The following is a 56894-nucleotide window of genomic DNA, read 5'->3' on the forward strand; positions in this document are numbered from 1 at the left end:
TCATCACCCGCATCGGCCCCGGCACGCCCTGCGGCGAGCTGATGCGCCGCTACTGGCAGCCCGTAGCGCTGCTCGACGAATTCAACCCCGCGCTCGACCCGCGCATGCTGCAGCGCCCGGCCAAGGCCGTTCGCGTGCTGGGCCAGGACCTGGTGCTGTTCAAGGATGCCCAGGGTCGCTGGGGCCTGCTGGACCGCGACTGTCCGCACCGGGGCGCCGACCTCAACTTCGCGCGCCACGAGGGCGACGGCCTGCGCTGCCCTTTCCACGGCTGGAAGTTCGACGTGAACGGCCGCTGCCTGGAGACGCCCGCCGAGCCCGTGGGCAGCCGCCTGTGCGAACGCGTGCGCCAGCGCAGCTACCCCGTGCAGGAGCGCAGCGGCATTCTCTTCGGCTGGCTGGGCGCCGAGGGCAGCACGCCGCCGCCGCTGCCGGACTTTGACGCCTTCGTGGCCCCGGGCACGCACACCTTCGCCTTCAAGGGGCTGTGGCACTGCAACTGGCTGCAGGCCTTCGAGGTGGGGATCGATCCGGCGCACCCGTCCTTCCTGCATCGGTTCCTGAGCGACGAGGCGCTGGAGGAGATCGGCGACAACGCGGGCGGCAAGCAGTTCCGCAGCGCCAGCGTCGGCGAGGCCGAGGGCCACCGCTGGCCCATGACGCGGATCATGCGCGAGTTCCACCGGCCCGAGATCAGCTTCGAGCCGCGCCCCTGGGGCCTGCAACTCACGGCCCTGCGGCCCATGACCCCCGAGCTCACGCACGTGCGCGTCACGCAGGCGGTGTTCCCCAGCACCTTCGTCATCCCGCTGTCGGAGACGCTCACCATCACGCAGATGCACGTGCCGGTGGACGACACGCACACCTACTGGTACTCGGTCTTCACCAGCTTCGCCGGGCCGGTGGACAAGGAGGCCATGCGCGCGCAGCGCCTCAAGTACACCCAGCTGCCGGACTACCTCCCCACCTCGGGGCGCCACAACCAGTGGGGCTACGACCCGGCCGAGCAGGCCAGCCGCACCTTCCTGGGCATGGGCGAGGACGACATCAACGTCCACGACCAATGGGCGGTCGAGAGCATGGGCCCCATCCAGGACCGCACCCGCGAGCACCTGGGCACCAGCGACAAGGTGATCATGGCCAACCGCCGCATGCTGATGCAGGCCATCGAAGCCGTGCAGGCCGGAGGCGGCGCCCCGGGCGCGGCCGATCCGGCGCGCGCGCCGGAGCTTCGCGGTCCGGACACGGTCGATGGCATCGCCCCGGCCGGCGCCTGGCCACAGTGGTGGCGCGAGCGCGTGCAGGCCAAGCGCGACGGCGCGCCCTGGGCCGGGACGGCGGCACCGGCCTCGACGCCGGTCGCGGCCGAATGAGCCCGAGCTTCGCCGAGCGCTGCGGCGTCCACGACGAGGCGCGCGAAGCCGCGCTGGGGCGCCTTGCGCGCGAGATCGACCGGCACGGCCTGGAGCTGGTGCGCGTCGTCTGGTGCGACCTGCACGGCGTCACGCGCGGCAAGACCCTGACCGCGCGCGCGGTGGTGCCGGCACTGCGCGACGGCGTCGGCATGGTCAGCACGCTGATGCTCAAGGACAGCGGCGACCGCACCGCCTACAAGGTGTTCGAGCCCGAAGGCATCGCCTCCCTTCCCGGCTTTCAGGGCGCCAGCAACCTCATGCTGCTGGGGGACCCCACCAGCCTGCGCGTGCTGCCCTGGGCCGACGGCACCGGCTGGCTGCGCGGCCAGCCCTGGTTCCAGGACGGCAGCCCCGTGGACCTCGACAGCCGGCGGGTGCTGCAGCGCGCGCTCGAACGCCTGGCCCAGCGCGGCTGGGGCTTCAAGTGCGGCCTGGAGGTGGAGTTCCACATCTACCGCATCGAGGACACCGGCGCGCAACTGGACCCGCAGCGCGCCGAGTGGCCGGGCCTGCCGCCCGAGGTCAGCATGGTGCACCCAGGCTACAACCTCCTCACCGAGGGCTGGTTCGACATGGCCGAGGAGCCGCTTCGCATCGTGCAGCAAACGGCGCAGGCGCTCGAGCTGCCGCTCACGTCCCTGGAAATCGAGCTCGGTCCGAGCCAGGTGGAAGCGGTGTTCGAGGCGTCCGACGCGCTCACCGCGGCCGACCGCATGGTCCTGTTCCGGAGCAGCGTGCGCCAGGCCCTGCGGCGCGCGGGCTACCACGCCACCTTCATGTGCCGGCCGCCCTTTCCCAACATCATGTCCAGCGGCTGGCACCTGCATCAGTCGGTGGTGGACCTGGCCACGGGCAGGAACCTGTTCCGGCGCGATGCCCCGGCCGAAGGCACCGACCCGCTGAACGCGCGCCACGCCCTGTCGGACATCGGCGCGCAGTGGCTGGCCGGGCTGCTCGCCCACGCGCGCGGCATGGCGGTGTTCTGCACGCCCACGGCCAATGGCTACGGGCGCTTCCGCCCCAACGCCCTGGCGCCGCAGTCGGCCCTGTGGGGACGCGACAACCGCGGCGCCATGCTGCGGCTGGTGGGAAGCTGCGGCGACGCGGCCACGCGCATCGAGAACCGCATCGGCGAACCCGCGGCCAACCCTTACCTGTACATGGCCTCGCAGATCCACGCCGGCCTGGACGGCATCGAGCGGGGCCTTGCGCCGCCACCGGCCACGGAGACGCCCTATGCGACGGCCGACGCCCTGCTGCCCACCAGCCTGGGCGAGGCGCTCTCGGCCCTGCAGGCCGACACGGACCTCACCGCCGCCTTCGGCAAACCCTTCGTCGATTACCTGCTGCAGATCAAGCGCAGCGAGCAGACGCGGCTGGAGCAGGCCAAGGACCCGGAGGACTGGCAGCGCCGCGAGTACTTCAGCCGCATCTGATTTCCCTTAGCCCCATCAAGAAGAACCATGATTCTCGAGATCGCCGACATCCGCATCCACCCCGGCCGCGAAGCCGAATTCGACCAGGCCATCCAGCATGGCCTCGCCACGGTCATCGCGAAGGCCCAGGGCATGCGCGGCTGGAAGGTCAACAAGTGCATCGAGACGCCGCAGCGCTACCTGCTGCAGATCTTCTGGGACACGCTGGAAGATCACACCGTGAGCTTCCGGGAAGGACCGCTCTTCGCGCAGTGGCGTGCGATCGTGGGGCCCTTCTTCGCGGCACCGCCCCTGGTGGAGCACTTCACCCTGCTGGCCAAGAGCTGATGTGAAGGAAGGCAGTCCGCCTTCCTGCGCTCAGAGGATCACCACCAGCACGCTGCAGGGGGAATGCTCGATCAGCGCCCCCGAGATGGAGCCGCGCCACCAGCGCGCGGCCCAGCTGTCCAGGTGCTTGTGGCCGACCACGATCAGGTCGGCCTCGATCTTGCGGGCGTACTTGGTGATCTCCTCGACCGCCTCGCCGACGACCACTTCGCCCCGCGCCGCGAAGCCCGCGCTTTCCAGGCGGTTCAGGCCATCGCGCAGGACCGCCTTGAACTTGGTGCGCTCGCGCTCCTCCAGTTCCACGTCGTAGACGCCGCCTTCCAGGCCGACGAAGCTCATGGTGGACGGCATGACCGCCACCAGGGCCAGTTCGGAACCGCTCCACTGGGCCAGCTCGCGGCAGCTGAGCAGGGCTTTCTGGCCCGCGTCGCTGCCGTCATAGGCCAAAAGGATTCGCTTGTACATGCGCTCGCTCCCGATGGTGTGGATGGGCGCAGGATGACCCCGATCCAAGCGCGGCGGCAGACGAGGAAACCCGCAGTGGGCGGTAGCGAAGTTGCTCCCTCCCCCTCTGGGGGAGGGTTGGGGTAGGGGCCGCGCGCCGGCCATGCCACTTCTCTCGAGGCCCCCATCCCGGCCTTCCCCCAGAGGGGGAAGGTGTATCAACCCGCGCCGTTCGAAGCCACGCGTGAGCCGCTAGAACCGCGCCAGCAGCCCCAGGTGCAGCCGCACGGCGCGCGGGTCCGGGGCGGTGGAGGCGTCGCTGAGCACGCGGGCCAGGTCCGCCGACAGCTGCCAGCCGCTCTGCCCCCAGCGGATGCCCGCTCCCGCCGCCGCGAGGTTCTCCTGCCGGCCGCTGGACAGGGCCTTGACCTGGCCGCCCTCGATGAAGACCACCGGGCGCACGCTGGTCTGCATCAACCCGGGGCCGGTGGCCTCCAGGTTCCATTGCAGGCCGCGCTCGCCGGCCACCACCCGGTCCGCGAAGCCGCGCACCGAGTTGCTGCCGCCCAGGCCGAACTGCTCGCCGGGAACGAGCCGCGTGTCCGTGAGCTGGCCGCGCACCCGCCCGGCCAGTTGCCAGCTGGAAACCACCGTCACGGCATCGGCCGACCAGCGCCACAGGCTCCAGTCACGCTCGCCGCCATTGGCCGCGTGCGCCGCCTCGGTGTTGGCGCTGCCGCCACCCAGGTTGCCGGACCATTCGAGCGAGGCGCTCCACTGGCCCCAGGACACATCGTCCCGCAACTGGCCCTGCAAACCCAGCACGCGCGAGCGCACGTCCGGCTGGATCTGCACCCCGTTGAAGGTGCTGCTGTTGCGAAAGAGGCGGTCCTCCAGCGCCACCGACACGCTGGGCTGCAGGCCGCCCAGGCGCCGCAGGGCCTTCGTCGCCCGCAGGCCCCAGAAGCGCCCGCTGCCGCTGATGTCGAAGTAGTTGGCGCCTTGCAGCACGCGGCCCGAGCTGACGTCCGACTCGGCGTAGAAGGCCGACGCCGTCGTCGCGGTCCCGTAGAACGGCACCTGGTAGTAGGCGCCGAAAAGCTTGACGCTGCCCACGTCGCGCGGGTCGGTGGTGTAGGTGAGCGTGGCGACGTGGTCGCGGTTGAAGAGGTTGGAGTGCTGCCAGGCCGCCGTGACGCGCAGGATGTCGTTGTCCGGGCCGGTTCCGTGCAGGCCTTCGTTGAGCGTGCTCGCGAGGATGAAGGCGGTGGGCGGCGCATCCTTGACGCGCACCACCGCGTCCACCGCGCCAGGCTGGCGCGATTCGCGGAAGGTGACGCTGACCTGCTTGGCCGGGTTGGCATTGCCCGCGATCACGTCGGCGGCCACGCGCTCCACGTCGGGCGGCTCGCCGGGGCGCAGCGTGGGCAGGCTGGCGCGGATGTTGGCCTCGTCGAAATGCCGCATGCCGCTGATGTCGATCTCGCCCAGCGTGAACTGCACCACCTCCAGGCGCACCTCGCCCCCGGTGGGCCGCTGGGCCGGCACGTACACGCGCTGGAAGGCATGGCCCTCGTCCCGCAGCTTCTGCTCCAGTGCCTGCGCGGCGGCCTCGATGTCGCGCAGCGTGCGCTTGGCGCCGATGAAGGGGGCCACAGCGGACTGCGCCTGCGCCTGCGAAATCGGCAGCGGACCGGCGATGGTGTAGCGCTGCACGTCCAGCGTGGGCTCGGCCGCCTGGGCCCAAAGGGCCGCCGGGGACGACAGGGCGGCGGCCAGCAGCAGGGACGCCAGGCGCGGCGTGGAGATCGGATCGCGATTCATGTCGTCAGGGCGTGCAGATGTCCGTGCCGGCTCGGCCGACAGTGACTCCGAAGAGGTGCATGAGCGGGCCGGACAGGCCGCTGAAGTTGTCGGGGATCGGCGTCGGGTCGAGCGTGAGCGCGCCGGGCACCGGGTCGATGCGGCGCGCCTCGCCCGTCTTGCCCGACCAGGCGGCCTCGCCGGGGCCAAGGTCGATCACCGAGTCGCCGGAGCGCAGGTAGACGTGGCCATCGCGAACATAGACGTAGAGGCCGTCCGCGCCGCCCGGGTCCACCGTGGCGAAGAGGCGCGGCCAGTCCACGGCCACCGTGTCCGGACGCAGCGCGGCGAAGGCCCGCATGAACTCCGGAACGCTCAGCAGGATGCGCGGCATGTTGTCCGCGCCGATGTGGCCGGCGCGGTCCAGGGGAACGTCCAGCGGGCCGAGGGCGAAATAGGGAGTGCCTTCCCAGGTGACCATGAAGAGGCCATGTTCGGGCCGGGGCGCCGCACCGGGCTCGGACGGCGGGGGCGGTGGCAGGCCGAGTTCAGGGTCCACGCAGGGCCCTTCGCACAGGATGTCCATGCCCGTGCCGCGGATCCCGATGACCGAAGTCACGGTCTTGATCTTCACCGCGTCCGGCGACTGCTTGCCGATCAGGCCCGTGAGCGCCCGCATGCCGCCGCGCAGCAGGCCCAGCGTCGACTCGTTCTGCGCCCCGGGCTGGTTGAAGCGGAAGCTGGTCACGCGCATGACCGTGTTGGGATTGAGCGAAACCACCGACTGGTCGCGAAATCCCAGCACCATGGTGCTGCCTTCGCCGGTACGCACCTCCTCGCCCTCGAACACCGATCCGCCTACCGCCAGGCTGCGGCTCACGCGCTCGCGGTTGAAGGCGCTGGCCTGCCCATTGAGCTGCACCACGCGGGCTGCGACGGGAACGACCGGCGCTGGCGGTGCGGCCCCGGCCGTGGCGGCGCTCTCGCTGCGGCAATCGTCGCCGCACAGGCGCGCGTCGAAGCTGGTGCCGCGGATGCCGATGGTGGCCGTGGGCGTGCGCAGTTCCACGCCCGCGGGGTTGCGCTTGCCCACCAGGCCCGTCACCACGCGCACGCCGCCCTTGAGGAGCTTGAGCCACGCGGCCTCCTGGCCCTCGCCGTGCGCGAAGCGCTCCACGGTGAAGGCGCTGGAGGGGCGCAGGGTGTATTTGCTGCCGTCGCGGAAGGTGAGCACGGCGAAGCCGCGCTCGGTGGTGGCGAGCGTGTCGCCTTCGAGCACGGCGTCGCCCTGCCCCAGGAAACGGAAACTGCCGTCGGGCTGCTGCGCGGTGGCCATGCCCTGCACGTGCGTGACCTGGCCGGCGGGCGCGGGAGCGGGTGCTTGGGCGTGAACCGATCCGGCGAAGGCGGCTGCCAGCAGCAGCACGCGCGGCAGGCGCAGGAGGGCGGTGAGGTGAGCGAGGTTCATGTCCACCCTCCTCACAGGCACTGGTTGCGCCGCGTCGGCCGCCAGTTCACCGTACCGTCTTCCAGGAGCACCAGCTCGAAGCTGTTGCCCCAGGCATCGGTCAGCATGGCGACGTTGTTGGCCACCTGGGTGACGTAGTCGGCGGCGGGGCCGCTTCCTGAGCCGGTGCCCGGGGCGGTGCCGGGCCCCGGAGGTGGCGGTGGCGGCGCGACGTAGGAGCGGATGGAGAAGGTGCCGATCAGGTTGGTGTCGCAGTTGACGCACACGCCGTCGATGCTGATGGCCCCCGTGTTGCTGACCGTGATCGTGCCGCCATTGAGGTTCAGTGCGTTCGGGCCGGTGAAGCTGAAGGTGGTGGCGTTGATGGTGGCGCCGCCGATGCTGTTGACGAGGCTCAGGTCACCTGCCGTCGCAGCCAGGTTGAAGGTGCCGGCCTGGATGGTGCTTGTCGCCGCTGCCGACCCGCCACCCTGCAGCAGGACCGAGCCGTTGGAGACCACGCTCAGCAGTAACGGATCAATGCCCGCCGCGCCGGCCGCGCCGCCCAGGAGCTGCACGCCGCCGTACAGCGAACTCACGTTCATGGTGCCGGGCGCATTGAGGGCCGCGACGGCGGTGGCGGTCGCGCCGCCCTGCAGGGTCAGCGAACCAGCGACCAGGTCCAGGTCGGTGGCGGCGCTGATCTCCGAGCGGCCGGTGTCGGCGGTGTGGCCGACCTGCACGGCACCGGCGGTGTCGTAGTTGTCGTCCGTCACCCGCAGCGACAGCGCGCCGCCCGACTGGATTCCCGCCACGGCGTTGGCGCCGGTGCTGGTGTTGCGCACCGTGAGGCTGGCGGTCCCCGCCGTGAGGCCGTCGCCAGCCAGCGTGACTTCCTGGTCGAAACCGGCGGCCGTGCGCAAGCCGGCGAAGGCGTTGGCCTGGGTGCCGGCCAGCGCGATGGACATCGACTGCGCTTCCACCGTCTGCTGCCCGCCGCTGGCGAGGACCCGCACCGCCGCTGCGCCCTGGTTGTCCAGGGACAGCACGCCACCCGTGCTGACGGTCTGCGCGCCGGCACTGCTGTCGATGCCGACGACACCGCTCGAGGCCAGCGCGGCCGAGAGCGCGATGCCGCTCGTCGCCTGCACCGTCTGCGCACCGCTCGTTCCGAGGTGGCGGATGCCGACATCCGTGGCGCCCGCCCCGCCGGACAGGAAAAGCGAGCCGCCGGCGTCCACGCTTTGGTCGCCGGCCGCGAGCAGGACGATGCCCGTCGCATCCATACCCGTGCCACTGTCCGTGCCGCCGGCGATGCGCAAATCGCCCCAGGCGGTGACCGTCTGATTTCCGCTGGCGACGATCTGCGCCTGCGAGCCGGCGCCTGTGCCGCCTTGCAGCGTGATCTGGTCCGAGCTCTGCACGCTCTGCCCCGCGCCGCTGGTGATGCGGGCGGCGGAGCCGGTGCTGCCGCCGGTCACGGTGATGAGGTCGGTGTTGTCGTAGGCGTAGCCATAGCTGCCCGAGTACCCGCTTGCGAGGTGGCCGATCGACTGGCCGCTCGCCGCGCTGGCGATCAGGGCGTCGGCGTCGGTACCGGTGCCACCGGCCAGGGCGATCGCATAGCCGGCATGCACGGTCTGCGAAGCGCCGGCATTGAGCGATGCCGAGGCTCCGTCGCCCGTACCGCCCTGCAGCAGGACGTTGTCGGTGGCGTCCGCGTAATTGGTGCCAGCCGATCCGATGGCCTGGGCCCCCGTCGTCGTCACCTCCGCTGTGGCGTTCTTGCCTTGCCCGCCGATCAGCTTGATGGTTCGGCTTGCCAGGACGTTCTGGGTTCCGTTGGCGCTGATGACCGCTGCGGCACCCTCGCCCATTCCTGCCGCCACCTTGATGTCGCGGGTGGGTCGGTAGCAGCTGCTCCAGGAACAGTAGGTGCTCGTGGAGCCGATGGTCTGGGACCCTCCGGCAGTGAGCTCGGCCCGGGCGTTCAGGCCGGACCCGCCGAGGACCTCGATGTCACCCACGGCGGCCGGATTCGCGGCGTCGTGTCCGGCATGCAGCGTCTGCGAGCCGGTTGCGGCGATGCGGGCGAACGCGCCCTGCCCGGTGCCGCCCTGCACCCGGATGTAATCCGTTTCGTTGCCCCAGTACTGCCCCAGGCTCTGGCTTCCCAGCGCCGTGATGGCCGCCGTGTTGTCTTGGGCACTGCCTCCGGCCACGAGCACGCCACCACCGATGTTGGCCAGGTTCTGTGTCTGGCCCAGCAGCTGCGCGGAAGCGCCGCTGCCCTGGTTCACCGCATTGCCGCCCTGCACCACAAGGTCACCGCTCAGGGTGAGGGTCTGGGTGCCGCCACCACCCGGAACGTGGCGCAGGCTGGCCGAGGCATTGACGCCCGAGCCACCTTCGATTCGCAGCGAGCTGGCCTGGACCGACTGATCGGTGAAGCTGCTTTCGACCAGCGCTGCGCTGCCCAGGCCACTGCCGCCCGCGATCGTGATCGCCCCGCCCGCGGTCAGCTGTTGCGAGCCGCCCGAGCCCGTGAGCACATGGGCCGAGGCACCGGTGCCTGTGCCTCCGCGAACCGTGAGGTCGCCGCCGGCCGTGATGCTCTGGAAGTAGCCGCCGACGTTGCCGCCTGACACGAGCACGCTGGCGTCGCCGGCAAGGATGGACAGGTTGCCGCCGGCGCTGAGCTGGAGCTGTCCGCCCGACGTGAGCTGCAGGGTGTCACCGACACCACCGGAGCTCAGGGACAGGTTGCCCGAAGCGCTCAGAGCGACGCTGCCGCTGGCCGCCACGACACGGGGCCCGGCGCTGGCGGCGATGGTGAGATCGCCGTCGCCGGCTGCCAGCGCGAGGCTGCTCAGGCCGGTGAGGTCACTGTCCACCTGGATGCCTCCATCGGTGGCCGTCAGCGACAGGGCAGCGGCCTGGGTGTTGGTCGTGACGCCGGACAAGCGCAATGCGCCGGCGCCGGTGTCGCGCACGACGCTCAAAGCGCCGAGCGCCGAACCGCTGACCCCATTCCACACGCTGACGCTTCCCGTGCCGCCCACGCTCGTGCGGATGTCCAGGGCGGCCAGCGACGCGCCGTCGGCTCGCACGTCGATGTCATTGCGTGCGTTCAGATTGAGGGTGAGCGCGTTGGTCACGTTCAGCGGTGCACCGCCGCCGATCAGTGCGGCGATTCCGGGCGTGCCATGGATGCTTCCGGCCACCGCGTTGAGCGTGACGATGCCGCCCACGCCCGTGCTGACCTCGCCGTCGGTCAGGCCCACCGTGATGCCGGACCCGAAGGCCTGCTGGACGATGTTGCCCTGGTCACTGGTGAGGGTGACGTTGCCGCCCGCGATGCTGCCGCGGGTGTCCACCGAGCCGAGGGAGATGTCGCCCGCACGCGACCGCGCGGTCAGGGCGCCGCCGTAGGTGCGGACGTCCTGCAGCGTGATCGTGCCGCCCGTCTCGTAGCCCTGGGTGCCGGGCTGGCCCAGCAGGCCCAGGCTGCTGCCCACCGTCAGCGCGGTGTCGGAAGCGAAGGACATCGCCACGGAGCCGGCCATGTCGTGGTCGACGTTGACGTAGATGTCGCCCGGTACCGCTGCGGCGGCCACGTCTCGATAAGTGATGTTCCAGTTCCGGAGCGGATCGAGGCTCAGGCCACCGAAGAGCGAGCTGGCGGTGATGCGCTGGACCTCCACGCTGGACATGGTGAACTCCTGCGTGGTCGCGGAAAAGTCCAGCAGGCCTTGCGAGAACGTGCGTACCCGGCTGTCGCCCCCGTTCGTGGCAGCGGCGAACCGGGCCGTGATGTCCAGATCGGTCAGCTGCGTGTTGGCGGCATCCACGTTGAAGCGCGAGTCCGCATTCAAAGTGAGCCGGCTGGTGGCGTAGCGGGTGGTGTTGATATCGCGCCGGTCCAGTTGCGCATCGATCAGGCCCCCCGATCCGGCGCTCGTGGTCAGGGTGACCTCGTTCGCCGCAAGCGGCGCCTGGCTCCCGATCGTGAGGTCACCGCCCGCCGAGATGAAGGCGCGGTTGGCGGTCATGGCCATCGCGCCGGCGTCGAAAGCCCCATCGGCCGTGATGCGCAGGTCACCCGTGGCCTGGGCGGTGGCTGCCACGATGGCGTGGCCCGTGAACTCGATGGAGCCGCCGCTGATGCCCCGCTCTACCAGCAGGTCGTTGCCGGTGAAGCGGATGGCACCACCGCTCAGTTGCCGGGCGCTCAGGTCGCCGCCGTCGAAGCTCAGGCTACCCGTGGACGCCACGTCGCGCACCGTGGCCAGGCCCTGCACGTCGAGGTCGACCGCGTGGGCAGCGACGTTGCCGGCGGCCAGGGATGCCCCACCGATGGCGACGGTGTCGGTCCCTTCCCAGTACGACGAGTTGTTGCCTCCCGTGACCGCGCCGATGCCTGCGGCGATGCTCACCGCACCAGTCGCCGTGAGGCTGGCCGAAGTGGCGCTGGTGACCGCGCCCGCCGTGCTCAGGTTGCCGGACGTCGCCGTGAGAGTGATGCCTTCGCTGCCACCCCAGTAGGTCCGGTAGGTTCCCGTGCTGCTCACCGTTCCGAGCGAGAGGTCTGCGCCCGTCACGACCACCTGCCTGCCGCTCAGGTCACCCGTCGCCACGGTGCCGCTGCTCACGATGCCCACGCCCGTCTGCAGCGCCGTGGCGGTGGAGGCCACGTTGCCAACGCTCACGCCGGCGCCACCGGCCAGGCTGATGTTGCCCGCGAGGATGTTCCCGCCAGGCGCCTGCACCAGCCCGCCCTCGCCGGCGAGCTCCAGGGTTCGCGAACCGGTGCCGGTCAGGGCCACGTTGCCGAAGGACAGCGCGCCCTCGCGGCCGTCGAAGCGCAGGCCCTGCAGCGTCTGCGCTGTTGCGATGGCACCCAGCTCGAGCGATGTGCCGTTGCTGGTGGCCGTGATGTCCAGCCCCGCCGACGTGAAGCTCGCGCTGTCGCCCGCGCCCACGCCCGCGGCCGACGCCGACAGTCGAATGGTCGAGACGGTCCGCTCACCGGCACTGCCCACGAGATCGAGGGCCGCGACGTGGAACTCGCCTGCCGTGCTCGTGACGTCGATGGTCCCCGAGGTGTCCACCCGGACCGCCCTGGCCTGTGCGCCGATGTCGCTCCCCGCTCGCAGCGTGACGCTGCGGCTCAGGTCGGAGCGGATGTCCAGCGGATTCGCCAGCGCGGAATCGCCGATGGCTCCCGCCGCGTCGATCGTCACGTCAGTCCAGGCACGCACTTCGATGCCGGCATCGCCGCGCGCCGAGATGGATCCTTGCTGCGATTGCAGGATGACATTGCTCTGTGTCGACTGAAGCGAGTCGAAGATGACCCCGCCGGTGCCGTTGAGCGACACCGCGCCACGGGCGACGACGGTGCCCGCCGAAACCGCGCCCTGGGTCGCGCTCAGGGTGGCGCTGGTGTGGCTTTCCAGGCGTCCGAGCGCCTCGATGCTGCCGTCATTGGCGAACAGGCTGATGCTCCCGCTGCGCCAGGCGCCACCCGTGACGGACAGGCCGCCCGTGCCGTTGTTCGTGACGGAGAAGCCACCGGTGCGGGCGGCGGCGTCGACGTTTGCGATGCTGATGCTGTTCGAGGTGCGCTCCTGAGAGCTGGCAGTCACCCAATAGGGCGACTGGCCCGCCCGGACCTGCACCTGCCCCCCGGCACTGAGCGAGCGCAGCACGATGTTGCCGCTGCCAAGATTGTTGATCGTCGCGGCACCGGTGGTGCTCACGGACTCGATGTCGATCAGGTTGTCGGTGGCCTTGTAAAGGTTGCCGACGCTGTACGAGTAGCCGGTGGCGTAGAGCCCGCCAGCATCCACGGAAAGGCTGCGCGCGAGGATGCTGCCGCCCGTGATGCTGCCGTTGTCGTTCGTTGCCAGGCTCACATGCCCGGCAGTGCCGGCGTCGATGCTTTGAAAGGCGATCGAGTTGCTCGTGCCGCAGGCCTGGTACCACAGCGTGCACAGGCCGGTGGACACCGACAGCGTCGGATCCAAGCTGCCGGTCGAGGCGCGGCCGGTGACGACGGTGCCCAGGGTCACCGGGCCGGCGGCCTGGATGATGGCGCCACCTTCCTGCAGGTTCAGCGACGGCAGGTTGACGCCGCCATCACGCACCCGCAATTCGAAGTTGCCGCCGAAGTTCAGCATCGTGGCGCCCGATACCGTGAGCGAACCGTTGGCACTGCCGAAGCTCCAGCCTGCGATGTTCGTGCCACCCGACAGCGTGGAGGCACCTAGTGCGGCGACGGTTCCATCCAGCTTCAGGCTGTAGAGCTTGCTGCTCTCGCCAAGCCGGACATGCGCCGATGCCCCGAGGTTCTCCATCGACAGGCTGACCGGGCTTGGAGCGTCACCCACCATCCGTGACAGCAGCACCAGTGGCGCCGCCGCAGTTCCGATGCTTCCCGAGCCATTGGCCGAATCGATGGACAACGACGAAGTGGTGACCGAGCCGCCTGCCGCCTGCGCCACCCCGTCGGGCGCGTACAGATCGACGCGGGAGCCGCTCACAGTACCGAGACGCAGGACACTGGCATCGAGCGCGTAGAGCAACACCGATGACTGCGCAGAGCTCGCGTTCACGCGCTCGCTCGCATTGATGGAAGCTCCGACGCCGTCGCGTGCCTGCAGGTCCACCACCGAGGCGGTGACCGCACTCGGCGTGATGCCGCCCTCTGCGGCCGTCATCGCGACCGTGCCCGAGCTCCGGTAGGTCCCCCCGGACACCCCCAGGCGCCCGCTCGCATCGATGCGGCCAGCGCCGGCGTCGACGTCCGCGTAGTTGACCGAGCCACCCGTGGAGACCAGGCTCACGGCGCCGCCACCCGAGCGGATCGCGCCGGCATAGGCGAGCGTTCCCGTGGCGGTGATGCTCACGTTCCCACCCGAGGTGCTGATGTCTCCCGTGCCGTGGATGCCCTGGGCCGACAGGTTGACGCCGCCGCCAGCCGTCGTGATGCCCTCTTCCAGGTAGATGCCCCCCGCATCCGCCGCTGCCCCGCCCGCCAGCACCGTGATCCCCGCGCCCGCCGCAGTAAGCGCGATGCGGTCCTTGATGAACACGTGCCGCGAGGCCTGCAGCGTCACGTTGGCGCCGAGCGCGGCCAGCCGCGTGGGGTCGATGGTGACCACGTTGTCGGCGAAGTCCGCGAACTCGTCGGTCACCGTGGGCAGGATGCCGCTGCCGATGGCGACCACGATGTCCATGGGGTCCAGCAGCAGCGTGCCCAGCGCGCCGCGCGGCGCGTTCAGGTCGGCGCTGCCGGTGAAGCTCAGGTTCTGCTTGCCCGAGACCTCGGCGAAGCCGCCGTTGCCGCCCAGGGCGCCGCCGCGCGCGGAGATGGCGCCGCCGAAGCGGGTGTTCTCGTCGGCCCACACGATGACGCGGCCGCCGTCGCCCTGTGCGGTGGCATCGGCCCGCAGGCGGGCGCCCGCGGCCACGCTCACGCGACTGGCGTTCTGCACCTGGGCATTGGCGCCCTGGTAGTCGCCGCCGACCAGGACCTGGCCGCCACCCGCAGCGCCGCTCGCATCCACGAGCGCGCTGGCATCCAGCGCCACGCGCTCGCCCAGCACCTGCACCGAGCCGCCCGTGCCGGCGTCGCCCGTCGCTGCGACGGTTCCGCCCACGCGGGTGGTGCCGCCCAGGCTTTGCACGCGCACCTGTCCACCAGTGCCACCGCTGGCGCTCACCACGCCGCCCGCCATGAGCTGCAACTCGCCCGAGGCGACCAGCTCGATGCGGCCGTCGGCGCCCTGCACCAGGCGGTCCGCCCGGATCTCGCCCGCGTTGCGCAGCGTGGCGGCGAAGGCGCGCACGGCGCCGTTGTCGGCCAGGAGCTTGCCCAGGTTGAGGACCGAGTCGGTCGGCGCCTGGACCTCGAAGCGCACGCCGGCCTGGTCCGTGCTGGCGATCTCGATGCTGCGGCCCGCGGCCAGCAGGATCTCGCCACCAGGCGCCTGGATGATCCCGCTGTTGACGATGTCCGGGGCGATCAGCGCCACCTTGCCGCCGGGGCCGGCGGTGATCAGGCCTTCGTTGCGGATGCCCCCGGCGCTGCCGGTGGCCATGAAGCGCATGCGGCCGGCCAGGAAGTCGGCATCGGCGATGTCCAGGGTGGAGGCGACGAAGCTGTTGGTGTCGATGCGCGCGCCGCTGCCGACGACGATGCCGTTGGGGTTGATCAGGAAGACACGCCCGTTGGCCTGCAACTGCCCGAGCAGTTCGGAGGCCTGCGCGCCGGTGACGCGGTTCAGGACGGCGCTTTGCGCGGAGGGCTGGACGAAGCGCGCGAGTTCACCCGCGCCGAGGGAAAAGCTTTGCCAGTTGATGATGGCGCCGTTGCCGGCCGTGACCTGCAAGGTTCCGGGCGCCCCTTGCGAGATCGCCACCTGCCCGCTCACGACCTGCGCCCCTTGCGGCAGCGCCCAGGCCGGCAGGCCCATGGCAGCTTGCACGGCAATGGCGAGCGCGCTCAGGCGCGGCCTGCGGATGATCCCCGGTTTCCTCATGACGACTCCTGCCGAACGCCCGTCGGCCTCGATGACAGCGGAGGCGGAGGCAAAGGCTCTAAAGCTTGTAACTGTGCTGGAGAATACGTTTGGATACGGTTTTCAACAAGGCTCAGCAGCAACTCAGGCAAGCCACTGAATGCTTGCGAATGCCTGAAAGTGGCGAACCGGTGGCGCCGAAGCCACAGTCACGCCGTCGGCAAGGCGCCGCGCGCGTGAAGTACTTCGCGGCAGCCGTGCTTTCGACGCCGGCGCGCGGCGTCATGCATGGCTCTTGATGGTCAGGGGCAGGCCGCCTGCCATGAGCGTCACGCGCTCGCAGGCCGCCACGGCCTGCTGCTCCAGCGCGCCCAGCGTATCGACGATGCGCCCCAGGTCGGGCTGGCCCGCCAGGCCACCGATGTCAATGTGGTTGCTGACCAGGACCAGCGGCCCGGCGCAGGCCTGCACCGCATCGGCCAGGCGCACCGGCGTGCGGCGCGTGATGGGGGGCGCCTCGGGCGAGGAGTCGTCGGGGCTCATGGCCTTCATGAGGCTGGCGGTGAGCCAGAAGCTGAGGCAATCGACCACGATCAAGGTGTCGGGCCGGCTGTGGATGCCCAGCGCGTGCGCCAGTTCGGTGGGCTGCTCCAGCCGGGGCAGCCGGTCATTGCCGGCACCCGACCGACGGCAACGCTCGATCAGCTCGCGCAGCTCGTCGTCCCAGGGTTGCGCGGTGTCGATGCAGATGGCCCGGTGCGCGGGCGCGGCGTCCATCCAGGCGACCGCCAGGGCCTGCGCACGCGCGCTGCGGCCGCCGCTGCCGGTGCCCAGGATCAACTCGCTGCGCACGACCTGCAGTTCAGCCATGGCGCCGGCTCCAGTCGGCCACGATGCGGGCCATCTGCTCCACGCCGTCGGTGAGCGCGGCCGGACCGGGCTGCAGGATGTCGGCGGACTTGATCTCGAACAGCTGCCCGTCGCGCACCGCGGCCACCTGCGCCCAGCCGGGGCGCGCGGCCACGCGCTCGGGCCTGAACTTCTTGCCGCACCAGGAGCCGATGACGATGTCGGGGTTGCGGCGCACGATCTCGGCGGGGTCTCGAACGATGCGGTCCTTGCCCAGGGGATGGCGCGACAACTCGGCAAAGCAGTCCTCGCCTCCGGCAATCGCCAGCAGTTCGCTCACCCAGCGGATGGCGCTGATCGGCGGCTCGTCCCATTCCTCGAAGAACACGCGCGGCCTTCGAGGCAGGGCCCGGGCCGCCGCGGCGATCTCGCCCAGCCGCCGGCGCATGCCGGCAAGCAGCCGCTGGCCCTCGGCGGCGCGGTCCACCATGGCGGCCAGCTGCCAGAGCACGTTGAAGATGTCCTGAACGCTGCGCTGGTTGTAGACGGTGACCTGCACGCCGCGGCGCACCAGTTCGCTCGCGATGTCCGCCTGCAGGTCCGAGAAGCCCAGCACGCAATCGGGCTCCAGCGCCATGATCTGGTCGATGCGGGCGCTCAGGAAGGCGCTCACGCGCGGCTTCTCCTGGCGCGCGCGGCGCGGACGCACGGTGTAGCCGGAGATGCCCACGATGCGCGCCTCCTCGCCCAGCAGGTACAGCCACTCCGTGGTTTCCTCGGTCAGGCAGACGATGCGGCGGGGGCCGAGCAGAGTGGGCGGCAACGAGGGGGAGGCGGACGTCATGGCGAGCGGCTGCGGCATGGCAGCCACACCGTGGAAACGATTCTAGGAGCGCCGCGCGGGCCGCCCCCTACAATTTGCCGCCATGGCCGCACCCTCCTCCCAGATCGACCAGCTCGCCGATCGCATCGAGCGCCTGCTGGTGCGATACGAGGAGCTTCAAAGAACCAACGCACTGCTGCAGCAGCAGGTGGACTCGCTCACGCAGGAGCGCGAATCGCTCAAGTCGCGGCTGTCCGCTGCGCGCGCGCGGGTGGACGCGCTGCTCGAACGCCTGCCCACGCTGAAGAACGCGGCCTGACAAGGCCACTGGAAAGCCCTGAATGGCGGCCATGAAACAAGTTGAAGTCCAGATCATGGGCCAGAGCTATCTGCTGGCCTGCCCCGAAGGCGGCGAGGCGCGCCTGCGCGAAGCCGTGGACAAGGTGGATGCGGCCATGTGCCGCATTCGCGACGCCGGCAAGGTCAAGGCGCGCGACCGCATCGCCGTGCTGGCCGCCCTCAACCTCGCCTTCGACGCCGGCGAGCGGCCGGCGGCCGCCGCCGCAGCAGCAGCGACAACGCCGAGCGCGGCGCCGGCCAGCCATCCGCGCCTCGCGCAGCTGCTCGATCGGCTCGACCACGCGCTCGCAGACGACGGACGGCTGCTCTGAATCGTGACTGATCAAGGCAGTTGAGCTTCGCGCCTCGCTTGTCAAGCCGGACCCTCCAGCCCCCTCGAAACGCATGGGGCTTGCGCACCCCACGCGGCATGCATGCCCCTACAATCCCCCCGTGTCTGCAGTGCGTGCCGGGCTTTATATTTCCTTGAACCAATGCTCTCTGAGCTCGGGCTTGGAACAAACCTCGCGAGCGTGATCGTCTCGCGTCAGATGAACCCAACGCGGGGTTGACCTCGCCCACCTGAACCCCTGGTTCAGGATGCCGGTCCGGTGGCACTTGCAGACGCCTTTTTTCTCCCTAGGCTGTTGCTCCCTGGGTTCCGTTCGTCCGGACGGCACACAAGAAGAACAAAGAAGTCTCATAACAAAAGAAGAACCGGCGGCGGATGTCTCTCGAACCCCTCCTCATCGCGCAGCTCGTGCTGCTGGGTATCGGCACCGGCTTCCTGGCCGGGCTCCTGGGCATCGGTGGCGGGATGGTGATGGTGCCCTTCCTCACCTACATGCTCGGCGCCCGGGGCGTCGAGGCCGAGCTGGCCGTCAAGATGGCCATTGCCAGCTCCATGGCCACCATCATCTTCACCTCGGTCGCCAGCGTGCGCGCGCACCACAGGCGCGGCGCCGTGCGCTGGGACATCGCCCGCCGCCTCGCGCCCGGCATCGTGCTGGGAAGCCTGGTGGCCAGCCTGGGCGTGTTCGCCCTCCTCAAGGGCTCGTGGCTTGCGCTGTTCTTCGCGGCCTTCGTCGGCTTCTCGGCCACGCAGATGTTCATGGACAAGAAGCCCAAGCCCACGCGCCAGATGCCGGGTACGGGCGGGCAGCTCGCGGCCGGCGGTGCGATCGGATTCCTCTCCGGCCTGGTGGGCGCGGGGGGCGGCTTCATCAGCGTGCCCTTCATGACCTGGTGCAACGTCGCCATCCACAACGCCGTGGCCACGTCGGCGGCTCTGGGCTTTCCCATCGCGCTGGCCAACGTCGTCGGCTACGTCGTGAGCGGCCAGGCGGTGGAGAACCTGCCGGCCTACTCCTTCGGCTACATCTGGCTGCCGGCGCTGGTGGTCGTGGCGGCGGGCAGCGTGTTCACGGCGCCGCTGGGCGCACGCGCGGCGCACGCCTTGCCGGTCAAGCCGCTCAAGCGCGTCTTCGCCACGGTGCTGTACCTGCTGGCGGCCTACATGGCCTACAAGGGCCTCACGGCCTGAAGACCCTTCACGGCTTCTGAGCGCCCACGCGCGCCGCGAGTGAACGCAGCGCGCGCAGCACGCACTGCGGTTCGGTGCGCTGCGGAAAGTGCCCCGACCGCCACGCCATCACCTGCTCTCCCTGTGGGGACAGTCGCGCCAGCTCGCGCTGGTGCAGGCGCCGGCGCTCCACCGCCTGCGCGTCGGCCAGCCATCGGGGCGGCGCCTGCGCGCCGGTGACCACCACCAGCGGCACGGGCGGAAACGGCGGTGCCTGCCGCACCTCGCGCGCGGTCTCGGCCTGCCAGCGCAACTCGGCCTCCAGGTTGGCCCTGAAGCGCACCTTCGGCAGAGGGAACAGGCGGTCCAGCACCTGCACCAAGCGCGACTCGTGCCCGCGCCCGTGGTCCTGTTCCTCAGGATGCGTGGCCTCCAGCAAGGCCACCCCCGCCACCTGCTCGGGATATCGGCGCGCGAACAGGTGGGCATGCAGGCCGCCGAGCGAGTGGCCCACCAGCACGTAAGGCGGCTCCAGCGACAGCGCCGCCAGCGCCTCGCGCAGCACCGCGACCACACCGTCTCCGGTCTGCGCCGCGCGCGGCGGGTCGCTGCGCCCGAGGCCGAAGCGGTTCCAAGCGAACACGGTGCCGAACTGCTCGATGGCGGGATACAGGCCCTGCCAACCCTCCAGGCCGATGCCCGCGCCGTTGAAGAGGAGCCAGGTCGGGCGGCCTCGCCCGGAGCGCACGAACTCGAGGCGGCCGGCGCTCGTCGCAACGAACTGCCGCGGCGGCAGCGCGCCAGGCATCGTCTCAGGCCGCGCGACGCGAACGGCCCGAGTCCACCCGCAGCCTCTCAGGCGCCGCCGATGCCGACATTCACCTTGCCAGTGCCGGCGCAGTCGGGACATGGGCCTGCGTCGATGCGGCCACTGCCGCCGCAACGGGGGCACACGTCCTCGCCCGTGCCGGGCGTGCCCGGGGGCGCTTCGTCGCCCGGCGCCATGGGGGGCGTCGCGCGCGGGGCATCGACACCGGGCTTGCTGCCGTCCTGCGCGCCCGCGCGAACGGCGGGCGCCGCGAGGTCGAGCGTCGCACCCGGGTCTTCTTCACCGGCAACGGATTCGCCCGCGAGATCGACGGGCCGGCGGGGGGCTTCGGTCGGGGTCATGCAGGCATGCTAGGGAGCCGCCGCGGCCGCCTCGTGTAGGACGCTGCCGCGAGCGGGACGCGACGCAACGCTGCTGCCATGCACAATGCCCGCATGACCCCCGTTGTGATCCGCGCCGCGCTGCCCGGTGACGAAGCCGCCTGGCGCAGCCTCTGGCGCGGCTATTGCAGCTTCTACGGCACCGTGCTGCCCGAGGAGGTGACCACGCGCACCTGGACCCGCATCCTCGACCCGGACTCGGCCATCATGTGCGTGGTGGCCGAGGTCGAGCAGCAGGTGTATGGCTTCGCGCACTGCGTGGTACACGAGAACACCTGGGAGACGCAGCCCGTGTGCTACCTGGAGGACCTGTACGTGCTGCCCTCGGCGCGCGGGCGCGGCATCGGCACCGCGCTGCTGGAGTGGCTGCGCAATGCGATGCGCGCCGAAGGCTGGGCCCGCGTGTACTGGATGACGCAGGAGAACAACCTCGCGGCGCGGCGCCTCTACGACCGCTTCACGCAGGCGGACGACTTCGTGCGCTACATGATCCGGCAGCGCTGACGGCCGTCACGGCTTCTCAGGCGAACAGCCCCTTGTGCTGCTCGCGCAGCAGGTTCTTCTGCACCTTGCCCATGGTGTTGCGCGGCAGGTCGCCCACCACGAAGCAGCGCTTGGGGATCTTGAAGTTCGCCAGGCGGGTCTTGAGCTGCGCGATCACCTCCTCGCCATCGACTTTCGCGAGCGGCCGTGCAACCACCACCGCCACGCCCACTTCGCCGAAGTCCGGATGCGGCACGCCCACCACGGCGCTCTCGGCCACGCCGGGCAGCTCGTTGATGGCGCTTTCGATCTCCGCCGGATAGACGTTGTAGCCGCCGCTGATGATCAGGTCCTTGCTGCGCCCGACGATGGTGAGGTAGCCCTGCTCGTCGAAGCGGCCGACGTCGCCGGTCTTGAACCAGCCGTCGGCGGTGAACTCCTCACGGGTCTTCTCGGGCAGGCGCCAGTAGGCCGTGAAGACGTTCGGGCCGGTGACCTCGATGCCACCGATCTCGCCTGCCGGGGCCGGCGTGCCGTCGTCAAGATGCACGCGCACGCCCACGCCCGGCAACGGGAAGCCGACCGTTCCGGCGCGGCGCTCGCCCTGGGCGGCATCGTAGGGGTTGGAGGTGAGCATCAGCGTCTCGCTCATGCCGTATCGCTCCAGGATCGTATGCCCCGTGCGCTCGCGCCAGGCGACGAAGGTCTCGGGCAGCAGCGGCGCCGAGCCGGAAATGAACAGGCGCATGCGCCGCACCGCCTGCCGGCCCAGCGAGGGCTCGGCCAGCATGCGCACGTACAGCGTGGGCACGCCCATGAACACGGTGGCCTGCGACAGCCGCGCGATCGCCCGGCGCGGATCGAAGCGGTTCATCCAGATCATGCGGCTGCCGCTGATGAGGGCGCCGTGGATCGCGACGAAGAGGCCGTGCACATGGAAGATGGGCAGGGCGTGCAGCAGCACGTCGCCGCCCTCCTCGCCGGGCCGGCGCCAGCCCCAGTAGTCCTTGAGCACCCGCGCGTTGGACAGCAGGTTGCCGTGCGTGAGCATGGCGCCCTTGCTGCGCCCGGTCGTGCCGCTGGTGTAGAGGATGGCCGCCAGGTCCGAGGCCTCGCGCTGCGCCGGCGCGTGCTCGCTCTCGTGGTGCATGGCGCGTTCGAGCAGCGTGCCGCTGCGGTCCTCGCCCAGCGTGAACACATGGGGCGTTCCGCAGGCCTTGGCGATGGGCGCGACCCATGACAGGTTGCGCGGCGTGCACACCACCACCGCCGGTTCCGCGTTGCCGAGGAAGTACTCGATCTCGGCGGACTGGTAGGCGGTGTTGAGCGGCAGGAACACGTAGCCCGCGCGCAGCGTCGCCAGGTACAGCATCATGGCCTCGACCGACTTCTCCACCTGCACGGCCACGCGAGCCCCTTCGGGCAGGCCCAGCGAGGCGAGCAGGTTCGCCAGGCGCGCGGTGCCACGGTCCAGGTCGCGCCAGGTGAAGACCTGGCCCTCGTCGGTTTCGACGGCGACCGCGTCCAGGTTCTCGGGGAAGGCCTCGCGCAGGGCGACGAAGAGGTTCTGGTTCGAAAGGCTCATGGAAGCAGCTTGAAGTTCAGTCGAGCTTGGCGCCGGATGCCTTCACCACCGAGGCCCAGCGCTTGATTTCACTGTTGATGAGGGCGGCGAACTGCTGCTGGTCCAGGTTCGGCACCTCGGCCCCCTGGTTGCCCCACACGGCCTTGAGCTCCTCGCTGGCCAGGGCCTTGCGGATTTCCTCGATGGCGCGGGCCTGCGCCTCGGGCGGCGTGCCCTTGGGCGCCCACAGGCCGTACCAGGTGCTCACGGTGTAGTCGGGAAAACCCACCTCGGTGGCGGCGGGCACGTCCGGGAAGGCGGCCACGCGCTTGTTGCCGGACACCATCAGGGCCTTGATGCGACCGCCCTTGATGTGCGCTGCCGAAGAGCCCAGGCCGTCGAACATCATGTCCACCTGCCCACCCACCAGGTCGCGCAGCGCCGGGCCGGCGCCGGTGTACGGGATGTGCGTGATGAAGGTCTTGCTCTGCTGCTTGAACAGCTCGCCGGCCAGGTGGTGCGAGGTGCCCGTGCCGGCCGATCCGTAGTTGAAGCGCCCCGGCTTGCCGCGCACCTCGGCGAGGAAGGCCTTGAAGTCGGCCACGGGCATCTGGCGCGGGTTGACCACCAGCACCTGCGGCACGTTGGCCACCACCATCAGCGGCACGAAGTCGCGTTCCAGGTCGTAGTCCAGCCGCGCGTACATGGACGGCGCGATGGTGTGGTGCACCGCCCCCATGAAGAGGGTGTAGCCATCGGCGGGCGCCTTGGCCGCCAGGGAGGCGCCGACCGTGCCGCCGGCCCCGCCCCGGTTCTCCACCACCAGCGTGCGGCCGGTCTGCTTGGCGAATTGCGCGGCCAGCGGACGCGCGAAGGCGTCGGTGCCGCCGCCGGCCGGGAAGGGAACGATCAGGTTGACGGGCTTGGTGGGCCAGCCTGCGCCCGATGCGCCTTGCGCGCGCACGAGCGGCGCGAAGCCGGCCAGGGCGGCCGCCGCCCCGAGAGCACTGGTACGCAGCACGGCGCGGCGGGTGGGATGCGAATGCATGTCTTGTCTCCGTTATGGATGAGCAGAAAGCCGGAAGATAACCCGACGCGCGCCGGCCGCCATCGGGGCTTGTCCTCGCGCAGGGCTAAGCGTGCGCCACTCCTGCACGCCGTTGCGACCACACCCACAGGCCGATGCCCGCGAGCACCATGGGCACGCACAGCCACTGCCCCATGGTCATGCCCAGCGACAGCACGCCCAGGTGCGCGTCGGGCTCGCGGAAGTATTCGGCGATGAAGCGCAGCACGCCATAGCCGATGAGGAAGGCCGCCGAGACCTGCGCGCGCGGCCGCGGCTTGCGCGCGAAGAACCAGAGGATCACGAACAGCAGCAGGCCTTCCAGCAGGAACTGGTAGATCTGCGAGGGGTGGCGCGGCACCATGGAGCCGCTTTGCGGGAACACCATGCCCCAGGGCAGCGAGGGGTCGGCCGGGCGGCCCCAGAGCTCGCCGTTGATGAAGTTGCCGACGCGGCCGGCCGCCAGGCCCAGCGGCACGCAGGGCGCGATCAGGTCCATCACCTGCCAGAAAGGCTTGCCGCGCGAACGCGCGAACCACCACTGAGACACCAGCACGCCGATGAGGCCGCCGTGGAAACTCATGCCGCCGCGCCAGACGGCGAAGATCTCCAGCGGGTTCGCGGCGTAGTAGCCGGGCTTGTAGAACAGGCAATAGCCGAGCCGGCCCCCGACGATGACGCCCAGCACCCCGAAGAACAGCATGTCCTCCACGTCGCGCCGGCTCCAGGCGCCCGGGCCGCGCACCGAGGCATAGGGCTCGTGGTGCAGGCGCCGCACGGCCAGCAGGTAGAACAGCGCGAAGGCCACCACGTAGGTCAAGCCATACCAGTGGATGGCGATCGGCCCGATCTGCAGGGCCACCGGGTCGATCTGGGGATAGGTCAGCATGCGGGCTATTGTGCCGCCGCGCCTTGCCGCGCCGGGCCCCTGCCGCGCGCGGTGCGAGAATGTCGCGCCCGCCGCCTGCCGCCGCGGCGCGAACCCCTGAACCTCCCGAGAGACGTATGGACACCAAGCCGATCCAGATGCACTTGCGCAGCAGCCACATCACCGAAGGCAAGTCGCGCGCGCCGAACCGCTCCATGTACTACGGCATGGGCTACAAGGAATCCGATTTCGGCAAGCCCATGGTCGGCGTGGCCAACGGCCACAGCACCATCACCCCCTGCAACAGCGGCCTGCAGAAGCTGGCCGACGCGGCGGTGGCCGGCATCCAGGAAGCCGGCGGCAACCCGCAGGTCTTCGGCGTGCCCACCATCTCCGACGGCATGGCCATGGGCACCGAGGGCATGAAGTACAGCCTGGTCAGCCGCGAAGTCATCTCCGACTGCATCGAGACCTGCGTGCAGGGCCAGTGGATGGACGGCGTGGTCGTCATCGGCGGCTGCGACAAGAACATGCCCGGCGGCCTCATGGGCATGCTGCGCGCCAACGTGCCGGCCATCTACGTGTACGGCGGCACCATCCTGCCGGGCCAGTGGAAGGGCCAGGACCTGAACATCGTGAGCGTGTTCGAGGCCGTGGGCCAGAACGCCGCCGGCAAGATCGACGACGCCGAACTCAAGGCCATCGAGCAGCACGCCATCCCGGGCACCGGCTCCTGCGGTGGCATGTACACCGCCAACACCATGTCCTCGGCCTTCGAGGCGCTGGGCATCTCGCTGCCCTACTCGTCCACCATGGCCAACCCGCACGACGAGAAGATGAACTCCGCCAAGGAGTCGGCCCGCGTGCTGCTGGAGGCCATCCGCAAGGACATCAAGCCGCGCGACATCGTCACGCGCAAGTCCATCGAGAACGCCGTGGCCGTGATCATGGCCACGGGCGGCTCCACCAACGCGGTGCTGCACTTCCTGGCCATCGCCCACGCCGCCGAGGTGGAGTGGACCATCGACGACTTCGAGCGCATCCGCCAGCGCACGCCGGTGCTGTGCGACCTCAAGCCCAGCGGCAAGCACCTGGCGGTGGACCTGCACCGCGCCGGCGGCATCCCGCAGGTCATGAAGATCCTGCTCTCGGCCGGCCTGCTGCACGGCGACTGCCTCACCATCACCGGCAAGACCATTGCCGAAGTGCTCGCCGACGTGCCCGCGCAGCCGCGCGCCGACCAGGACGTGATCCGTCCCATCGACAAGCCCATGTACGCGCAGGGCCACCTGGCCATCCTCAAGGGCAACCTCTCGCCCGAGGGCGCGGTCGCCAAGATCACCGGCCTGGCCAACCCCGTCATCACCGGCCCGGCCCGGGTGTTCGAGGACGAGCAGTCGGCGCTGCAGGCCATCCTGGACGGTCGCATCCAGGCCGGCGACGTCATGGTGCTGCGCTACCTGGGCCCCAAGGGCGGCCCCGGCATGCCCGAGATGCTGGCACCCACCGGCGCGCTCATCGGCGCCGGGCTGGGTGAGAGCGTGGGCCTCATCACCGACGGGCGCTTCTCCGGCGGGACCTGGGGCATGGTGGTGGGCCACGTGGCGCCCGAGGCCGCGGTGGGCGGCACCATCGCGCTGGTGCACGAGGGCGATTCGGTCACCATCGACGCGCACCGCCTGCTGCTGCAGCTGAACGTGCCCGAGGACGAGCTTGCCCGCCGCCGCGCCGCGTGGAAGGCGCCCGCACCGCGCTACACGCGCGGCGTGCAAGCCAAGTTCGCCTTCAATGCCTCCAGCGCCAGCAAGGGCGCCGTGCTCGACGCCTTTTGACGCGAGGCCCGGGCGCCGTCCTACGCGGCGGCCCGGGCGCGCTGCCTAGCATGAGGCGGCACCGGAGGCCCTCATGAACACCCTGTCCGTCTGGCGCGGCATCGCGCCCTCGCCCGGCTTTGCCATGCTGTCGGCCGACATCTCCACCGATGTCCTCATCATCGGTGGCGGCATCACCGGCGTCACGCTGGCCTGGCTGCTGGCGCGGCAGGGGCGCCAGGTCACGCTGCTGGAGGCGCATGAGATCGGCAGCGGCACCACGGGCAACTCCACCGGCAACCTCTACGAGACGCTCTCGCACGGCCTGCACGACGTGAGTTCGCGCTGGGGCAAGGACGTGGCCCGGCAGGTCGTCGCTGAGCGCCGCGCGGCGCTGCAGTTCATCCAGGAACAGGCCCAGGATGCCCCCGGCGCGGCCTTCCGCCGCTGCCCCCTGGTGCTCTACGCGCTGGCCGACAAGCAGCAGTCGCTGGTGGACCAGGAGTTCGAGGCCTTGTCGGCCGCCGGCTGCGCCGTCCAGCGCGGCCCGGTTCCCGCCGCGCTGCCCGCCGCTGCCGGCCCGGCCGTGATCCTTGCGGACCAGGCGCAGTTCCAGCCGCAGGCGTATCTGGTTCACCTGGCGCAGGAAGCCGCGCGAGCCGGCGCGCGCATCCACGAGCACAGCCGCGTGCTGGACATCAATGCCAGGACGCGCATCGTCGACACCGCCACCGGCGCGGTGAATGCGCGCGAGATCGTCATGGCCACGCACACGCCCAAGGGCATCCGCCTGGTGCATGCCGAGATGCCGGTGTACCGCGAGTACGCGGTGGCGCTGCCCTTCGTGGACGGCGCCCGCGACCCGGGGCCGGGCATCTTCTGGGCCAAGGGCGAGGAGGGCCTGTCGATGCGCACCCTGGAGCAGCCGGACGGGCGCAGGTTCCTGATCTGCGTCGGCCAGGAGCATCCGCCCGGGGCCCACAACGCCAAGGCGGCGCTGATGGCGGTGGAAGCGGCGGCGCAGCGCCATTTCGGCGACGCCGAGCCGGCCTACCGCTGGTCGGCCCAGCACTACAAGGGCGCTGACGGACTGCCCTACATCGGCCGCGATGCCTCGGGCTGCCTGGTCGCCACCGGCTTCGCCACCGACGGCCTCACCTGGGGCACGGTCGCCGCTCGGCTGCTCGCCGAGGAAGTGGCCGACCGCAGCCCGCCCTTCGCCGCGCTGTGCAAGCCCACGCGCCTGTCGCCCATCAAGGGCGCGCGGACCATCCTGGAGGAAGCCACCGTCACCGCCCGCTCGCTGGTCAAGGACTACCTCACCCACCGGCAGGAGGAAAAACTCTCCAGCCTCGCGCCGGGCGACAGCGCGGTGGTCGATTCCGAAGGCGAGAGCTGCGCCGCCTGGCGTTCACCGCAGGGCGAACTGTTCGCGGTCTCGTCCGTGTGCACGCACATGGGCTGCAAGGTGCACTGGAACAGCGTGGAGACGAGCTGGGACTGCCCCTGCCACGGCAGCCGCTTCCGGCCGGACGGCACGGTCATCGAAGGGCCGGCGCTCAGGCCGCTGGCCCGCCGTCACCCGAGGTCGCTGGAGCCCTGAAGCGTCGCCGCTTCAGAGCACGGTGTTGCGGCCGTTGTTGCGCGCGATGATCTTGCGCATGCGCGCGATGCGGCGCGACTCCTCGCGCTCGGCCACGCGCTTCTTGGTGATGCCGGTGAGGTCGCAGAACGCCCACCAGAACGACACCAGCGGGAAAGGCAGCATGACGCCCCACCAGGGCCAGTCGGCCACGGGTGCGACGCCCAGCAGTTTGAGCGCGACGAGCAGCAGCCCGAGCCCCAGCAGATACATAGGTGGTTCCCCTCGAATCAGGGCGGTGTCGGTGCCTCTTGGGGGCCGCAGTCAACCGCCATCACTACAATTGCGTTGGCTGACTGTAAACCAACCCAAGAGGAAGACTGCATGAAACGCGCTGTGTTCGTCCTGTTCGCCGCCGCCGCTGTTGCGGGCCCGGCACTGGCGGATCAAGCCCTGGCCACCGCCAAGAACTGCATGGCCTGCCATGCAGTGGACAAGAAGCTGGTGGGGCCGTCCTTCAAGGACATCTCGGCCAAGTACGCCGCCGACTCGGGCGCCGCGGACAAGCTGGCCGTCAAGATCATCAAGGGCGGCTCGGGCGTCTGGGGCCCGGTGCCCATGCCCGCCAACGCGCAGGTCAGCGAGGCGGAAGCCAAGAAGCTCGCCGCCTGGGTCATGAGCCAGAAGTAATCCGGGCCTTCGCGCCCCCTGCCGGAAAGGCCGCTGCACGCGGCCTTTTCCTTTCTTGCAGCCGCGGGCTCTTGATAAAGTCGCAGGCCCGTCGCAAGCAGGGTCCGCGTCCCCTCCCCTGTTTCCACCCCATCCACGAGAAGGCCGCCATGCCCCGTACCGTTCACTGCATCAAGCTCGGCAAGGAAGCCGAAGGCCTGGACCTGCCGCCCTACCCGGGCGAGCTGGGCAAGCGCATCTATGACAACGTGAGCAAGCAGGCCTGGGCCGACTGGCTCAAGCACCAGACCATGCTGGTCAACGAGAACCGTCTCAACCTGGCCGACCAGCGCGCCCGCGAGTACCTCAAGCGCCAGATGGAGAGCCACTTCTTCGGCTCCGGCGCCGACCAGGCGGCCGGCTACGTGCCGCCCAGCGCCACCTCCTGATGCAGGCAAGGCGCGCCCCGCGCGCATGAGCGCACCCATCGGCGGACTGCGGGTCGCCCTGTTCCTCACCGGCACCGGGACACCGCGCGACCTTCTCGAGACCTGGCAGGCCTGGCAGCAGGACGCCCCGGAGGCGGCGCGGCTGCACCTGCTGGCCATCGAGCCCTGGCCGAAACCCGCCGCCGAGTGGCTCCCCGACCTTCCGCCCGCACTGTCCGCGCTCGGCGCCCGGCTCGGCGAGGCCTGGTGGGGACTGGTGCCTGGCCTGCACCGCATGGCCTTCGAGCGTGGGCGCGTCACCGTCTCTGTCTTCGTCGGCCCGGCGCAGGACGCCCTGCGCGAGCTCGCGTTCACGGCCGACGAGGTCCACCTCGGCGCCGCGGGTGCGGCCGTTCCCCGCGACGCCGCGGCCTTGCGGCCCGTGGCGCGACTGTGCCGCCGGGGCACGGTGCTGCGGGCCAGCGACGCGGACGAGTCCCTGCGCCATGGCCTCGCGAGCGCCGGCTTCGTCATCCGCCACGACCGGGGCGAAAGCCTGGAGGCGATCTATGCCCCGGCCTGGACGCCCAGGGTGCGACGAGGCGACGCACGGCGAGGCAACGAGCGACACGGTTCCGAGCACGCGGTGGTCGTCGGCGGCGGGCTGGCCGGCGCGGCCGTGGCCTCGTCGCTGGCGCGGCGTGGCTGGCGCGTGCAGGTGATCGACGCCGCCGCGCATCCCGCCTCCGGCGCCTCGGCCTTGCCCGCGGGGCTGCTCGCGCCGCATGTCTCGCCGGACGACAACCTGCTGTCCCGCCTGTCGCGCGCGGGCCTGCGGCTCACGCGCGCTGAAGCGCAGGCCTTGCTGCGGCCAGGCGTGGACTGGGACGGCCAAGGCACGCTGGAGCACCGCATCAAGCCCGCCAGCCGGCGCAAGGAGCGCGACGCCCCACCCGCCGACGCACTCGAATCGCTGCTGCAGCGCCGTCCCGCCGTCGGTTTCGCCGACGACTGGAGTTGTGCCGCCGGCGCCCGGCACAAGCAGGAGGCCCTGCTGCCCGGGAACGCCGCCGCCCTGTGGCACGCCCGCGCGGCCTGGATCCGACCCGGCGCGCTCGTGCGGGCCTGGCTGGACCAGCCCGGTATCGCGTGGCGCGGTGGCCTGCAGGTGCAGCGAATCGAGCATGACGCCGGTACGTGGCACCTCTTCGATTCGAACGGGCGCGCACTGGCCGACGCGCCGCTGCTCGTCGTTGCCGCCGCGCTGGGCTCGGCACCGCTGCTGGACCATCGGCTCCTGCTGCATCCGGTGCGCGGCCAGGTGTCCTGGGCGCCGCACCGTCCCGGGCAGCGCCTGCCGGCCCGGCCGGTGAACGGCAACGGCCACTTCCTGCCGGCCGTGCCCCTGGATGGGGGCATGGCCTGGATGAGCGGCTCCAGCTACGGCCGCGGCGAGCGCGAGCTGCAGCCACGCGAGGCCGACCACCAGGCCAACTTCGAGCGCATTCGCACGCTGCTGCCCGCCGTTGCGGACCAGCTCGCGCCCGAGTTCGCCGCCGGCCGCGTGCAGGCCTGGACGGGCGTGCGCTGCGCGAGCGGCGACCGCCGGCCGCTGGTGGGCGAGATCGCACCCGGTCTGTGGGTGAGCACGGCCATGGGCTCGCGCGGCCTGACCTTCGCCGCGCTGTGCGCCGAACTCATCGCCTCCCGGCTGCACGAGGAGCCGCTGCCGCTGCCGCTCTCGCTGGCCATGGCGCTGGACGCGCATCGCTGAGCGGGTAAGCAAGCGCTGCACGCCCCCCAGCAGCGCGGGCTGGTGCATACACTGGCCACCCCTGTCCGCCGCCCAGCGCCTTGATCGCCCTCGACTTCACCCTCGGCCTCATCGCCCTCATCGCCGGCGCCGAACTCCTGGTGCGCGGCGCCTCGAAGCTGGCCCTGTCCTTCGGCATCTCGCCCCTGGTGGTGGGCCTCACGGTGGTGGCCTTCGGCACCAGCGCACCGGAAGTCGCCGTGTCCATCCGCTCGGCCTATGCGGGCCAGGTGGACATCGCCATGGGCAACGTGGTGGGCTCCAACATCTTCAACGTGCTCTTCATCCTGGGCGTGGCTGCGCTGATCTCGCCGCTGCTGGTCGCACGCCAGCTGATCCGGCAGGAGGTGCCGATCATGCTCGGCTGCTTCGTGCTGCTCTACCTCTTCGCGCTGGACGGGAAGATCAGCCGCTTCGACGGCTTCGCCGGCGTGCTGCTGCTGGGCCTGTACAACGTGTTCCTCATCCTGCAAAGCCGCCGGGAACAGCAGCGCAACGGCGACGAGAGCCCGCCGGCCAAGGACGGCTGGGATTCGAAGCTCTGGGTGCAGCTCCTGCTCATCGCGGCGGGCCTGGCGCTGCTGGTGTTCGGCGCGCGCGCGCTGGTCGACGCGGCCGTGGCGCTGGCCCGCCTCTTCGGGCTGAGCGAGCTGGTGATCGGCCTGACCATCATCGCGGCGGGCACCTCATTGCCTGAAGTCGCCGCATCCGTCCTCGCCGCCATTCGCGGCCAGCGCGACATTGCCGTGGGCAACGTGGTGGGCAGCAACATCTTCAACGTGCTGGGCGTCCTGGGGGTCTCGTCCCTGGTCGCACCCGAGGCGCTGCCGGTGGCGCCGGCCATGCTCAACGCCGACCTGCCGGTGCTGATCGGCATCGGCATCGCCTGCCTGCCCATCTTCTTCACGGGCAATGTCATCGCGCGCTGGGAGGGCGCGCTGTTCCTGGCGTTCTACGTTGCCTACACGGCCTATGTCCTCATGGCGGCACAGCAGCGGGAGGCGGCCTCGGCCTTCGGTTTCGCCATGGGTGCCTTCGTCGCGCCGCTGACGGTCGTGACGCTGCTGGTGGTCGGCTGGCGCGAATACGTGCAGCGACGCGCGCGCAAGGCCCGCAAGTAGGCGGTCGCGAGGCTCATATGCCCTGCGCCATATAACGCCCAGAGAAAAAGTTAGTTTGGAATCCGAAGGCGGGCCTCTAGAGTGCCCGCATGTACCAGTACACCGAGTTCGACCGGGAGTTCGTGCGCGCGCGGGCGGCCCAGTACCGCGACCAGCTCGAGCGCTTCCAGCGCGGCGAGTTGGGCGAAGACGAGTTCCGCCCCCTGCGCCTGCAAAACGGCTGGTATATCCAGCGCTACGCACCCATGCTGCGCGTTGCCGTGCCCTACGGCGAAATCTCCAGCGCCCAGCTGCGCGTGCTGGCCCGCATCGCGCGTGAGTACGACCAGCCCAGCGCCGAGCTCTTCGCCGAGGCGCGCGAGAAACAGGACGCGCTCGGCCCCGTGCCTTTGCCCGGCGGCGGCTCGGTGCACTCGCGCCTGACCGTCGGCTACGGCCACTTCACCACCCGCCAGAACGTCCAGTTCAACTGGATCCCGCTGGACAAGAGTGCCGACGTCATGGAGCTGCTGGCCAGCGTGGACATGCACGGCATCCAGACCAGCGGCAACTGCATCCGCAACATCACCACCGACGCGCTGGCCGGCATCGCGCCGGACGACGTCGCCGACCCGCGCCCTTTCTGCGAGATCCTGCGTCAGTGGAGCACGCTGCATCCCGAGTTCGCCTTCCTGCCGCGCAAGTTCAAGATCGCCGTCTCCGGGTCTCGCGAGGACCGCGCGGCCACCTACTGGCACGACGTGGGCCTGCACCTCGTGCGCGACCCCGAGGACAGGCTGGGCTTTCGCGTGCTGGTGGGCGGCGGCATGGGTCGCACGCCCGTCACCGCCACTGTCGTGCGCGAGTTCCTGCCCTGGGACCAGGTGCTCAACTACCTGGAAGCCGTGGTGCGCGTCTACAACCGCTGGGGCCGGCGCGACAACATGTACAAGGCCCGCATCAAGATCCTGGTCAAGGCCGAGGGCCAGCGCTACATCGCCGAGGTGGAGGCCGAGTACCGCGCCATCACCGAGCAGGACGGCGCCCCGCACACCATCACGCCGGCCGAACTCGACCGCGTGTCCGCCAGCTTCCTCGCGCCGCGCATCTCGCAGGGCAACGCCCTGCCCGCGCCGGACGGTGAAGGCCAGGTGGACCTGGAGCCGGCCTACCAGCGCTGGCTGCAGTCCAACGTCACCCGCCACCGCGACCCGCATCTGCGCGCCGTCACGCTGTCCTTCAAGCGCCTGGGCCAGGCGCCCGGCGACGCCACGGGCGAGCAGCTCGACGCCGCCGCCGAGCTGGCCGAGCGCTTCTCCGCCGGCGAGGCGCGCGTCACCCATGACCAGAACCTGCTGCTGCCCTGGGTCCGCGCCCGCGACCTGCCGGCGCTGTGGCACGCCGCGCGCAAGGTGGGCCTGGCCAAGGCCAACATCGGCCTGCTGTCGGACATGATCGCCTGCCCCGGCGGCGACTTCTGCGCCCTGGCCAATGCCCGTTCGCTGCCCATCGCCGAGGCCATCACCCAGCGCTACCAGGACCTGGACGAGCTCCACGACATCGGGCCCATCGACCTGCACATCAGCGGCTGCATCAACTCCTGCGGCCACCACCACAGCGGCCACATCGGCATCCTCGGCGTCGACAAGGACGGCAAGGAGTGGTACCAGGTCACCCTGGGCGGCTCGGACGGCTCGCGCCTGTCGGGCGCGCCCGGTGCGGGCAAGGTGGTCGGCCCCTCCTTCTCCGCGGCCGAAGTGCCCGAGGTGATCGAGGCCGTGCTGGACACCTACCGCGCCCAGCGCCGCAGCAGCGGCGAGCGCGCGGAAACCTTCGTCGAAACCCTGCGCCGCGTCGGCCTGGAGCCGTTCAAGACGGCCGCCAACGGCGCGCGCTTCGCGGCCCGGGAGGTGGCGTGATGAACCGCACCCTCGAACTCCTGGGCGGCGCCCAGCACGAGGCGCAGCCTGCCGACGCCCAGGTGCTCGTCCTTGCCAACGACGCGGACCCGCTCACCGCGCCGCTGGACGGCATCACCCGCATCGACCTGCACTTCCCCAAGTTCAGCGACGGCCGCGCCTACAGCCAGGCCGCCATGCTGCGCCGCCGCCGCGGCTTCACCGGTGACATCCGCGCCACCGGCGACGTGCTGGTGGACCAGCTGGTGCAGATGCAGCGCACGGGCTTTACCAGCGCCGTGTTGCGCTCCGACCAGGACCTGAGCCACGTGGAACCGCAATTCGCACGCTTTCCTGGCTACTACCAGGGCGACACGCAGCAAGCCATGCCGCTGTTCCGGAAGGCCGCGTGATGAGCGCCACCCACCTGCATGCCCGGCCCAGCGCCGGCTTCGATACCCGCCTGGCCGAAACGCAGGCCCTGCTGCGCCGCGCGGCCGCCGAATTCGCCCCGCTCACGCAGGCCTCCAGCCTGGGCGCCGAGGACGTGGTGATCACGCACCTGATCAACGCGCTCGGCCTGGACATCCCGGTTTTCGTGCTGGACACCGGCATGCTGCACGCCGAGACGCTGGCCCTGCTGGAACGCACCCGCGCCAGCTCGAACGTGCCGGTGCGCGTATTCCAGCCGCGCGAGGAAGCCACCATCGCCTTCGTGGCCCGCGAGGGCCAGGACGCCATGTACCGCAGCCTCGCGTTGCGCAAGGCCTGCTGCCAAATCCGCAAGATGGAGCCGCTCGCCCGCGCCCTGGACGGCCAGCGCGCCTGGATCACCGGCCTGCGGCGCGAGCAGTCGGCCACGCGCGCCGAGGTGCCGCTCATCGACACCAGCGAGGCGCGCACCAAGTTCAACCCCTTGGCCGACTGGACCTGGGGCGACGTGTGGCACTACATCGCCACGCGCGGCGTGGACTACAACCCGCTGCACGACCAGTTCTATCCCAGCATCGGCTGCGCGCCCTGCACCCGGGCCATCAGCCTGGGCGAGGACTTCCGCGCCGGCAGGTGGTGGTGGGAGGACGAGGCCGCCAAGGAATGCGGCTTGCACGTGAAGAAGACGACGGAGGACACCCCGGCATGAACGCACGCACCGAACCGCGCTATCTCGAGCGCCTGAGCAACCGCCACCTCGACGCGCTGGAGGAGGAAGCCATCTTCGTGTTGCGCGAGGTCGCCGCTGCCTTCGAGCGGCCCACCCTGCTCTTCTCCGGCGGCAAGGATTCGCTGGTGCTGCTGCGCTGCGTCGAGAAGGCCTTCGGCCGTGGCCGGCTGCCCTACCCGCTGCTGATGATCGACACGGGCCACAACTTCCCGGAAGTCACCGCCTTCCGTGACCAGCGCGCGCAGGAGCTGGGCGCCGAACTCATCGTGCGCAGCGTGGAAGACTCCATGAAGCGCGGCACGGTGCGGCTCGCGCGGCCCGACGAGTCGCGCAACGCGCACCAGTCGGTCACGCTGCTGGAGGCCATCGAGGAGTTCCGCTTCGACGCGCTGATCGGCGGTGCCCGCCGCGACGAGGAGAAGGCCCGCGCCAAGGAGCGCATCTTTTCCCACCGCGACGGCTTCGGCCAGTGGCAGCCCAAGGACCAGCGCCCGGAGCTGTGGACCCTGTTCAACACGCGCCTGCAACCCGGCGAGCATTTCCGCGTCTTCCCCATCTCCAACTGGACCGAGCTGGACGTGTGGCAATACATCGAGCGCGAGCAGATCGCGCTGCCCGCCCTCTACTACGCGCATCAGCGCCAGGTGGTGGAGCGCCGCGGCCTGCTCGTTCCCGTGACCGAGCTCACCCCGCCGCGCGAGGGCGAGGCCGTGGTCACGCGCACGGTGCGCTTTCGCACCGTGGGCGACATCACCTGCACCTGCCCGGTGGAAAGCCCCGCTGCCGACGCCTCGGCCGTCGTGCTCGAAACCCTGGCCGCCGAAGTGAGCGAACGCGGCGCCACCCGCATGGACGACAAGACCTCCGACGCCTCCATGGAAAAGCGCAAGAAGGACGGATATTTCTGATGACCGCCGCCCCCCAGACCCTCTCCGCCCCCGTGCAGGCGCCGCCGCACGGCGACCATGAAGCCGCCCTGCGCTTCATCACCTGCGGCAGCGTGGACGACGGCAAGAGCACCCTCATCGGCCGCCTGCTGGTGGACAGCCGTGCCGTGCTCCAGGACCAGCTCGCCAGCGTCTCGCGCTCGGGGCAGGCGGACCTGGCGCTGCTCACCGACGGCCTGTCGGCCGAGCGGGAACAGGGCATCACCATCGACGTGGCCTACCGCTACTTCGCCACGCCCGCGCGCAAGTTCATCATCGGCGACGCACCCGGCCATGAGCAGTACACGCGCAACATGGTCACCGCCGCCTCCAGCGCCGACGCGGCCGTGGTGCTGGTGGACGCCACCAAGCTCGACTGGTGCAGCCCCCAGCTGGAGCTGCTCGCGCAGACGCGCCGCCACACGCTGCTGGTGAACCTGCTGCGCGTGCCGGCCATCGTGTTCACGGTCAACAAGCTCGACGCGGTGGACGACCCCGCCCTCGCCTTCGCGCACATCCGCGCGGCCCTGCAGCGCTTCGCGCTCGCGGCCGGTGTCGGCGTGCGGGCCATCGTGCCCATCTCCGCGCTCAAGGGTCACAACGTCGCCACCGCGCAGCCCGGCTGGTGCGACTACCACGGCCCTTCCCTGCTGCAGCTGCTCGAATCCCTGGACGTCACCCCTGCCCCCGACCAGGCCGAATTCGCCTTCCCGGTGCAGTGGGTGGAGAAGTTCCATGACCGCGCCGACACCGCGCAGGGCCGCCGTGTCTTCTGGGGCCGCGTGGCCTCGGGCCAGGCCCGCGTCGGCCAGCCGGTGCGCGTGATGCCCAGCGGCCAGACGGCCCTGGTGGCCCAGGTGCTGGACCACGTGCGCCACGCGCGGGACATTCCCGCCGGCCACAGCGCCGGCCTGGTCCTGGACCGGGAGGTGGACGTCTCGCGCGGCGACTGGCTGCTCGCCCCCGAATCGGCCGAGCCCTCGCGCGAACTCACCGCCACCGTCGCCTGGCTGGACGACGAGCCCCTGGTACCTGGCCGCGCCTACTGGGCGCTGCACGGCCACCGCTGGGTCAAGGCCAAGGTCAAGCGGGTGCTGCACCGCCTGGACATCCACACCCTCTCCCAAGCCGAGGCCGCGCAGCTGGAGGCCAACGCCATCGGCCGCGTGGAACTCGCCCTCCAGGAGCCCCTGGCCACGCAGCCCTATGCCCGCTCGCGCGTGCTCGGCTCGCTGGTCCTGGTGGACACTGCCACGCACCGCACGGCCGGCGCGGTGCTGGTGGACTGAGTTCACCCCTCCCCGGACCATGGCCGGGCTGCCCCGGCCTTTTTTGCGTTTTCACCCGCCTAGAATTACGGGTTTCCCCGTCTTCACCGCCATGACCCACGTCGTCTCCGAATCCTGTATCCGCTGCAAGTACACCGACTGCGTCGACGTCTGCCCCGTGGACTGCTTCCGCGAGGGACCGAACATGCTGGTGATCGACCCGGACGAATGCATCGACTGCGCGGTGTGCATCCCCGAATGCCCCGTCAACGCCATCTACGCCGAGGAAGACCTCCCGGCCGACCAGCTCGCCTTCGTCAAGCTCAACGCGGACCTGTCCCGCGACCCCAGCTGGAAGAGCATCACCAAGCGCAAGCCCGCGCTGCCGGATGCCGATGAGTGGAAGGACAAGCCGGGCAAGATCTCCGAGCTGGTCCGCTGACGCGCGCATCGTCTCCCCCGGCATGAGCCCCGAACTCGGCGAGCAGCTGCGCGGCACGGTGGCCGCGCAGGACCGTGCGACCGAAACCGATGCGGTCATCATCGGCGCCGGTCCCGTCGGGCTGTTCCAGGTGTTCGAGCTGGGCCTGCTGGAGATCAAGGCCCACGTCATCGACGCCCTGCCGCACCCCGGCGGCCAGTGCATCGAGCTCTACCCCGACAAGCCCATCTACGACATTCCGGCCGTCCCGGTGTGCACGGGCCAGGAACTCACAACCAACCTCCTCAAGCAGATCGAGCCCTTCGGCGCCACCTTCCACCTGGGCCAGGAAGTCACCACCGTGCGCCGCGAGGCCGATGGCCGCTTCTTCATCGAGACCAGCAAGGGCACGCGCTTTCTCTCGCGCACGGTCTTCATCGCCGCGGGCGTCGGCGCCTTCCAGCCGAGGGCCTTGAAGGTCGAGGGCATCGACGCCTTCGAGGGCCGCCAGCTGTTCTACCGCGTGCGCAAGCCCGCCGACTTCGCGGGCAGGAACCTCGTGATCCTGGGCGGTGGCGACTCCGCGCTGGACTGGGCGCTGCACTTCGCGGGCGAAGGCCCGCACCGCGCCGAAAGCGTCATCCTCGTGCACCGCCGCGACGGCTTCCAGGCCGCGCCGGCCTCCATCGCCCGCATGCGCGAGCTGTGCGATCGGCAGGAGATGCAGTTCATCGTCGGGCAGGTCACCGGCTACGAAGAACGCGAGGGGCGCCTCACAGGCCTGAAGGTCACCGGCGGCGATGCCGTCACCCGCGTGGTCCCGCTCGACGTGCTGCTGGTCTTCTTCGGCCTCTCGCCCAAGCTCGGCCCCATCGCCGACTGGGGCCTGGACATCGAGCGCAAGCAGCTCGTCGTGGACACCGAGAAGTTCTCCACCAGCGTGCCGGGCATCTTCGCCGTGGGCGACATCAACACCTACCCGGGCAAGAAGAAGCTGATCCTCTGCGGCTTCCACGAATGCGCCCTCGCCGCCTTCGGCGCCGCGCCCATCGTCTTCCCGGAAAAAGGCAAGGTGCCGCTGCAGTACACCACCACGTCCACCCGGCTGCACAAGGTGCTGGGCGTGGACACGCCGGTCTTCGATTGAGGTCTCGCGCGCCGCTCGCAAGCGCCTCTGCATTTTTCTACGCCCCTCCACGGAAGAGCCAATTTTCCAGCCTATAATCTGAGGCTTGTTCCCCGATAGCTCAGTCGGTAGAGCGCCGGACTGTTAATCCGTAGGTCCCTGGTTCGAGCCCAGGTCGGGGAGCCATAAGTTACTGATCTGCCAGTGTTTTTTCTCGGACTCCGCTAGTCCGCCGGTTTTCGGCACATAACGGAGCACGAAATGAGCATTGAGCACACCCACCCCGCTGCGGGGGCGATTCCCGACGCCCCCGCAGCCTCTTCTCTCGCGCAGCGCCTCAAAGCGCTTTCTGCGCGGCCGCAGTCTCTGACTGCGCGCGAGCTCATCGACCGGTACATGGCTGCCTACGCGGGCGCGGACACCACACGCGCGCAACGGCTGTCCGCCTGGTCTACCTTGATCGGTGAGTTCACCCTCGAGCAAATCGACAGCGATGTCATGTATGCCGGACGCGCCGAGCTCTCCCAGCAGCCCGCTCTTGTCTACTTGGGCCTCGATCACCAAGGGCGGCAAATCTTTCGCGCCAAAGGGCGAAAACAGGAAAAGACCCCCGCGACGGTGAACCGCTACATGGTTGCCATGGCCGCGGTGTTCACCTGGGCGATCGAGCAGCGCCTGGCCCCCCGCGGCTGGGTCCACCCATGCCGCGGCATCAAGCGACTGCCAGAGCCAGACGGGCGCGTGCGGTACTTGGACGATGCGGAGAGGATTCGGCTGTTCGAAGCCTGCCGTGCCTCTCAATACCCGCGGCTTTACGCCCTAGCGCTCATGGCCATGCTCACCGGCGCACGCAAGGGTGAACTGCTCGGACTCAAATGGCGGCAGGTGGACCTCGATGCCGGCGTGGCCACTCTCGCCAGGACGAAGAACGGCGACCGTCGCACGTTAGTACTACTACCGGAGCTCGTGGACGTGCTGCGCCCATTCGCAGGCGACCGCGACCGCCATCTCTTTGGGTCGGTCGCCTCGAAGCACCAGAAGCCAGCTTCCGTTGACTCCGCTTGGAGGGATGCGGTGGCGCGAGCAAAGATCCGTGACTTTCGCTTTCACGACCTGCGGCACTGCTGCGCCTCTTACCTAGCCCAGGCGGGAACGCCCCTGAACGTGATTGCGGAGGTCCTCGGGCATCGCAAGCTGGACATGACACGCCGCTATGCACATCTGACCACCCAGACCAAAGCAGCAGCGATGAGGACGGCCTTGTCCGGCATCGGCTGCTAGACGAGCACGCATGCCCTCTGCCGCAGTTGAGACGAATCCTCTTGCTGGCCGCGTCTTCGAGGGCGAGGCGGCTGCAGTCCTGGCCACACTGCGGCGTTCTAAGAACAAGACCGTCGTCGAGGGGTGCCAGAGGGAGCTCCGGGCACTGAGCGCCGCCGCGGATTTTTACGATCTTTGGGGCGAGGCGCACCAGGAGCTTAGTCTCGGCCGGATGACCGAGCACCGGCGTCGCGAAGCCGAAGTTGACCTGCTGCTGGACGCCGTCATCGACGTGGCCACGTCCTTCCCGCAGGATCATTGGCGCAAGACCATGGCGACGCGGTTCTTTCAGCTTCTCGCCGAATGTGCTCGCTGCATGTTGGCCGCCACCCAGCAGTTTCATCCGGTGATGTTCAGAGAACTGATCAATGAGGGCTGGCGCGCACTAGGCCGCGCAGAAGAACTCGGTTGGGCTCTCGAGCAGTCGCACGAGTCGGGCGCACGAGGTGGCGGCGAGGGTGTCAGAAGAACCACCAGCGAGCTCAGAGCCGCACTGCTCGAAGGCACGGCGGTCGGCACCATTGAGGAACTCGCCCAAAGGTACGAGATGAGCACGCGAAACGTCAGCTTCGCCAAGGCCTGGGCTCGCCGGCGTCAACCAATTTAGAAGGCCCTTCTTTCCTTCTCAGGACAACACGAACGGACTGAAATCTCCACTACGGGGTTCGGGAGAAACACCGGTAGATCAGGAGTTTTCAAATGACCAAGAAAAAGGAGGATCCGACGTGGGATCCGGTCATGGGGGCAGAATTTCACCCCCTGCGAGCACTGTGGGAGGGCGCCAATCCACCCTACCCGTCCGAGCAATCTGCGCGCTGGGCCATTCGCCAACTGCAACGACGGCTGGCCGACGTCGGTGCCTTGGGTTTGCACCGGGGCATGCTGTTCATCCACATGCCTAAGCTCGTACAGGTTGCACGCGAGCACGCGATCGAGCAAGCGACAAAGCGCTGCGTGAAGAAGGATCGCTTGTGAGCGGCGGTCTCGTCAATCCTGTTTTCGCTGCCGCGTCGCTCGAAGGCGGGAGGTCGCTCGTGCCGGCTGTGTCGTCAACGTTCGTCCTGCCGATGGGTCGTCGCTGCACCTTGAGCAAGAGGCAGGCGCGTCGTGCGGTTTCGACCGTCCAAGACAGTGGTGAGAATCAGCAAGCTCCCAAGGCCCGCCCGAAGGAGGATTGCCTGTGAGCGGTCGTCACGTTGGCATTGTTTTCACCTCGTCCTCGCACGCCGGCAGCGAGCTTCTTGTACTTGCCTGCGTTGCCGAGACGTTGAATGATGCAACAGGCACCTGGTCGATCTCGGTCGGCGAGATTGCCCGCCGCTGCAAACTGAGCAAACGGCAGGCCTTTCGTGCACTGGCGGCTCTGCGCAGCAGTGGTGAGCTCGCCATCCGGAAGGGCGGCCCTGGTGGCAAGAGCGTCTTCACCTTGATGCTTGAGCGCACCACTGCTTCTGGCGGTCTTGGTTGGAACAAGCTGGGGGGGACAGCACCCGGTGCCTCTTGGTCGGGCGCGATGGCTGCAACACAGATGACGAAGGTCGCAGAACAGGAGCAGATGACGAAGGTGACATCACCCCAGAGTGGTTGCTTCGCAGCTGGCGCGCCTGTCACTGATGAGCTGACCTCCAGTTCAGCAACTGCTGACCGCGGCGTCATTCAACCAATGACGCCGGCGTCATGCATAACCAGACACTCAGATCAAACCACCACCACCCGCCCTGTGCGCGCGCTCGATGAAACAACTTCGATGGTCAAAGCTCTCGCAGCGGCAGGAGTTGCCAAGGTGTTCGTGACTGCAGAACTGCGGGAGGTGATCCGGCTGGGCGCCTCCTTGCAGGATGTACTCGACGCAATCACCCGCTCGGCCCACGCCGCGAACCCTTTCGCCTACGGCGTTGCTCGATTGCTTAATGAGCTGCAGGCAGCGTCCACACCGAGTCGCACCGGACAGAGGCTCCCGGATGCGGCTAGTGACCGTGACCCAGCGCTGGTGAAGATCGAGCGCGATGCACTGCTGGCGACTCCTGTACCTGCATTTGTCCGCGAGTTGAGCCGGCGCCTTCGCCAATAGAAGGAAGGCACCTCCGTATAGGTACTTCCACCAGCAAGTAGATGCGGGTGATTCGACCCCCAGCGACATCCTAGTGACTGCGATTTAAAACTGGTTGACGCTTGACAAATTGAAAGGAGAAGAATGAGCCAGTCGGTGATGAAAGAGGTTTGGGAGCACTACCCTGGCTCTATGCCAGATCTGATTCTCTTGCTTGCACTGGCGCACCAGGCATCGGTACGCACTTGCGTTCGCTGCGGTCGAGCGCCGCGGCTGGATCAGAGAGCGGGGGGATGACGGCGGCGATTTCTACGAGATCCCCTTCCTGCGTTAGATCTGCAGCGGGACAGGGCTCAATGCTGGTCGGCGTCCGTGTCGAGTCGACATGAAGGGCGCCGCAGATAATCAGTGATTCTTGAGGTGACGCGCTGTTGGTTCGGCACGCGTAACCGATTTAGGGCAACGAGGAGGAATATCGTGAATACCCAGATTTCGGCACCTAGCGCCCTCGAGTTGGAGCGACTGAAGGCATCTCTGTCGATTGACCTGGAAAGGGAGAAGAGCAGGCTGCAGACTGAGCTCGAGCAAGAAAAGCATCGGCTGAGCGCGCAGCGAGAAGAAGAAGCTCGTCGGGCTAAGCGCTCCGAAGTCGTGTATCTCGAGCTCGGCCAGCACATGCGCTCGCTGAACACGTTCCTGTGGCAAGTCCCCGGTCTCGTGATTGCGATCACAGGGGGACTCTGGTTCGGTGCTGCAAGCATCGAGAACCTTCAATCGAAGAGAATTGCCTTAGGGTTTACAGCAGCAGTCGACCTTCTGATGATCCCCATCGTTTGGCGCATGCGGATGCTGTTCCAGCGCAACCTCGCCTACCAGATGAAGTACGAGAGCAATACGCTAGACGGGCCTGCAGCCGCATCATCATGGAAGTACGTAGTGATTGGCATTTGGACCTTGCTCCTCGGAGCCGGTGGCGTCATCAGCGTCTGTGGTGCGATCTCTCCAGAACTCGTTCGTCGCAGCGAACCGTCCGGCCTCGTTGCAGCTCACAAGGAATCCAACAGCAGACCCGCAGCAGCTCCAGAACAAGGTCAGCCCGCCCTTCCCGCCAGCACTGGGAATGCTCAAGAGCGCACCGGCGCGAAGGGGCAAGCGCGAGCAAGCGATGGTCGCAGTGCCGCGAACCCAGCGCCTACGGCAGATGGAGCAGTGTCCGGCAATGTCAAATAGTGAGCGCGCCACTAGTGCCAGTTCGGGCACCTGCGGGCAATCCTCAAGGTCAAACGCATGAAAACATTTGGAAACTTCGACCCTCGTAGCATCGTGGCCGAAGACGATCTATTCACTCTCATCTGGGACAAGTACCCCGTCTCGCCTGGGCACCTCTTGATCGTGGTGAAAAGGCCAGTGGCTCGATTTCAAGAGCTCACCGATAACGAGCGGAGCCGCTTGATGCACTGGATGGCGTGGTCGACAGACCACCTGTACTCTACTCTGCAGCCCAAGCCAGATGGCATCAATTTTGGACTCAATGACGGTGAAGCTGCCGGTCAGACGGTTGGGCAGCTTCACTTTCACATGATTCCGCGCTACCGAGGCGATGCGCCTGACCCGCGAGGAGGAGTCCGGTTTGTGCTGCCGGAACGTGCGCGGTACTGGTAGTAGTACAGTACTCGGCCACTCCACCGTGAGTGAGCTTTCTTGGGGGCGAAGGCCGCCGTCGCCTTGTCCGTGTTCACGCGAAAGCGACGGATGAACAATCCTGTGGTCCCCAAGCCCGCTTTGGCCAAGAGCAGACGTTGCGCTGCACGGCCCTGTGGGCGAGTTCATACAGGCGCCAGACGAGCTAGGTTGAAGCCGCGGTGAGGACATGACGTGCTCAAGGGCTGAGGTCGTTGCAGCCCAGCCGAAATGGCCAGGGCGTCACTTTTCAGCGATGGAGGCGGCGCTTATGTTCATCGAACCTCGTTCTCTGGAGCACGCCATGGACCTCACTCCCGCCGCGCAGTACGTGCGCATGTCTACGGACAAGCAAGACCTCTCGCCCGATTTGCAGAAGGCGGCGATCGCGGCCTATGCCGCTTCGCACAACATCGAGGTCGTCGCAACGTACGAAGATGGCGGCAAGAGCGGTCTGCAGATCGTGAACCGGGCGGGGATGAAGCGACTGCTCGCCGATGTAGAGGGGCGGGACTGCCCGTTTTCGAAGATCCTCGTCTACGACATCAGCCGATGGGGCCGATTCCAGAACACGGACGCCTCCGCCTACTACGACTACCACTGCAAGCTGAACGGGGTCACCGTCGTCTACGTCGCCGAACCCTTGAGCGACGAGGCCAGCCCCTTCGCATCTGTGCTGAAGAATCTCAAGCGGGCGATGGCCGCCGAGTACAGCCGCGAGCTTGCCGCGAAGACCGCGGCGGGACAGGAGCGGGTGATGGCACTCGGCTATCAAATGGGACCTACACCCTGTCTCGGCTTCCGCCGGGTAGCCGTAAGCGCCGATGGATCGAAGCGGCGGGTGCTCGAGCGCGGCGAGCGAAAACCTCGCGAGACTGACCGGGTCTCCTGGGCTCTGGCGCCAGACGAGGAGCTCGAACTCGTCCGGCGCATCTTCCACGTGTACGCGTCCACTAGGGTCACTCTGAAGCAGATTGCAGCGACGCTGAGCACGGAGGGGCACAGGACGGCGAACGGCGACGTCATCACCCGCGACATGCTCTCTACCCTGCTGTCCTGCGAGGCAGTGATAGGGAGCTTCGTCTGGGGCCGGCTAGAGAACGCTCGCACCCGTACGATCCGGCCAAGATCAGAGCCAATACGTATCAAGGGAAGTGTTCCGGCGATCGTTGACGAAGACACGTGGCTCCTGGTTCAAGACAAGCGAGCGGCGACTGGGAATATCAAGCGCACGCAGACTCGGCTCCTTGCAGACCTCCGGGAAGCGCTTCGCCTCACTCCCGACCTCACTGCACGCGACCTTGCCTCCCACGGGTGTGCGCACGTGACGACCTACAGGCGAGCCTTCGGTAGTTTCCCTGCTGCAATCTCTCTGGCAGGCGGCGATGCGAATGCGATGAAAGTCGGAGCGGCGCGGCATCATTCAGAACGAGCTACTGTGTGCTACCGGTTCTCGCTTGACGTTGTGCAGCTTCTAAAGGAGCACGGCATCAGATCGACTCAGCACGGGCGATTCCGAACGATCACATTAAACGACGCGGTGACATTGCGGGTTCATCCAGTCTGGATTGCACGAAAAGGAAGCCGCTCGATGTGGTCCGTAGGTGATTTCGAGTCGATATGCGCATTTCAGGAAGTTCTCATCATGAGGATGAATCCCGACGGCGTGACGGCTCTGGACTTCTTCACCGTTCCCGCTCCGTACTTCCGGACGGAGTTTCCACGCTGGCTCTCGTTGAACGTCCCTCCAACGATTGGGCGGTTTCGGCTTGCAGACCGCCAGCAGCTAGTTGACAGGCTGACGCAGCTTGCGCAAGGAACCGGGAGGCGATGACAGCAAGGGGCAGGACAACCGCGACGGCATGCCGCCACATCCATGGCGCGAGTTGGAAGCCTTGAAGCGAGGCCGAAACCAGTAATGCCTCTTCGTCAGCGAATCGACACTACCAGACCAAGTCATTCCCTTGGCCCGTTCTCCGCCTGTGCGTCGTTGATCAGCTGTCCTATCCGGGCGAGCTCTTTGAAATCCTGGCGTTCTTCACCATCCAGCATCCGATTCCACCCCCAACACCCTATGAGCAGCAGGAGCCCGATCGAAACGGTCACCATCGTCGCTTGGTCCTGAGACCTCGCCCAGAGCACCAGACCGATGGCGCCGAGGAAAACCACGCTGAGAACAACTGGAGAGCGCATGACCACCTCACCGATGAGCGACTATGCCGCGCTCCGGGGGTTGGGGCAAGTTCTGACCTGGATACGGCTTACCTTCGACTCGGTGGCCGTCGGCCTCTTGTCGGCAGGTGTTCATCTGGATCTTGAGCCGCTGATTTAAGCGTGAGGTAATGAGCAAGGTGCTCGATATTGAAGAGACCGTACGGGTTCATCGCATCCAATCCCTCAGGGCGGATCAACATGGGGACCTTGCGATGGTCCTCCTCCGAGATGAGGTAGTAGCGATCTGCTGCGCCGCCTTCGCCCATGAACACGACCAACCGGTAGTCGCTGCGGGTTATCCGCCTGCGCTGGACATACCAAGCAGCGATTTTCGTGAACGACCGACGCCAGGAAAGGTAGAGCTGCACGTACCAGCGACCGTTCACGGTGAGCATGTGGCTCTGGAAGTCGCACTCGACGTCACAGCCGAACTCGGCGAGTTGGGAAGCCACAGAATCCTGAAGCACCTTCGTCGCCGCGTTCGTCCTGTTCATCCTTTCCCGGGAGATCGCGCCTGCTATGTCCGACGTCCGCCCAGCGAAGGCGTAGGCAGCCTCCATTGTTCCAAACGCCTTCAGGTACGTCTGCGCGGGTGGGCACCCGTATCTCGAGAGGTCGGCTGCGGAGAGGTCCGGACACTGTTTCAGGGCAGCGGCGAGTTCCGCGAGCAACCACTCAGGGCTGCGCCGTGGGGTTGCCCGTGCAGCTTTCTTTGCCTGAACCCTATCCCAGGTCTGCCTATCGATCAGCTGCTCTATGGCGCTCGGAAAGCGGTGCCACCTCTCGGGGGGAACAGGTAGCAGGCCGCGAGGCGTCTGCATTTTCTTGCCCCACACATACGTTCCGGTGAACAGCTCACAGGAGAGCAGGGAGTCCACGATGCCCTGCGTGAACGGACCGCCCGCACGCGTGCGGTGCCCTTCTTCCGCAAGTAGACGCACCAGGTCGTTGATGTTTGCGGGTGTGTTCGCATAGAGGTCGAAAATCCGGCGAAGGAGCGCGACTTCCTCCGCAGGTCCAGGCACAAGCCGGATGCGATCCGACTGAACTCCCTTGCGCTCATTGACGCCAAGAAGTCCTCTGGGCACGCCGTCTCTGGTGACCGTCTGCCGGATCAGTCCGATTGCTGGCCTGCCGCCTGCTGAGTAGCCCATGCCAATCACCCGCACTTGGCCCGCGCGGGCCTTCACGGCCAACTCCCTGCTGTACTCTGCGGCCATGGCGCGCTTCAGGCTCTTGACAAGGGCCGCAATCGGGCCCGCATCGCGTCCGAAGCTCTCAGTGACGTAGACAACGTCAACGTCATGCAGGCGACAGTGGTAGTCATAGTAGGCTGAGGCATCGGTGTTCTGAAACCGCCCCCATCGGCTCACGTCGTAAACGAGCACCGTTCTGTAGATGCACGCTGGATCCATAACGTCGGCCAGAAGGCGCTGCATGCCCGGTCGGTTCCTCACGGCCAGCCCGCTTTTGCCCTGGTCCTCGTACGTGGCAACAATCTGGAGTCCGTTGTTGGACGCGTACTGCTGGATGGCGGCTTTCTGATTTTCAGGCGAGAGGTCCTGTTGGTCCGTCGACATGCGGATGTACTGGGCAGCGTTGGAGGGAGGTGTATCGCTCATCCAGCCTGAGTAACCGCCTCGCCTCTCCAGTTCCACTCGTTCTGACCGGGGCCATGTCGCAGTTCAGCTGATAACCTCGACGAATGAGATTCACGCGCAGCGCAGCCGCCCTTCTCCTTGGTGCGGTGTTTTTCTCCGCTCACGCCGACGTGCTAACGGGCAAGATCGTTGGCGTCGCTGACGGAGACACGGTCACGCTCCTCGTGCGAGGTCGCGAACAGGTGCGCGTCAGGGTTGCCGGTATTGATGCGCCGGAAAAGAGGCAGGCGTTTGGACAGCGCTCGAAGGAGGCGCTGTCGGATTGTGCGTTTGGCAGGATCGCCCAGGTCGAGAGAGGCAAGACCGACCGCTACGGCCGTGTAGTTGGAAAAGTCACCGTCGGTCGTGTGGATTGTGGGCTGCGCCAGATTCAGTCCGGGCTGGCTTGGCACTACAAGGCATACGAACAGGAGCAGTCGCGAACAGACCGGGTCATCTATGCGGAAGCAGAAGTTCAGGCGCGCGCATCACGCCGGGCGATCTGGAGCCAACATGCACCAGAGGCGCCGTGGACCTTCCGCCGGGAAAGCCACGCGCGGTACTAGGCGAAGTCCACGCCGGAAGTCATCGTCGTATCAAGCTTCGATTGAAGAACGATCATTTGGGATCGTTCCACCGCCGGGCTGAAGCCGCATGCCACTCAGTCATGCGATCGTCCTGACCTGTCGCAACGCCTCTGACGCTTCCGTTTTGGATAATTTGCGTACCCTGGCGATGGCGTCAAGCTGCGCCTGTCGTGGTCGAACTTTTCCGGATTCCCACTTGTAGATCGATAGCGCCGAGCAGCCAACCAAGCGCGGCATCTGCTCGGCGCTCAAACCCAAGCGCTTACGATGTTGGCCGAATCCGTCTGGACGCCAGCGCAATGCCGGCGCCGTTTGCGCATGTGTCTGCCCCCTTCCAGGCGTGGCAGAGGACGATCTCTCACTCCTCTGGAGTTGCTTGATACAGCGCTGTAGCTCACTCAGTTAACGCCGCATGGCGGCGATCTGCTTCCGGCTGCTCCGCGTTTGTCTTGGCGAGAGCTGCTGTTTCAGTGCGAATCTCCTTTCAAGCCGCGAGGGTGACCATGTCGAGGCGAAAGAGTCTGGCTTCGACGGATTCATTGCGAAGCCCACGGGAATCGAAGAGTTGCTCTCGGTGGCCTTGCCCCAGGCCTCCAGCCGCAAACGGCGGCAAACCTCAAGACCACTCATGCCTGGCATGCTTAGGTCCAGCAACACGACATCAGGTCGAAGGCTCTCTGCTATGCACAGCGCCCGTTCGCCCCCGTGGGCCACGGCCACGCAACAGCCGCTCTCGTCGAAGATCAGTCCGAAAAGGTCAGCGGTGTCCATATCGTCATCGACTACAAGCACCCTCACAGCTTCGGAGGCGAGTGACCGGTTCATTGCGTGTCCCCTGTAGGCAGTGGGACTGCTCAGAGTACGCAGTATTTCTACATTGCGCAACTCGAAGCAATGAGCGGACACTCTCGCCCCCGAGATGCGAGGCCCAATCTACCGCAAAGATCTCGAGCTGCACCTAGCGGAAGATCACGCGGACGCTACATCGAGTATGGCGGAACAGTCAGCAGCAGCATTGTCCCCGTGCGTGCCGATGCCTGACGGGATCTGCTTTCGCCGGACATTGGTCGCACCCGCTCCATACCCCCATCAGGCTGGGACATCAGGCCGCCGGACTCGCAATCCGCCGGTCGGGTCCAAAACTGATCGAGGACGCGGAACGGGCGTGCGCTGTAGCGCTGTACCACCGCCTACGTCGACCGCTAAAGCCTTAGGCGCCGGCCATCGGTTCACCGCAGTCGCTCACGGCTTCACTAACCACAGGCGGAGGCTCCTGTGGCTGAACTGCTTGTTCGTCGGCGCCCTCACGTACCCAAGACCAGAACCTCACAATGCCTGCAGCTGCGGCGGCTGCTGTAGCGACACCTGCAACGACGGGGGCCGCGACGACTACCAATGGCGCACTGGTGATGCCCAATGCGACTCCGACAGCCGCAAGGCCGGTGGGAGCTGCTGCGGCAGCAGCAAGGCCGGTAACAGCAGAGGCGGCTGTCGCGACGCCTGCCATCGCGGCAGTAGACTTAGCTAGCCGCTGGTGCTGCAAGCCTCCGCGGATTCGCGCGCCTAACCCAGCTGAGCGATGGTTGGTGGATGGAGTTGTCATCTCAATCTCCTTGCCCAATGCTAGAAACGGACTCGGACGGCTGGGAGTAGCGCCCGCCGGCTCGGTGACCTCAGTCCATCCGCGGGCAACGAGCGCCGCGTCCCGCCAGCGCCAAGTGGCGAACCCAATCCAGCACCCGACGCAGCCCCGCACCACACCTACCCCAATCAGGCTTACCGGCATTGCGTCGCCCAGACTTACGGCTGCTAATCCCCAGGCGCTTGGCAGGACGACCAGATATGGCATGAGCACCATGAGTACCGCGCGACGCAATCCGAACCGATAGACAAAGTATGGAAGTGCGAAGTAGAAAGCGATCGCATAGAGAAGTCCATCGGTCCAACTGAACCCCGGACCGACGCGGCGGCTGATCGACTTACGCCCGCGGCTGTAGGTCACGCGTCTCGTGGGCCGCGGTGTTGGCAGCAGCACTGATAGCAGTAGGAATACGACGCCTGCGATAGCCAGTTGAAACAACGCGATTTCTCGCATGGCGGGATGGTAGCACTCGCATTCGCGAATTCCTACTGCCGAGTTTTTTGGCGCCAGTTGGAACGGCGAAGTCGTAGTCCGAGGCCGCCTGTGGCCAACCGCGGATGAACAAGCAGTTATGGGCAACTGATTCCGAACCAACGCAGACGTTTCACGGAGAAAAATGAGGCGCTCCGCTTGCCGCCGATGGCCGCGCTCCAACGAGGATGCGTCGGGTGAGTAGTTGGTTCGACTCCGACTCTTTTTCTTTTCAGATCACCAAACGATCTTTTTTTCGTTTCCCCAGCCTTGTCGGTCTGTTTTCACACCCCGGTGTGCTGCAGTAGCCTGGATTCGGAAAACTATCCGGCCATCCTCAACTCCTCCTTGATGCACACGGAAGCCAACGATCCTTCCGCCGAACCGAGAAGGTTCGTTCTGACCATCGTGAAGGTAAAGGTCAGCGCCCTCCTGAACAAGTCGTTCCGCAGTGCTCACCGCCACAACCCAAAACCCGCAGTCGTACTCGTGAGGATGTTCGGCATCCTGGACCTTCCGCGTGTTTCCTAGGCGCTCGACAAAATGAATGGCTGGCATACTTGAACTATGAAAAGGCGCCTGCGATTCTGAAATTGGCGGGGCCAGTTGTCTATGGCAGTTTTGACCCGGAAGCCGACCTCAAAGCGGGTCGAAGAACCCGACGACTTCCTCCGGGCGGCCCTGGCGCGAGAACCTGTCGAAGTCTGCCCCCATCGACGGCCTGCCTCCCGTGTGACCAGCCAGTTCGGAGAAGCTGGCGCTCCTGCTCACACGCTGCAAGCATGCGCGCGGACCGCTTCTCTTCATCCCCCTCTGTCTTCCCGAGCGGTCACGGACTGCTCTACAGTCTCGGCGCCAGCGCTCGGCTCGGGCGTGCCTTGTTGCATTCTCCCGGAGCCGGCAGCCGGTTTGTCACTTTCGTTCTGGCCGGAAAGCAGCCATCGCGCAACATCTCGCCGGGCGAGCGGACCGCTGCGTTGAGCCTGTCCTGTTTTGGTCCTGTTGGCAGCCGCTACTCCCCTGGTCCGCGGACGCACGGAGCCTCAATCCGTCGGTGCGGCCTGAGCGCCCTACGATTCAGTGCTTCTGAACCGAAACATGCATGGCAGCAGCGGTGCCCGGCCTAGCAAGAAGCAAAGCGGCAGCGGTGGCCTGTACCACGCACCGCCCAGAACGTGCCATTATTTTCCCTCCTGGCGGAGTAGTGCATAGCGGCTCCCTGCGCGCGGCACATGGCAATCACCTCATCGAGTTTTAAACAGGACCGCCACGCCTGTTCCTGGTCAACAGCAGAGTTCGTACTCCATGACCAAGGTCCCACAGGAAACGGCGAAGATAAGCGCTAAGCGACTGCTGTTGACGGGAGCAATAGACCTGGCCGCAACGTGACACCAGCGTCTGGCAACTGCAGGGCACTTGAGCTCAGCTGAACGTGGTATGCGAACTTACTTCAGCCTGACCTTCATATCCGACCATCTGTGCATTTCTCGGCCAGTACGAGGCGGGCTTAACCGGTCCTGCCCTCCGCTGAATCTCACTGAGGACTGCTCCGGCAGTAAGCTGCCGCTCCCACCTGAACGTGCGAGTACTTGATGGAAGAAGTCGGGAAGCGCGTAGTAGATGAGCTCTACGTCCATCTGTCCGCCTTGGACGCCCTCGCCCATGCCGACCACCGGCTGGCCATCCAAAGCGCCCTTGCACGCCTGCCTGCAAATGCAGCGCCGGACGTCGCCAAGCTCAACTTGCGCTCGAGGCGCGTGTCGCTACTTTCATATCCGCGCTTTCACGAGGAAGCATTCCCAACCCTAGCAGCCAGTTGGGCGGTAGCGCCGGACTTGGCGACTGCACCAGTGTTCAGATCGTATGACGCCAGTCTGAATCCACCGATCTTGCATCGCAAGGAGCTGCTCGTCAAAAACGACCATCCGCAGCGAGAAGCCTGGGTGCGGCTCACCCAGCAAGCGGAAGAACTCGGGCTGTTTTCGGAGACGACAACGATCGGCTTCAAAATGAACTGGGAACGACTGATCGCGCAAAACGGCTACACCATCGACGGTCAGGTGTTGGCTCCCCTTGGCAATGTCATTCCTGATGGAGAGGACGGCGATCTCAACGCAGAAGTTGGCGTCGTACAAAGACATCTCACTGCACTGCATCGACAAGCACTCTCCGCGCCGATGCAGCTTTTGATGCGACACGGGTTCTTTACGCTTGGCTGCACCGTATTCGATTATGGATGCGGCCGTGGCGGCGACATCACGGAGCTGGAAGCAGCAGGTATCAACGCGCGTGGCTGGGACCCGTACTACGCGCCGCACAACACCCGTGTCCCAGCAGACGTGGTGAACCTCGGGTTCGTCATCAACGTAATCGAAGATCCAGCCGAGCGCGTGTACGCGCTTCAGTCTGCGTTCGCACTCGCTTCCACCGTCCTCGCTGTGTCCGTGATGCTGTATCCAGCCGCGCCCCCAGGCCGCCGCTTCGGCGACGGTTTTCTCACCTCGCGCAACACATTTCAAAAGTACTTCAGTCAGCCCGAGCTCAAAGACTACATCGAGCACGTTCTTCATCGCGAACCGCACATGGTCGGGCCTGGAATCGCTTTTATCTTCGCCAGCGAATCCGCCGAGCAGCAGTTTGCCGCCGGCCGCTGTCGCACCAGTGACGTATCCAGACGACTCATCGCGCTTCGGGCCCGGCGCGCTCCACAGCCGCCGACCAGCGACAGCAGCACCCGCACTCGTGCGCTAAGCAGTCCGCCCAAGCAGCTCGCGGCAAAAAAACCACTGTCAGAAAGGAAACCGAAACTGGACCGCTTCGGGCGCGCCAAGCCAATCTTAGATGTGCTTTGGCGCGATGCGCTGGAGCTTGGACGCATTCCCGAAGTGGACGAAGTGTCTGTCGATCTTTTTCAACTGGAAGCGGCGGCTGGCAGCGTTGGGCGCGCGTGGGCGCTGATTCGCCGCCACTATGATCTATCGCTGCTTGAGGAGGCTGCCAAGGTCAGAAAGGACGACTTGCGACTTTTCATGGCAGTGCGGGCGTTCAGCAAGCGGTCAAACTACGGCCAGCTCGAGAAGCGGCTTCAGCGCGACGTACGGGCCTTCTTCGGCAGCTACGAGGCCGCTAGGCAGGCCGGCATCACGCTGCTTGCGCAGGCTGGTTCGACCGATGAAATCCTTTATGCATGCAAGCTCGCGGCTGCTAACGGCTTAGGTTGGCTCGATGACGAGCATTCGCTGCAATTGAGCATGGGCTTAGTCGACCGCCTGCCAGTTGTTTTGCGCGCCTACATTGCATGCGGCCTTGTACTCTGGGACAGCGTTAGTGAAGTGGACATGGTCAAAATCCACATCACGTCAGGCAAGCTGACTCTGCTTGAGCACTACGACTTCGACGGCCCGATACCAGAGCTGAAGCGGCGCGTGAAGGTGAACATCCGCAAGCTCGACTACTCAATCTTTGAGTACGGCGAAGCGCACTCAGAACGCTCCTGGCTTTTTCCTAAGAGCCGCTACCAGCATGAGGATCTACCGAACTATGCAAGACAATGCGCGATCGAGGAGCAACTTAGGGTCTTCTGCTGCATCAGCGAAACCGAACAACATCGCATTCAGCTGCCACAAATAACAGAAGACTTGGAAGCAAAGCGACTGCAGATTGAGGGACTATCGCTCGTTCCGAGCACAACCATTCCCGAACTCGACGCACGCTGCGGTGCACGCTATACGTTCAGAGATTTCATCGAGTGTGGCCAGACTCAGAAAAGCTTGGGGATCCGCAACGTGCCGCTTCGGCCGGAGTCGTACAACGCACTGCAACAACTTGCGGTGTATATAATTGACCCGATTGTCGATTACTTCGGGAGTATCGAGCTCACGTACGGCTTCTGCTCGTCAGCCCTGGCCAAATGCATCGAATCGCGAATTGCGCCGAAGCTAGATCAGCACGCCAGCTGCGAACACAACGCCCGAGGACAACCAATCTGTGCTCGGGGTGGAGCCGCTTGCGACTTTCTCGTGCGTGATGAGGACATGTTGGAGGTTGCACGCTGGATCGCGCAGAACCTCCCCTTTGATCGGCTGTACTTCTACGGGTCAGACAAGCCGCTGCATGTGAGCTACTCGTCCGCACCAGTTGGGGAGATCTACCACATGTCTGTCTCTGCGGTTGGGCGGCTGTTCCCACGACGGCTGGAACTTTGACCCAGCCGTCGTGGGCCGATCTCACGCCGCGAGCAACCCAGAGTGCTGCGTCAGCTCAAGCAACGAGCGGGACTTTCGCAGCCGCTCCAAGCCTGAGTCTATGTGGCTAGCCACGATCAACGGGACATCTTTTGCATCGAGCCTGCCGTGGACCTGCCGAAGCAAGCCTTCGAAGACAAAACCGAACTCCCCAAACAGCGTGGGCGCATTGAACTCGCTCCCGAATTCGTCGATACGCCGAGACCCTCCCCCAGCCCCCTCTTCGAGAGACAGCAGAAGCGCCATTCGGCACACCAAGTTCGGGGTCAACCCCGTGCGTCCTTTTAAGACTCGCAGCGTGTCACTGGCCGATTTAGAGATTTTGAGGCGCTTAGGCAGCATGCTTAAGCTCCTGTTGAGTGCTCCAGAAGTAGCCCTTTGAAGCCGTGGTGCATCCTTCCGTTTCACTGAAGACCAGGTGGAAGGAATGCGAGATGTGCGGGCGCATGCCTGTATAAAAGGCTTGGTCAACCTCAGTGTCGGTTGAAAGCACGATGACCTGATGGCTCGCCATTGGGAAATAGCTCTCGACAAGTTTGGCTCTGTGCTTGCTGTCCAAACGGCCTAGCGGGGTGTCGATGATGATGGGTAGATTTCTCCCCGAGGTCTTGGCGAGCGCTTCCAGCATCGCGATTGCGAATATCTGCTTCTCTCCCGCTGACAGTCGCTTCTTCGGCGTCTCGCGCCCATGCCGATCGACGAGCGTTACTGCGAAGCTGTCTGGGTCGATCACTGCGTGGTCGATGATGTCTTCTTTTCGAGCAAGACGACGAAATGCAGTGACAAAATGCCGCTCAAGCGTCTTGCATTTCTCGCGCGCCGCGCGGGCCTTATACAGCTCAATCAACTCCTGCACCTTCTGGGCTGTCTCCTCGGCCCGAGAGTCTCCGTCTACCCGTTCGAGCTGCTCTTCGAGCTGGCGGCGCCTTCGGAGAAGACCAATATGATTCATCACCAAAGCTCGCAGCAGCTCGAGGCGCCGTCTCTTCTGAGCTTGCGCCCGGGCGAGCTCGGCGGCAGCAGCTTGATAGCGCTCGAACGTCTCCTGTAGGCTTTCCTCGGTAGGAGCGCGTGCAAGTTGGTCCTGAACAGCGGTGAGCTCCCCACGCAAGGTGTCCAACTTGCGGCCAAGCTGGCTGACCTTCTCCTTGGCCAGAGGCAGCAGCTCGAGCAAACTCTCCTCCAGGCGCCGAACATCACTTGTTGCGAACCCATGCAGTGGCGCCGAATTGCTGGACGGGGTGCCAAGCCCCGAGACCCACGCGTCGACACACTGCTTGGCCTCGGGTGCAAGCGCAGTTCCTCGCAGTGCGGAGTCAAGCATCTCCTTAAGTTGCGCGGCTTTAGCAGACACTGCGACGAGTGCCGCAGTTTCCTCTTGCGCCTTCTGCTCCTTTTTTGCCTCCGAGAGCAGGGTCTTGCACATTACGGGCGCGAGGGCAAAGACGCTTAGCCCAGCGAACTCTTCGCGCAGCTGCTGCTCCGCTTCTGACTGCTCCTCCTGAAGTCGATCCAGCCTTGCTTCAAGCGCCTTTCGATCAACTGACCATCCGCCGCCGCGCTCCGTCAGTGACGCCTTCGCGCGTGACACTTTCTCCTGGGCTGCTAACACTACACGCGTGCAGTTGCCTTCCAACTCGGCTTCGCCTGCTTTGATCTCTGCCTCAACCTTCTGGATCAGCGCGCTCACGTCTAGCAGTTCGCTCCTGCTACGGCCTGCAGCGCCTTGAAGCCGACGCGCTCGCAGGAACACCGCAAGGTCGCTTCGCAGTCGATCCGCGGTGTCTAGGCCGAGCAGACGCCGGATCGCATCGGACAAAACTGTGTCTGCATCGTCCTTGGCCAAGGCGGCGATCTTCTCGCCGTCGAAAAAGAAAAACTGAGAGACGCCGGCTGGGATCAGCTGGCTCAGAAACGTCTGCGCGCTGTCGCCTTGCAGCAATACCGTCGCGTCATCTTCCTGACGTACGACCAGCGATTCTTCAACTGAGCTTCCCTTATCGACCCAACTACGTGTGACCTGGTAGCGGGTGCGCTTGCCAAAGCGGGAGTACACGAAGTGGATCTGCACGTGGGCGCGATCCGGCTTGATCAACTGCTGCGACGGATTGTGGATCAGTCCACGTAAGAACTCCTGGTACTGCGCCTGCGTGACGGCGCCGTCCAGCGCCTGCCGCCCGTACAGGCAATGGCGCACGCTGGTCAGAACAGTGGTCTTCCCTGCCCCGTTCAGCCCTCCAAACAGGACGACGGGGCGCCCGCGCGGCGCCAAATCGAATGCTTGCTCGCCGCGGAAGGTGCCGATGTCGCAAAGGACTAGTTTCTCAAGCAGCATCACTGAGCTCCTGTGTCAGGCGTGCGTACTTCTGAGCGGCCGTTTGCTCCTCTTGATCTGCCGCGTAGAGCCGCTGCTTCTTCTCTCCCACCGACTTCACAAGCTCCTCATCAGCCCCCCAATCGCGAGCGAGCAGCTCTTTGATTTCGACCTGAACATTTGACCTTCTCGCGTAGCCTTCGTAAGAGACCTCAACTTCCATTAGCTTCATGAAAAGCTGAGGAGCTATGCCGTGTTCAGCACACAAAGTACGAATCAAATTCGCTTCCTCTGCACCGAAGATGAAGTCATCGGTCCCTTGCCACTGGCGCGCCTGAGACGCACCCATTACCTCGTCAAAAATCCGTGGGACGGAGTCGTCCCAATCGGGCTCGTTAGGGTCTTGACGCC

48 protein-coding genes, 1 tRNA gene and 1 other RNA gene (2 of these 50 running past the window's edge) are annotated in these 56894 nt (G+C 67.1%); 31 read left to right on the top strand and 19 right to left on the bottom strand.

Annotation, left to right across the window (positions count from 1 at the left end):
* The 3 genes in view from EZ242_RS05470 to EZ242_RS05480 are tightly spaced (at most 27 nt apart) and all read left to right on the top strand, a layout consistent with a single transcriptional unit that may run on beyond the window.
* A protein-coding gene (locus tag EZ242_RS05470) for a Rieske 2Fe-2S domain-containing protein (RefSeq protein ID WP_135284132.1) crosses the window boundary here: on the top strand, positions 1-1373 show its 3' portion. It extends 22 nt beyond the left edge of the window; the window shows 1373 of its 1395 coding nt (coding positions 23-1395); its start codon lies off the left edge, out of view; the stop codon is at positions 1371-1373.
* Positions 1370-2851, top strand: coding sequence for a glutamine synthetase family protein (locus EZ242_RS05475; RefSeq protein ID WP_135284133.1), 1482 nt, complete (start codon positions 1370-1372; stop codon positions 2849-2851). The genes EZ242_RS05470 and EZ242_RS05475 overlap by 4 nt, the downstream gene beginning before the upstream one ends.
* Positions 2852-2878: 27 nt before the next feature.
* Positions 2879-3178, top strand: a complete 300-nt coding sequence (locus EZ242_RS05480; protein ID WP_135284134.1) for an antibiotic biosynthesis monooxygenase family protein — start codon at positions 2879-2881, stop codon at positions 3176-3178.
* Positions 3179-3208: 30 nt separating this feature from the next.
* On the opposite strand, the gene EZ242_RS05485 is transcribed toward EZ242_RS05480, so the two are convergent.
* The 6 genes from EZ242_RS05485 to EZ242_RS05510 form a co-directional block, all read right to left on the bottom strand.
* Positions 3209-3643, bottom strand: a complete 435-nt coding sequence (locus tag EZ242_RS05485; RefSeq protein WP_135284135.1) for a universal stress protein — start codon at positions 3641-3643, stop codon at positions 3209-3211.
* Positions 3644-3874: 231 nt separating this feature from the next.
* On the bottom strand, positions 3875-5446 hold the full coding sequence (locus tag EZ242_RS05490; RefSeq protein WP_135284136.1) for a ShlB/FhaC/HecB family hemolysin secretion/activation protein: 1572 nt from the start codon (positions 5444-5446) through the stop codon (positions 3875-3877).
* A gap of 4 nt (positions 5447-5450) precedes the next feature.
* Positions 5451-6893: a FecR family protein gene (locus EZ242_RS05495; protein WP_135284137.1), complete on the bottom strand. Its 1443-nt coding sequence runs from the start codon at positions 6891-6893 to the stop codon at positions 5451-5453.
* An 11-nt stretch (positions 6894-6904) separates the two neighbouring features.
* Complete coding sequence (locus EZ242_RS05500; RefSeq protein WP_135284138.1) at positions 6905-15415, bottom strand: two-partner secretion domain-containing protein; 8511 nt, start codon at positions 15413-15415, stop codon at positions 6905-6907.
* Positions 15416-15676: 261 nt separating this feature from the next.
* Positions 15677-16264, bottom strand: coding sequence for a bifunctional adenosylcobinamide kinase/adenosylcobinamide-phosphate guanylyltransferase (locus EZ242_RS05505; RefSeq protein ID WP_135284139.1), 588 nt, complete (start codon positions 16262-16264; stop codon positions 15677-15679).
* Positions 16257-17087: an ABC transporter substrate-binding protein gene (locus EZ242_RS05510; RefSeq protein ID WP_135284308.1), complete on the bottom strand. Its 831-nt coding sequence runs from the start codon at positions 17085-17087 to the stop codon at positions 16257-16259. The genes EZ242_RS05505 and EZ242_RS05510 overlap by 8 nt, the downstream gene beginning before the upstream one ends.
* Positions 17088-17169: 82 nt before the next feature.
* Between EZ242_RS05510 and zapB the strand changes: the two genes are divergently transcribed.
* From zapB to EZ242_RS05525, 4 genes are all read left to right on the top strand, one after another.
* Positions 17170-17385, top strand: coding sequence for a cell division protein ZapB (gene zapB, locus EZ242_RS05515; RefSeq protein WP_135284140.1), 216 nt, complete (start codon positions 17170-17172; stop codon positions 17383-17385).
* 31 nt (positions 17386-17416) lie between these two features.
* Complete coding sequence (locus tag EZ242_RS05520) at positions 17417-17737, top strand: cell division protein ZapA (RefSeq protein WP_135284141.1); 321 nt, start codon at positions 17417-17419, stop codon at positions 17735-17737.
* A 119-nt stretch (positions 17738-17856) separates the two neighbouring features.
* Positions 17857-18036: non-coding RNA, 6S RNA (gene ssrS, locus EZ242_RS22685), on the top strand.
* Between the two features lie 96 nt (positions 18037-18132).
* Positions 18133-18948 (top strand): sulfite exporter TauE/SafE family protein, encoded by an 816-nt coding sequence (locus EZ242_RS05525; RefSeq protein ID WP_135284142.1) that lies wholly within the window; start codon positions 18133-18135, stop codon positions 18946-18948.
* Between the two features lie 7 nt (positions 18949-18955).
* Here the strand turns inward: EZ242_RS05525 and EZ242_RS05530 are convergent, their stop codons facing one another.
* Together EZ242_RS05530 and EZ242_RS05535 are read right to left on the bottom strand one after the other, a co-directional pair.
* Positions 18956-19735: an alpha/beta fold hydrolase gene (locus EZ242_RS05530; RefSeq protein WP_135284143.1), complete on the bottom strand. Its 780-nt coding sequence runs from the start codon at positions 19733-19735 to the stop codon at positions 18956-18958.
* A 47-nt stretch (positions 19736-19782) separates the two neighbouring features.
* Positions 19783-20097, bottom strand: a complete 315-nt coding sequence (locus tag EZ242_RS05535; protein WP_135284144.1) for a hypothetical protein — start codon at positions 20095-20097, stop codon at positions 19783-19785.
* A 93-nt stretch (positions 20098-20190) separates the two neighbouring features.
* Here EZ242_RS05535 and EZ242_RS05540 point away from each other — a divergent pair, with 93 nt between their 5' ends.
* Positions 20191-20640, top strand: a complete 450-nt coding sequence (locus tag EZ242_RS05540; RefSeq protein WP_135284145.1) for a GNAT family N-acetyltransferase — start codon at positions 20191-20193, stop codon at positions 20638-20640.
* A 16-nt stretch (positions 20641-20656) separates the two neighbouring features.
* Here EZ242_RS05540 and EZ242_RS05545 read toward each other — a convergent pair whose 3' ends face one another.
* The 3 genes from EZ242_RS05545 to lgt form a co-directional block, all read right to left on the bottom strand.
* Positions 20657-22204 (bottom strand): malonate--CoA ligase, encoded by a 1548-nt coding sequence (locus EZ242_RS05545; protein ID WP_135284146.1) that lies wholly within the window; start codon positions 22202-22204, stop codon positions 20657-20659.
* A 16-nt stretch (positions 22205-22220) separates the two neighbouring features.
* Positions 22221-23231 carry a Bug family tripartite tricarboxylate transporter substrate binding protein gene (locus EZ242_RS05550; RefSeq protein ID WP_135284147.1) on the bottom strand — a complete coding sequence of 337 codons (1011 nt, stop codon included), beginning with the start codon at positions 23229-23231 and terminating at the stop codon, positions 22221-22223.
* A gap of 85 nt (positions 23232-23316) precedes the next feature.
* Positions 23317-24138, bottom strand: coding sequence for a prolipoprotein diacylglyceryl transferase (gene lgt / locus EZ242_RS05555; protein ID WP_205960598.1), 822 nt, complete (start codon positions 24136-24138; stop codon positions 23317-23319).
* 116 nt (positions 24139-24254) lie between these two features.
* Between lgt and ilvD the strand changes: the two genes are divergently transcribed.
* Together ilvD and EZ242_RS05565 are read left to right on the top strand one after the other, a co-directional pair.
* Entirely contained in the window at positions 24255-25949 is a 1695-nt protein-coding gene (ilvD, locus tag EZ242_RS05560; RefSeq protein WP_135284149.1) for a dihydroxy-acid dehydratase, read from the top strand.
* Between the two features lie 73 nt (positions 25950-26022).
* Positions 26023-27531, top strand: a complete 1509-nt coding sequence (locus tag EZ242_RS05565; protein ID WP_135284150.1) for an FAD-dependent oxidoreductase — start codon at positions 26023-26025, stop codon at positions 27529-27531.
* 12 nt (positions 27532-27543) lie between these two features.
* Here EZ242_RS05565 and EZ242_RS05570 read toward each other — a convergent pair whose 3' ends face one another.
* Positions 27544-27783: a TIGR04438 family Trp-rich protein gene (locus tag EZ242_RS05570; protein ID WP_135284151.1), complete on the bottom strand. Its 240-nt coding sequence runs from the start codon at positions 27781-27783 to the stop codon at positions 27544-27546.
* Between the two features lie 111 nt (positions 27784-27894).
* On the opposite strand from EZ242_RS05570, the gene EZ242_RS05575 reads away from it, so the two are divergent.
* The 19 genes from EZ242_RS05575 to EZ242_RS05665 all read left to right on the top strand — a co-directional run bounded on the left by EZ242_RS05575 (position 27895) and on the right by EZ242_RS05665 (position 45205).
* A complete protein-coding gene (locus EZ242_RS05575; protein ID WP_135284152.1) occupies positions 27895-28200 on the top strand; it encodes a c-type cytochrome in 306 nt (101 codons plus the stop codon).
* Positions 28201-28349: 149 nt separating this feature from the next.
* Positions 28350-28628, top strand: a complete 279-nt coding sequence (locus tag EZ242_RS05580; protein WP_135284153.1) for an oxidative damage protection protein — start codon at positions 28350-28352, stop codon at positions 28626-28628.
* Between the two features lie 25 nt (positions 28629-28653).
* Positions 28654-30381, top strand: coding sequence for an FAD-dependent 5-carboxymethylaminomethyl-2-thiouridine(34) oxidoreductase MnmC1 (mnmC1, locus tag EZ242_RS05585; RefSeq protein ID WP_135284154.1), 1728 nt, complete (start codon positions 28654-28656; stop codon positions 30379-30381).
* Positions 30382-30461: 80 nt separating this feature from the next.
* Complete coding sequence (locus tag EZ242_RS05590; protein WP_135284155.1) at positions 30462-31541, top strand: calcium/sodium antiporter; 1080 nt, start codon at positions 30462-30464, stop codon at positions 31539-31541.
* Between the two features lie 89 nt (positions 31542-31630).
* Positions 31631-33439, top strand: coding sequence for a nitrite/sulfite reductase (locus tag EZ242_RS05595; RefSeq protein ID WP_135284156.1), 1809 nt, complete (start codon positions 31631-31633; stop codon positions 33437-33439).
* Entirely contained in the window at positions 33439-33831 is a 393-nt protein-coding gene (locus tag EZ242_RS05600; protein WP_135284157.1) for a DUF934 domain-containing protein, read from the top strand. Before EZ242_RS05595 ends, EZ242_RS05600 begins: the two co-directional genes overlap by 1 nt.
* Complete coding sequence (locus tag EZ242_RS05605) at positions 33831-34559, top strand: phosphoadenylyl-sulfate reductase (RefSeq protein ID WP_135284158.1); 729 nt, start codon at positions 33831-33833, stop codon at positions 34557-34559. Before EZ242_RS05600 ends, EZ242_RS05605 begins: the two co-directional genes overlap by 1 nt.
* Positions 34556-35488 carry a sulfate adenylyltransferase subunit CysD gene (cysD, locus tag EZ242_RS05610; protein ID WP_135284159.1) on the top strand — a complete coding sequence of 311 codons (933 nt, stop codon included), beginning with the start codon at positions 34556-34558 and terminating at the stop codon, positions 35486-35488. Before EZ242_RS05605 ends, cysD begins: the two co-directional genes overlap by 4 nt.
* Positions 35488-36795 carry a sulfate adenylyltransferase subunit 1 gene (locus tag EZ242_RS05615; protein WP_135284160.1) on the top strand — a complete coding sequence of 436 codons (1308 nt, stop codon included), beginning with the start codon at positions 35488-35490 and terminating at the stop codon, positions 36793-36795. Before cysD ends, EZ242_RS05615 begins: the two co-directional genes overlap by 1 nt.
* 91 nt (positions 36796-36886) lie before the next feature.
* Positions 36887-37216 (top strand): ferredoxin FdxA, encoded by a 330-nt coding sequence (fdxA, locus tag EZ242_RS05620; RefSeq protein ID WP_135284161.1) that lies wholly within the window; start codon positions 36887-36889, stop codon positions 37214-37216.
* Positions 37217-37238: 22 nt separating this feature from the next.
* Positions 37239-38342, top strand: a complete 1104-nt coding sequence (locus EZ242_RS05625; protein ID WP_135284162.1) for an NAD(P)/FAD-dependent oxidoreductase — start codon at positions 37239-37241, stop codon at positions 38340-38342.
* Between the two features lie 89 nt (positions 38343-38431).
* Positions 38432-38507: transfer RNA gene (locus EZ242_RS05630), tRNA-Asn, on the top strand.
* Positions 38508-38582: 75 nt separating this feature from the next.
* Positions 38583-39602, top strand: coding sequence for a tyrosine-type recombinase/integrase (locus EZ242_RS05635; RefSeq protein ID WP_135284163.1), 1020 nt, complete (start codon positions 38583-38585; stop codon positions 39600-39602).
* A 10-nt stretch (positions 39603-39612) separates the two neighbouring features.
* Entirely contained in the window at positions 39613-40248 is a 636-nt protein-coding gene (locus EZ242_RS05640) for a hypothetical protein (protein ID WP_135284164.1), read from the top strand.
* A 92-nt stretch (positions 40249-40340) separates the two neighbouring features.
* The gene (locus tag EZ242_RS05645; protein WP_135284165.1) at positions 40341-40616 is read left to right on the top strand and encodes a hypothetical protein; all 276 of its coding nucleotides are present in this window, start codon (positions 40341-40343) and stop codon (positions 40614-40616) included.
* Positions 40617-40821: 205 nt separating this feature from the next.
* Positions 40822-41712, top strand: a complete 891-nt coding sequence (locus EZ242_RS05650) for a hypothetical protein (protein WP_135284166.1) — start codon at positions 40822-40824, stop codon at positions 41710-41712.
* 456 nt (positions 41713-42168) lie between these two features.
* On the top strand, positions 42169-42921 hold the full coding sequence (locus tag EZ242_RS05655) for a hypothetical protein (RefSeq protein WP_135284167.1): 753 nt from the start codon (positions 42169-42171) through the stop codon (positions 42919-42921).
* A 57-nt stretch (positions 42922-42978) separates the two neighbouring features.
* Entirely contained in the window at positions 42979-43353 is a 375-nt protein-coding gene (locus EZ242_RS05660) for an HIT family protein (RefSeq protein WP_135284168.1), read from the top strand.
* 322 nt (positions 43354-43675) lie between these two features.
* The gene (locus EZ242_RS05665; protein ID WP_167784655.1) at positions 43676-45205 is read left to right on the top strand and encodes a recombinase family protein; all 1530 of its coding nucleotides are present in this window, start codon (positions 43676-43678) and stop codon (positions 45203-45205) included.
* A gap of 122 nt (positions 45206-45327) precedes the next feature.
* On the opposite strand, the gene EZ242_RS05670 is transcribed toward EZ242_RS05665, so the two are convergent.
* Entirely contained in the window at positions 45328-45564 is a 237-nt protein-coding gene (locus EZ242_RS05670) for a hypothetical protein (RefSeq protein WP_135284170.1), read from the bottom strand.
* Between the two features lie 68 nt (positions 45565-45632).
* Positions 45633-47207: a recombinase family protein gene (locus EZ242_RS05675; protein WP_135284171.1), complete on the bottom strand. Its 1575-nt coding sequence runs from the start codon at positions 47205-47207 to the stop codon at positions 45633-45635.
* A gap of 83 nt (positions 47208-47290) precedes the next feature.
* On the opposite strand from EZ242_RS05675, the gene EZ242_RS05680 reads away from it, so the two are divergent.
* Positions 47291-47791 carry a thermonuclease family protein gene (locus EZ242_RS05680; protein ID WP_135284172.1) on the top strand — a complete coding sequence of 167 codons (501 nt, stop codon included), beginning with the start codon at positions 47291-47293 and terminating at the stop codon, positions 47789-47791.
* Positions 47792-47890: 99 nt separating this feature from the next.
* On the opposite strand, the gene EZ242_RS22635 is transcribed toward EZ242_RS05680, so the two are convergent.
* Positions 47891-48112 (bottom strand): helix-turn-helix domain-containing protein, encoded by a 222-nt coding sequence (locus EZ242_RS22635; RefSeq protein ID WP_420821231.1) that lies wholly within the window; start codon positions 48110-48112, stop codon positions 47891-47893.
* Between the two features lie 102 nt (positions 48113-48214).
* On the bottom strand, positions 48215-48637 hold the full coding sequence (locus EZ242_RS05690; RefSeq protein ID WP_135284174.1) for a response regulator: 423 nt from the start codon (positions 48635-48637) through the stop codon (positions 48215-48217).
* Positions 48638-51517: 2880 nt separating this feature from the next.
* Here EZ242_RS05690 and EZ242_RS05705 point away from each other — a divergent pair.
* Positions 51518-54130, top strand: a complete 2613-nt coding sequence (locus tag EZ242_RS05705; RefSeq protein ID WP_167784658.1) for a DNA phosphorothioation-associated putative methyltransferase — start codon at positions 51518-51520, stop codon at positions 54128-54130.
* Positions 54131-54151: 21 nt separating this feature from the next.
* Here EZ242_RS05705 and dndE read toward each other — a convergent pair whose 3' ends face one another.
* The 3 genes in view from dndE to dndC are tightly spaced (each overlapping or abutting the next) and all read right to left on the bottom strand, a layout consistent with a single transcriptional unit that may run on beyond the window.
* Positions 54152-54511, bottom strand: a complete 360-nt coding sequence (dndE, locus tag EZ242_RS05710) for a DNA sulfur modification protein DndE (RefSeq protein WP_135284178.1) — start codon at positions 54509-54511, stop codon at positions 54152-54154.
* Positions 54501-56504 carry a DNA sulfur modification protein DndD gene (gene dndD / locus EZ242_RS05715; RefSeq protein WP_135284179.1) on the bottom strand — a complete coding sequence of 668 codons (2004 nt, stop codon included), beginning with the start codon at positions 56502-56504 and terminating at the stop codon, positions 54501-54503. The genes dndE and dndD overlap by 11 nt, the downstream gene beginning before the upstream one ends.
* Positions 56494-56894, bottom strand: partial view of a DNA phosphorothioation system sulfurtransferase DndC gene (gene dndC / locus EZ242_RS05720; protein WP_205960599.1) — the 3' portion only. 1114 nt of this gene lie beyond the right edge of the window; only the last 401 of its 1515 coding nucleotides appear in the window; its start codon lies beyond the right edge, outside the window; the stop codon is at positions 56494-56496. The genes dndD and dndC overlap by 11 nt, the downstream gene beginning before the upstream one ends.

Origin of the sequence: Ramlibacter rhizophilus, assembly GCF_004681965.1 — a bacterium.
Lineage (GTDB): Bacteria > Pseudomonadota > Gammaproteobacteria > Burkholderiales > Burkholderiaceae_C > Ramlibacter > Ramlibacter rhizophilus.

What these genes read in the sequence shown, in the direction of transcription:
- EZ242_RS05565 (WP_135284150.1), top strand. Translation starts at nt 26,023, where the DNA reads ATGAACACCCTGTCCGTCTGGCGCGGCATCGCGCCCTCGCCCGGCTTT.
- EZ242_RS05660 (WP_135284168.1), top strand. Translation starts at nt 42,979, where the DNA reads ATGAAAACATTTGGAAACTTCGACCCTCGTAGCATCGTGGCCGAAGAC.
- EZ242_RS05520 (WP_135284141.1), top strand. Translation starts at nt 17,417, where the DNA reads ATGAAACAAGTTGAAGTCCAGATCATGGGCCAGAGCTATCTGCTGGCC.
- zapB (WP_135284140.1), top strand. Translation starts at nt 17,170, where the DNA reads ATGGCCGCACCCTCCTCCCAGATCGACCAGCTCGCCGATCGCATCGAG.
- EZ242_RS05530 (WP_135284143.1), bottom strand. Translation starts at nt 19,735, where the DNA reads ATGCCTGGCGCGCTGCCGCCGCGGCAGTTCGTTGCGACGAGCGCCGGC.
- lgt (WP_205960598.1), bottom strand. Translation starts at nt 24,138, where the DNA reads ATGCTGACCTATCCCCAGATCGACCCGGTGGCCCTGCAGATCGGGCCG.
- EZ242_RS05480 (WP_135284134.1), top strand. Translation starts at nt 2,879, where the DNA reads ATGATTCTCGAGATCGCCGACATCCGCATCCACCCCGGCCGCGAAGCC.
- EZ242_RS05605 (WP_135284158.1), top strand. Translation starts at nt 33,831, where the DNA reads ATGAGCGCCACCCACCTGCATGCCCGGCCCAGCGCCGGCTTCGATACC.
- EZ242_RS05490 (WP_135284136.1), bottom strand. Translation starts at nt 5,446, where the DNA reads ATGAATCGCGATCCGATCTCCACGCCGCGCCTGGCGTCCCTGCTGCTG.
- EZ242_RS05600 (WP_135284157.1), top strand. Translation starts at nt 33,439, where the DNA reads ATGAACCGCACCCTCGAACTCCTGGGCGGCGCCCAGCACGAGGCGCAG.
- EZ242_RS05625 (WP_135284162.1), top strand. Translation starts at nt 37,239, where the DNA reads ATGAGCCCCGAACTCGGCGAGCAGCTGCGCGGCACGGTGGCCGCGCAG.
- EZ242_RS05580 (WP_135284153.1), top strand. Translation starts at nt 28,350, where the DNA reads ATGCCCCGTACCGTTCACTGCATCAAGCTCGGCAAGGAAGCCGAAGGC.
- dndE (WP_135284178.1), bottom strand. Translation starts at nt 54,511, where the DNA reads ATGCTGCCTAAGCGCCTCAAAATCTCTAAATCGGCCAGTGACACGCTG.
- EZ242_RS05505 (WP_135284139.1), bottom strand. Translation starts at nt 16,264, where the DNA reads ATGGCTGAACTGCAGGTCGTGCGCAGCGAGTTGATCCTGGGCACCGGC.
- EZ242_RS05570 (WP_135284151.1), bottom strand. Translation starts at nt 27,783, where the DNA reads ATGTATCTGCTGGGGCTCGGGCTGCTGCTCGTCGCGCTCAAACTGCTG.
- cysD (WP_135284159.1), top strand. Translation starts at nt 34,556, where the DNA reads ATGAACGCACGCACCGAACCGCGCTATCTCGAGCGCCTGAGCAACCGC.
- EZ242_RS05550 (WP_135284147.1), bottom strand. Translation starts at nt 23,231, where the DNA reads ATGCATTCGCATCCCACCCGCCGCGCCGTGCTGCGTACCAGTGCTCTC.
- EZ242_RS05535 (WP_135284144.1), bottom strand. Translation starts at nt 20,097, where the DNA reads ATGACCCCGACCGAAGCCCCCCGCCGGCCCGTCGATCTCGCGGGCGAA.
- EZ242_RS05690 (WP_135284174.1), bottom strand. Translation starts at nt 48,637, where the DNA reads ATGAACCGGTCACTCGCCTCCGAAGCTGTGAGGGTGCTTGTAGTCGAT.
- EZ242_RS05665 (WP_167784655.1), top strand. Translation starts at nt 43,676, where the DNA reads ATGGACCTCACTCCCGCCGCGCAGTACGTGCGCATGTCTACGGACAAG.
- EZ242_RS05670 (WP_135284170.1), bottom strand. Translation starts at nt 45,564, where the DNA reads ATGCGCTCTCCAGTTGTTCTCAGCGTGGTTTTCCTCGGCGCCATCGGT.
- EZ242_RS05635 (WP_135284163.1), top strand. Translation starts at nt 38,583, where the DNA reads ATGAGCATTGAGCACACCCACCCCGCTGCGGGGGCGATTCCCGACGCC.
- EZ242_RS05675 (WP_135284171.1), bottom strand. Translation starts at nt 47,207, where the DNA reads ATGAGCGATACACCTCCCTCCAACGCTGCCCAGTACATCCGCATGTCG.
- EZ242_RS05540 (WP_135284145.1), top strand. Translation starts at nt 20,191, where the DNA reads ATGACCCCCGTTGTGATCCGCGCCGCGCTGCCCGGTGACGAAGCCGCC.
- EZ242_RS05475 (WP_135284133.1), top strand. Translation starts at nt 1,370, where the DNA reads ATGAGCCCGAGCTTCGCCGAGCGCTGCGGCGTCCACGACGAGGCGCGC.
- EZ242_RS05545 (WP_135284146.1), bottom strand. Translation starts at nt 22,204, where the DNA reads ATGAGCCTTTCGAACCAGAACCTCTTCGTCGCCCTGCGCGAGGCCTTC.
- EZ242_RS05640 (WP_135284164.1), top strand. Translation starts at nt 39,613, where the DNA reads ATGCCCTCTGCCGCAGTTGAGACGAATCCTCTTGCTGGCCGCGTCTTC.
- EZ242_RS05500 (WP_135284138.1), bottom strand. Translation starts at nt 15,415, where the DNA reads ATGAGGAAACCGGGGATCATCCGCAGGCCGCGCCTGAGCGCGCTCGCC.
- EZ242_RS05575 (WP_135284152.1), top strand. Translation starts at nt 27,895, where the DNA reads ATGAAACGCGCTGTGTTCGTCCTGTTCGCCGCCGCCGCTGTTGCGGGC.
- EZ242_RS05680 (WP_135284172.1), top strand. Translation starts at nt 47,291, where the DNA reads ATGAGATTCACGCGCAGCGCAGCCGCCCTTCTCCTTGGTGCGGTGTTT.
- EZ242_RS05495 (WP_135284137.1), bottom strand. Translation starts at nt 6,893, where the DNA reads ATGAACCTCGCTCACCTCACCGCCCTCCTGCGCCTGCCGCGCGTGCTG.
- EZ242_RS05645 (WP_135284165.1), top strand. Translation starts at nt 40,341, where the DNA reads ATGACCAAGAAAAAGGAGGATCCGACGTGGGATCCGGTCATGGGGGCA.
- EZ242_RS05485 (WP_135284135.1), bottom strand. Translation starts at nt 3,643, where the DNA reads ATGTACAAGCGAATCCTTTTGGCCTATGACGGCAGCGACGCGGGCCAG.
- ilvD (WP_135284149.1), top strand. Translation starts at nt 24,255, where the DNA reads ATGGACACCAAGCCGATCCAGATGCACTTGCGCAGCAGCCACATCACC.
- EZ242_RS05595 (WP_135284156.1), top strand. Translation starts at nt 31,631, where the DNA reads ATGTACCAGTACACCGAGTTCGACCGGGAGTTCGTGCGCGCGCGGGCG.
- fdxA (WP_135284161.1), top strand. Translation starts at nt 36,887, where the DNA reads ATGACCCACGTCGTCTCCGAATCCTGTATCCGCTGCAAGTACACCGAC.
- dndD (WP_135284179.1), bottom strand. Translation starts at nt 56,504, where the DNA reads ATGCTGCTTGAGAAACTAGTCCTTTGCGACATCGGCACCTTCCGCGGC.
- mnmC1 (WP_135284154.1), top strand. Translation starts at nt 28,654, where the DNA reads ATGAGCGCACCCATCGGCGGACTGCGGGTCGCCCTGTTCCTCACCGGC.
- EZ242_RS05615 (WP_135284160.1), top strand. Translation starts at nt 35,488, where the DNA reads ATGACCGCCGCCCCCCAGACCCTCTCCGCCCCCGTGCAGGCGCCGCCG.
- EZ242_RS05705 (WP_167784658.1), top strand. Translation starts at nt 51,518, where the DNA reads ATGGAAGAAGTCGGGAAGCGCGTAGTAGATGAGCTCTACGTCCATCTG.
- EZ242_RS05525 (WP_135284142.1), top strand. Translation starts at nt 18,133, where the DNA reads ATGTCTCTCGAACCCCTCCTCATCGCGCAGCTCGTGCTGCTGGGTATC.
- EZ242_RS05510 (WP_135284308.1), bottom strand. Translation starts at nt 17,087, where the DNA reads ATGACGTCCGCCTCCCCCTCGTTGCCGCCCACTCTGCTCGGCCCCCGC.